Source organism: Enterococcus sp. JM9B (genome assembly GCF_009933265.1).
In the GTDB taxonomy this organism is placed as follows: domain Bacteria; phylum Bacillota; class Bacilli; order Lactobacillales; family Enterococcaceae; genus Enterococcus_C; species Enterococcus_C songbeiensis.
In genome coordinates this window covers 1-57,671 of sequence record NZ_MAEK01000032.1, presented here as the reverse complement: position 1 = coordinate 57,671, position 57,671 = coordinate 1, and the positions used below count along the sequence as shown (strand labels likewise).

The 57,671-nt window shown below is 38.5% G+C and carries 53 protein-coding genes (1 of these 53 running past the window's edge); 16 read left to right on the top strand and 37 right to left on the bottom strand.

All coding sequences use genetic code 11. The features are described from left to right. Both lexA and BAU16_RS10665 read left to right on the top strand, forming a co-directional pair. On the top strand, positions 1–131 hold the 3' end of the coding sequence (lexA, locus tag BAU16_RS10670) for a transcriptional repressor LexA (RefSeq protein ID WP_137605171.1). Its footprint begins 499 nt before the window's first position; 131 of the gene's 630 nt are visible here — the last part of the coding sequence; its start codon lies off the left edge, out of view; the stop codon is at positions 129–131. 121 nt (positions 132–252) lie between these two features. Next, on the top strand, positions 253–468 hold the full coding sequence (locus tag BAU16_RS10665; protein ID WP_048605196.1) for a hypothetical protein: 216 nt from the start codon (positions 253–255) through the stop codon (positions 466–468). A 74-nt stretch (positions 469–542) separates the two neighbouring features. Here BAU16_RS10665 and BAU16_RS10660 read toward each other — a convergent pair whose 3' ends face one another. From BAU16_RS10660 to BAU16_RS10620, 9 genes are all read right to left on the bottom strand, one after another. Continuing rightward, complete coding sequence (locus tag BAU16_RS10660) at positions 543–1,055, bottom strand: adenine phosphoribosyltransferase (RefSeq protein ID WP_048605195.1); 513 nt, start codon at positions 1,053–1,055, stop codon at positions 543–545. A 12-nt stretch (positions 1,056–1,067) separates the two neighbouring features. After that, entirely contained in the window at positions 1,068–3,368 is a 2,301-nt protein-coding gene (recJ, locus tag BAU16_RS10655) for a single-stranded-DNA-specific exonuclease RecJ (RefSeq protein WP_161527044.1), read from the bottom strand. Positions 3,369–3,592: 224 nt separating this feature from the next. Continuing rightward, complete coding sequence (locus BAU16_RS10650; RefSeq protein ID WP_161527043.1) at positions 3,593–3,958, bottom strand: LapA family protein; 366 nt, start codon at positions 3,956–3,958, stop codon at positions 3,593–3,595. 9 nt (positions 3,959–3,967) lie between these two features. Then, positions 3,968–4,753: an SDR family NAD(P)-dependent oxidoreductase gene (locus tag BAU16_RS10645; RefSeq protein WP_137605169.1), complete on the bottom strand. Its 786-nt coding sequence runs from the start codon at positions 4,751–4,753 to the stop codon at positions 3,968–3,970. 15 nt (positions 4,754–4,768) lie between these two features. Beyond that, positions 4,769–5,701 carry a ribonuclease Z gene (rnz, locus tag BAU16_RS10640; protein ID WP_161527042.1) on the bottom strand — a complete coding sequence of 311 codons (933 nt, stop codon included), beginning with the start codon at positions 5,699–5,701 and terminating at the stop codon, positions 4,769–4,771. Between the two features lie 74 nt (positions 5,702–5,775). After that, positions 5,776–6,375 carry a DUF1269 domain-containing protein gene (locus tag BAU16_RS10635; RefSeq protein WP_048605190.1) on the bottom strand — a complete coding sequence of 200 codons (600 nt, stop codon included), beginning with the start codon at positions 6,373–6,375 and terminating at the stop codon, positions 5,776–5,778. Positions 6,376–6,520: 145 nt separating this feature from the next. Further along, positions 6,521–7,834, bottom strand: a complete 1,314-nt coding sequence (obgE, locus tag BAU16_RS10630) for a GTPase ObgE (protein ID WP_161527041.1) — start codon at positions 7,832–7,834, stop codon at positions 6,521–6,523. 165 nt (positions 7,835–7,999) lie between these two features. Further along, entirely contained in the window at positions 8,000–9,340 is a 1,341-nt protein-coding gene (locus tag BAU16_RS10625; RefSeq protein WP_161527040.1) for a DUF4179 domain-containing protein, read from the bottom strand. Next, entirely contained in the window at positions 9,333–9,863 is a 531-nt protein-coding gene (locus BAU16_RS10620; RefSeq protein WP_237579239.1) for a sigma-70 family RNA polymerase sigma factor, read from the bottom strand. The genes BAU16_RS10625 and BAU16_RS10620 overlap by 8 nt, the downstream gene beginning before the upstream one ends. 206 nt (positions 9,864–10,069) lie before the next feature. On the opposite strand from BAU16_RS10620, the gene gap reads away from it, so the two are divergent. After that, the gene (gene gap / locus BAU16_RS10615) at positions 10,070–11,080 is read left to right on the top strand and encodes a type I glyceraldehyde-3-phosphate dehydrogenase (RefSeq protein ID WP_048605187.1); all 1,011 of its coding nucleotides are present in this window, start codon (positions 10,070–10,072) and stop codon (positions 11,078–11,080) included. A gap of 64 nt (positions 11,081–11,144) precedes the next feature. On the opposite strand, the gene BAU16_RS10610 is transcribed toward gap, so the two are convergent. Beyond that, positions 11,145–12,236 carry a DUF871 domain-containing protein gene (locus BAU16_RS10610; protein WP_161527038.1) on the bottom strand — a complete coding sequence of 364 codons (1,092 nt, stop codon included), beginning with the start codon at positions 12,234–12,236 and terminating at the stop codon, positions 11,145–11,147. Between the two features lie 168 nt (positions 12,237–12,404). Here BAU16_RS10610 and BAU16_RS10605 point away from each other — a divergent pair, with 168 nt between their 5' ends. Beyond that, positions 12,405–13,145, top strand: a complete 741-nt coding sequence (locus BAU16_RS10605) for a peptidylprolyl isomerase (protein ID WP_161527037.1) — start codon at positions 12,405–12,407, stop codon at positions 13,143–13,145. A gap of 57 nt (positions 13,146–13,202) precedes the next feature. Here the strand turns inward: BAU16_RS10605 and fabZ are convergent, their stop codons facing one another. Next, entirely contained in the window at positions 13,203–13,643 is a 441-nt protein-coding gene (gene fabZ / locus BAU16_RS10600) for a 3-hydroxyacyl-ACP dehydratase FabZ (protein WP_048605184.1), read from the bottom strand. A gap of 417 nt (positions 13,644–14,060) precedes the next feature. Here fabZ and fabI point away from each other — a divergent pair, with 417 nt between their 5' ends. Continuing rightward, positions 14,061–14,816, top strand: a complete 756-nt coding sequence (gene fabI, locus BAU16_RS10595) for an enoyl-ACP reductase FabI (RefSeq protein ID WP_161527036.1) — start codon at positions 14,061–14,063, stop codon at positions 14,814–14,816. 105 nt (positions 14,817–14,921) lie between these two features. Next, positions 14,922–15,836, top strand: coding sequence for a mechanosensitive ion channel family protein (locus tag BAU16_RS10590; RefSeq protein ID WP_137605163.1), 915 nt, complete (start codon positions 14,922–14,924; stop codon positions 15,834–15,836). Between the two features lie 76 nt (positions 15,837–15,912). On the opposite strand, the gene BAU16_RS10585 is transcribed toward BAU16_RS10590, so the two are convergent. The 9 genes from BAU16_RS10585 to BAU16_RS10545 all read right to left on the bottom strand — a co-directional run bounded on the left by BAU16_RS10585 (position 15,913) and on the right by BAU16_RS10545 (position 22,809). Further along, the gene (locus tag BAU16_RS10585; RefSeq protein WP_137605162.1) at positions 15,913–16,410 is read right to left on the bottom strand and encodes an NUDIX hydrolase; all 498 of its coding nucleotides are present in this window, start codon (positions 16,408–16,410) and stop codon (positions 15,913–15,915) included. A gap of 70 nt (positions 16,411–16,480) precedes the next feature. Further along, a complete protein-coding gene (gene cbpB, locus BAU16_RS10580; RefSeq protein WP_137605161.1) occupies positions 16,481–16,978 on the bottom strand; it encodes a cyclic-di-AMP-binding protein CbpB in 498 nt (165 codons plus the stop codon). A 112-nt stretch (positions 16,979–17,090) separates the two neighbouring features. Continuing rightward, complete coding sequence (locus BAU16_RS10575; protein ID WP_137605160.1) at positions 17,091–17,603, bottom strand: metallophosphoesterase; 513 nt, start codon at positions 17,601–17,603, stop codon at positions 17,091–17,093. A gap of 1 nt (position 17,604) precedes the next feature. After that, entirely contained in the window at positions 17,605–18,945 is a 1,341-nt protein-coding gene (rph, locus tag BAU16_RS10570; RefSeq protein ID WP_137605159.1) for a ribonuclease PH, read from the bottom strand. Further along, on the bottom strand, positions 18,945–19,751 hold the full coding sequence (racE, locus tag BAU16_RS10565; RefSeq protein ID WP_137605158.1) for a glutamate racemase: 807 nt from the start codon (positions 19,749–19,751) through the stop codon (positions 18,945–18,947). Before racE ends, rph begins: the two co-directional genes overlap by 1 nt. A gap of 174 nt (positions 19,752–19,925) precedes the next feature. After that, complete coding sequence (locus BAU16_RS10560) at positions 19,926–20,582, bottom strand: amino acid ABC transporter permease (protein ID WP_048605175.1); 657 nt, start codon at positions 20,580–20,582, stop codon at positions 19,926–19,928. Positions 20,583–20,597: 15 nt separating this feature from the next. Further along, positions 20,598–21,245, bottom strand: coding sequence for an amino acid ABC transporter permease (locus tag BAU16_RS10555; protein WP_137605157.1), 648 nt, complete (start codon positions 21,243–21,245; stop codon positions 20,598–20,600). Positions 21,246–21,247: 2 nt separating this feature from the next. Beyond that, positions 21,248–22,060 (bottom strand): transporter substrate-binding domain-containing protein, encoded by an 813-nt coding sequence (locus tag BAU16_RS10550; protein WP_137605156.1) that lies wholly within the window; start codon positions 22,058–22,060, stop codon positions 21,248–21,250. Between the two features lie 11 nt (positions 22,061–22,071). Next, positions 22,072–22,809: an amino acid ABC transporter ATP-binding protein gene (locus BAU16_RS10545; protein ID WP_048605172.1), complete on the bottom strand. Its 738-nt coding sequence runs from the start codon at positions 22,807–22,809 to the stop codon at positions 22,072–22,074. A gap of 273 nt (positions 22,810–23,082) precedes the next feature. Between BAU16_RS10545 and trpS the strand changes: the two genes are divergently transcribed. After that, a complete protein-coding gene (gene trpS, locus BAU16_RS10540) occupies positions 23,083–24,093 on the top strand; it encodes a tryptophan--tRNA ligase (RefSeq protein WP_137605155.1) in 1,011 nt (336 codons plus the stop codon). A 62-nt stretch (positions 24,094–24,155) separates the two neighbouring features. Here trpS and pheT read toward each other — a convergent pair whose 3' ends face one another. From pheT to lepB, 6 genes are all read right to left on the bottom strand, one after another. Then, positions 24,156–26,576 (bottom strand): phenylalanine--tRNA ligase subunit beta, encoded by a 2,421-nt coding sequence (gene pheT / locus BAU16_RS10535; protein WP_137605154.1) that lies wholly within the window; start codon positions 26,574–26,576, stop codon positions 24,156–24,158. A gap of 6 nt (positions 26,577–26,582) precedes the next feature. After that, positions 26,583–27,626: a phenylalanine--tRNA ligase subunit alpha gene (gene pheS / locus BAU16_RS10530; RefSeq protein ID WP_048605169.1), complete on the bottom strand. Its 1,044-nt coding sequence runs from the start codon at positions 27,624–27,626 to the stop codon at positions 26,583–26,585. 333 nt (positions 27,627–27,959) lie between these two features. Beyond that, on the bottom strand, positions 27,960–28,283 hold the full coding sequence (locus BAU16_RS10525; RefSeq protein WP_048605168.1) for a winged helix-turn-helix transcriptional regulator: 324 nt from the start codon (positions 28,281–28,283) through the stop codon (positions 27,960–27,962). Positions 28,284–28,347: 64 nt separating this feature from the next. Continuing rightward, the gene (addA, locus tag BAU16_RS10520) at positions 28,348–32,025 is read right to left on the bottom strand and encodes a helicase-exonuclease AddAB subunit AddA (protein WP_161527035.1); all 3,678 of its coding nucleotides are present in this window, start codon (positions 32,023–32,025) and stop codon (positions 28,348–28,350) included. Beyond that, on the bottom strand, positions 32,018–35,557 hold the full coding sequence (locus BAU16_RS10515; RefSeq protein ID WP_137605152.1) for a PD-(D/E)XK nuclease family protein: 3,540 nt from the start codon (positions 35,555–35,557) through the stop codon (positions 32,018–32,020). The genes addA and BAU16_RS10515 overlap by 8 nt, the downstream gene beginning before the upstream one ends. A gap of 129 nt (positions 35,558–35,686) precedes the next feature. Beyond that, complete coding sequence (gene lepB / locus BAU16_RS10510; RefSeq protein ID WP_137605151.1) at positions 35,687–36,232, bottom strand: signal peptidase I; 546 nt, start codon at positions 36,230–36,232, stop codon at positions 35,687–35,689. A gap of 175 nt (positions 36,233–36,407) precedes the next feature. On the opposite strand from lepB, the gene BAU16_RS10505 reads away from it, so the two are divergent. Then, on the top strand, positions 36,408–37,868 hold the full coding sequence (locus BAU16_RS10505; protein WP_161527034.1) for an NAD-dependent succinate-semialdehyde dehydrogenase: 1,461 nt from the start codon (positions 36,408–36,410) through the stop codon (positions 37,866–37,868). 100 nt (positions 37,869–37,968) lie between these two features. Then, positions 37,969–38,565, top strand: a complete 597-nt coding sequence (locus BAU16_RS10500) for a nitroreductase family protein (protein ID WP_048605163.1) — start codon at positions 37,969–37,971, stop codon at positions 38,563–38,565. 51 nt (positions 38,566–38,616) lie between these two features. Here the strand turns inward: BAU16_RS10500 and BAU16_RS10495 are convergent, their stop codons facing one another. Continuing rightward, positions 38,617–39,099 (bottom strand): hypothetical protein, encoded by a 483-nt coding sequence (locus BAU16_RS10495; protein ID WP_048605162.1) that lies wholly within the window; start codon positions 39,097–39,099, stop codon positions 38,617–38,619. Positions 39,100–39,251: 152 nt separating this feature from the next. Here BAU16_RS10495 and BAU16_RS10490 point away from each other — a divergent pair, with 152 nt between their 5' ends. Continuing rightward, positions 39,252–39,782 carry an HdeD family acid-resistance protein gene (locus BAU16_RS10490; protein WP_137605149.1) on the top strand — a complete coding sequence of 177 codons (531 nt, stop codon included), beginning with the start codon at positions 39,252–39,254 and terminating at the stop codon, positions 39,780–39,782. 108 nt (positions 39,783–39,890) lie between these two features. After that, positions 39,891–40,337: a hypothetical protein gene (locus BAU16_RS10485; protein ID WP_137605148.1), complete on the top strand. Its 447-nt coding sequence runs from the start codon at positions 39,891–39,893 to the stop codon at positions 40,335–40,337. A 42-nt stretch (positions 40,338–40,379) separates the two neighbouring features. On the opposite strand, the gene BAU16_RS10480 is transcribed toward BAU16_RS10485, so the two are convergent. The 4 genes from BAU16_RS10480 to BAU16_RS10465 all read right to left on the bottom strand — a co-directional run bounded on the left by BAU16_RS10480 (position 40,380) and on the right by BAU16_RS10465 (position 45,103). Further along, positions 40,380–40,814, bottom strand: coding sequence for a DUF2188 domain-containing protein (locus tag BAU16_RS10480; RefSeq protein WP_137605147.1), 435 nt, complete (start codon positions 40,812–40,814; stop codon positions 40,380–40,382). 119 nt (positions 40,815–40,933) lie between these two features. Further along, positions 40,934–43,603, bottom strand: coding sequence for a cation-translocating P-type ATPase (locus BAU16_RS10475; protein WP_137605220.1), 2,670 nt, complete (start codon positions 43,601–43,603; stop codon positions 40,934–40,936). 311 nt (positions 43,604–43,914) lie between these two features. Further along, positions 43,915–44,598 carry a hypothetical protein gene (locus tag BAU16_RS10470; RefSeq protein ID WP_048605158.1) on the bottom strand — a complete coding sequence of 228 codons (684 nt, stop codon included), beginning with the start codon at positions 44,596–44,598 and terminating at the stop codon, positions 43,915–43,917. A 10-nt stretch (positions 44,599–44,608) separates the two neighbouring features. Further along, positions 44,609–45,103, bottom strand: a complete 495-nt coding sequence (locus tag BAU16_RS10465) for a helix-turn-helix transcriptional regulator (RefSeq protein ID WP_137605146.1) — start codon at positions 45,101–45,103, stop codon at positions 44,609–44,611. A gap of 280 nt (positions 45,104–45,383) precedes the next feature. Here BAU16_RS10465 and BAU16_RS10460 point away from each other — a divergent pair, with 280 nt between their 5' ends. From BAU16_RS10460 to BAU16_RS10440, 5 genes are all read left to right on the top strand, one after another. Next, positions 45,384–46,493: a hypothetical protein gene (locus BAU16_RS10460; RefSeq protein ID WP_137605145.1), complete on the top strand. Its 1,110-nt coding sequence runs from the start codon at positions 45,384–45,386 to the stop codon at positions 46,491–46,493. After that, positions 46,490–47,689 carry a hypothetical protein gene (locus tag BAU16_RS10455; RefSeq protein WP_161527033.1) on the top strand — a complete coding sequence of 400 codons (1,200 nt, stop codon included), beginning with the start codon at positions 46,490–46,492 and terminating at the stop codon, positions 47,687–47,689. Before BAU16_RS10460 ends, BAU16_RS10455 begins: the two co-directional genes overlap by 4 nt. Continuing rightward, positions 47,686–48,564: an ABC transporter ATP-binding protein gene (locus BAU16_RS10450; RefSeq protein ID WP_137605143.1), complete on the top strand. Its 879-nt coding sequence runs from the start codon at positions 47,686–47,688 to the stop codon at positions 48,562–48,564. The genes BAU16_RS10455 and BAU16_RS10450 overlap by 4 nt, the downstream gene beginning before the upstream one ends. A 66-nt stretch (positions 48,565–48,630) precedes the next feature. Further along, entirely contained in the window at positions 48,631–49,332 is a 702-nt protein-coding gene (locus BAU16_RS10445) for a hypothetical protein (RefSeq protein ID WP_137605142.1), read from the top strand. A gap of 107 nt (positions 49,333–49,439) precedes the next feature. Further along, the gene (locus BAU16_RS10440; protein WP_161527032.1) at positions 49,440–50,420 is read left to right on the top strand and encodes a DNA/RNA non-specific endonuclease; all 981 of its coding nucleotides are present in this window, start codon (positions 49,440–49,442) and stop codon (positions 50,418–50,420) included. A 73-nt stretch (positions 50,421–50,493) separates the two neighbouring features. Here BAU16_RS10440 and BAU16_RS10435 read toward each other — a convergent pair whose 3' ends face one another. The 6 genes from BAU16_RS10435 to BAU16_RS10405 form a co-directional block, all read right to left on the bottom strand. Next, complete coding sequence (locus BAU16_RS10435) at positions 50,494–51,228, bottom strand: ABC transporter permease (protein WP_137605140.1); 735 nt, start codon at positions 51,226–51,228, stop codon at positions 50,494–50,496. Between the two features lie 3 nt (positions 51,229–51,231). Then, positions 51,232–52,128 carry an ABC transporter ATP-binding protein gene (locus BAU16_RS10430; protein ID WP_161527031.1) on the bottom strand — a complete coding sequence of 299 codons (897 nt, stop codon included), beginning with the start codon at positions 52,126–52,128 and terminating at the stop codon, positions 51,232–51,234. 112 nt (positions 52,129–52,240) lie between these two features. Next, positions 52,241–52,837, bottom strand: coding sequence for a hypothetical protein (locus tag BAU16_RS10425; RefSeq protein ID WP_137605138.1), 597 nt, complete (start codon positions 52,835–52,837; stop codon positions 52,241–52,243). Next, positions 52,834–53,811 (bottom strand): DUF4947 domain-containing protein, encoded by a 978-nt coding sequence (locus BAU16_RS10420; protein ID WP_137605137.1) that lies wholly within the window; start codon positions 53,809–53,811, stop codon positions 52,834–52,836. The genes BAU16_RS10425 and BAU16_RS10420 overlap by 4 nt, the downstream gene beginning before the upstream one ends. A 273-nt stretch (positions 53,812–54,084) precedes the next feature. Beyond that, the gene (locus BAU16_RS10415) at positions 54,085–54,462 is read right to left on the bottom strand and encodes a hypothetical protein (RefSeq protein ID WP_137605136.1); all 378 of its coding nucleotides are present in this window, start codon (positions 54,460–54,462) and stop codon (positions 54,085–54,087) included. A 1,343-nt stretch (positions 54,463–55,805) separates the two neighbouring features. Next, positions 55,806–57,527 (bottom strand): hypothetical protein, encoded by a 1,722-nt coding sequence (locus BAU16_RS10405; protein WP_237579237.1) that lies wholly within the window; start codon positions 57,525–57,527, stop codon positions 55,806–55,808. Positions 57,528–57,671 lie beyond the last annotated feature (144 nt).

Genomic DNA, 57,671 nt, shown 5'->3' with positions numbered 1-57,671 from the left:
CCTGTAAACGATTCTTCAAAGAAAAAGACCACATTCGTCTTCAACCGGAAAATGATTTTATGGAACCAATCATTTTGCCAAATGTAACAATTTTAGGCTTAGTCGTCGGCTTGTACCGTTCTCTAATATAATCACTGAAGAAATCTTCAAGGTAATTATGAAGATTTCTATTTTTTTCTTTACAAACCGAACAAACATTCGTATAATAAAGACACAAACATTTGTTCGTATTATTAAACGAGGTGAGAGAAAATGAAAGGTATTCGAAATATTGCTTTGATTATCTTAGGTTTACTGATGGGATTTGTTGCTAACAATTTTGGGATTGAAATGACACTGTTAGTTTTTGCCCCTTTGTTCTTATTATGGTTCACCTTCTGGGATGATAAAAAATTCCGTCAATCTGAACGTCAACGCCACTACCACTATTCTACACACAATAATTCTGAATTTTATCATTATGAATAAATCTGTTTCAGCACACTCGATTAGGTGTGCTGATTTCAAAAAAAGGCGAGAATCCGCAAAGATTCTCGTCTTTTTTAATATTCCATTAAGGTCAACATATCGTACCCAGTGATTTTATCTCGTCCGTGAAGCTCCATCAATTCGATCAAAAAGGCACAGCCAACAACAACGCCGCCTAATTTTTCTACTAAATCAATTGTTGCTTTGATTGTTCCGCCGGTCGCCAACAAATCATCACAAATCAATACCCGTTGCCCTGGCAGAATGGCATCTTCATGAAGAGTCAGTGTATCCGTACCATATTCAAGATCATAAGACACTTCAATCGTCTTACGAGGCAGCTTGCCTTTTTTGCGGACTGGAGCAAATCCAACACCCAATTCGTATGCTACCGGACAGCCAACGATAAATCCGCGTGCTTCTGGACCTACCACCATGTCGATTCTTTTTTCTTTTGCATAGTCCACGATTTGTTTTGTCGCTTCCCGATATGCATCCCCATTTGCCATTAAGGGAGAAATATCCCGAAAGATAATTCCTTTTGATGGGTAATCAGGGATACTTGCAATATAATCTTTTAAATCCATTCGCGTTTCCTCCTACGCTGTCAGCCAAGCCTTCAATGTTGTTAAATCACTCAGCAGCAGAAATTCTTCTGTTTTTATTTTTTTCAATCGTTTCTGATACACCTTGCTTATCGCAAGATCTTTTTTCTCTGGGGTCATCGTTTTTTTCAAAACGCCGTCGTTTATTGTAACAAATTCTAAATCAAAAAACACCTGAATCATGAAAATTAATAATTTTTCGGGGATTTTTAAATAATCTGCTACTGCCGGCAACTTATAACGTACATCTACTTGTTCCTGTGTATTGATAAATTTAAAAAGTCGAGCATATTGTTCTCGCGTTCCAATACCGTCAAGATAGGCTTCATCTTGAGCGGAACAGATAAAGAGAACGCGTTTGATTTCACTAAGCTGTATGATTTCTTTGATAGTGTCCGCATCGGTCGGACAATCAATGATGACTAACTGTTGATATTCGATACCACGAATTTTGAGCTGAAAATCTGTTAGCTCTGTGAAATGATATTTTTCTCCACTGAGATAAGAATTTAATGGTTCGGGAATTTTTTTACCAAAATGGATACATAATGATTTTGTGGTATCACTTAGTTGATGCTGTGTTTTTTTCGCCCGGTAATCAAATAATTGCAACCCGTTACTGGCAAAATCTTCTAACATCAACTGAGGCTTGCGGTTGCCGTTCCATTGATTGATCGACAACTGCCCTACAGCATCGAATGTTTCTTGAAACTCTTGAATTTGTTTTCCAAAACCGAAACCGATAACATCTAAACCCGGCTGTTCATCAAAGGTCAACGTCATTTTCAGATGATCACCGGCTGTCCCAATTGCTTTTTTATTTTGAGCGTGTACATCTTGAAATAAAAATCGCGGAATGGGGTTATCTGTTCCAAAAGGTGCCAAGCGATTCAAGGTATCGATAAATTTGAGAGAGACATCAGCTAATGTCAGTCGATCATCAATTATCAGAGAACTTCCCTTCGAAAGATCAATTTCTTTTTGCCGAATGTATTGATTGATTTTTTCTTGCAAAGGAGCAAGGTTCTCCGATGCCAAAGTCAAACCGACAGCGGCGTGGTGACCGCCAAAATTAACAAACATTTCCCGCATGCCATCCAGCATCTGAAATAAATTCAAGGCATCACTGCTGCGACCTGATCCTTTGGCTTGTCCATTCTCTTTGATGGTTAGAATAATTGTTGGTCGTCCGGTTTTTTTAAGTATTTTCCCTGCGACAATTCCTAATACCCCTTCATGCCAACCAGAATGGGCAATTACATGGACCTCGTTTTGAGAATCAACCAACTGTAACGCTTCTTGCGTAATAGTTTCTACAAGTCCTTTTCGTTGTTCGTTAATGTCGTCAAGATTTTTTGCGAGCTGCTTAGCTTCATCCTCATCAAAGGTCGAAAGCAGTTGTACTGCCGGATTGGCATCTCCTAAACGACCAATCGCATTTAATCGGGGACCAATTGAAAAACCAACCGTGGTTTCAGTTATTTCTGAAGATTTTACTCCACTGACTGTCAACAATTCTCGTAAACCAAGCCGCTCGGACTCTTTCATTGCTTGTAAACCTAAAGAAACCAACGCACGATTTTCATCTGTCAAGGATACCATGTCAGCAATCGTTCCAATTGCTGCTAAATCCAAAAATTCCAGTGGTACTTCATCCAGTAATGCCGTTGCAACTTTAAAGGCCACTCCAACACCGGCTAAATCTTTGAAAGGATACGCACCATTAGGATGACGTGGATGAATGATTGCAAAAGCGTTTGGCAGTTCTTGTGGCAATTCGTGATGGTCTGTGACAATTACATCTACATTTTGCGAATTGGCATAAGCAATCGCCTCATGTCCAGAAACCCCGTTATCAACTGTAACAATCAGCTGCACACCGGCGTCAATCTGTTGCTGATACACTGCTAAATTTGGACCATAGCCATCTGTAAAGCGATTCGGCAAATAGTAGGCTACATCAGCGCCTAAGAGCTCCAATGTTTCCTTCATAATCGTTGTACTAGTGATGCCATCCGCATCATAGTCCCCATAAACTAAAATTCGTTCCCCGTTGACAATTGCATCTTGAATCCGTTCTACAGCCTTCTCCATTTCATAAAGTAAAAAAGGATCATAAAGGTCCTGAATAGATGGCTGTAAAAATCCTGCTAATTTTTCGGGGGTCTGAATTCCTCGATTCCACAATATATCACCAATCAAGGGACTTAAATCATACTTATCTAATTCTTCTTTAAACGCTGTCGAAACCTCTTGCTCAACAGGCAAATTCCATTGATAGTTTGAGTTTCTCACGTAATCACTCCCAACCAAATAATTATAGCAAAGCTTTTCTTAAATGAAAAGAAGACAGATATTTTTTCCTTCTTTATAATAAATTGAATACTCAAAAAAGAGGCTGAAAACAAAAAAACGAACAATAGCGAATTCTTCGCTCCAATCCGTACTCGTCCTAAAAGTCCGACGTTTTGGAACTTCTTCTATCTATTGTTCGAATTATTTTCTTATAATCTGTTTGTTTATTCCTCAGGCTCATCAATCGCTTTTTCAGGAACTGCTTCTGTAGCATCCATTTGCTGATTTTGCCAGATTCGCTTTTCTTTTGCTACTTCTGCCTGTACTTTTTCTTGAAAATTTTCTTGGTAATCCGTTAATTGTTTGCTTAATTCTTTGATGGTTTTTCGTTGTTGCCATAGCGTACTGGTGGAAGTAAGAAAAAGAATTATCGCACCTAAAATCGTCGAACCAAGAATCACCAAAATTAACGGTGCCTCGATTTTTCCAAAGCCAAAATTAATTGCCACCGGCATTGTATTAAATACGGCAAACAAAACAACGATCAAAACCAAAACAAAGCCTAAAATTGCCCGCCATTGATTTTTCATCTATTTCCCTCACTTTTGGTTAAAAATCCCGCCTGCTAAATAATCACCAATGGTCGGGAACAACGTATAAAATCGAGCTGCCACTTCCATGATGCGAGGCCGATTGATTTCTCGTACTGGTCTTTCCATGCTACGGACAATTGTTGCCGCTAATTTTTGAGGATCTAAAACAAAGGCATCGACCGTCGCAAGATAATCCCCTGAAGGATCTGCTTTGTCAAAAAATTCAGTTCGAATTGGTCCAGGATTAACAGTTGTTACATGAATATTAGAAGGTTTCAACTCCAGACGCAAAGCGTTAGAGAATCCCAACACTGCATATTTCGTTGCTGAATAAACCGCGGATTTGGGCGTTGCCATTTTTCCAGCCATCGAGGCGATATTGATAATATGCCCCTTCTTTTCTTTCAACATTTCTAAAAGGATCTTTTGTGTCAAAAACATCATCCCTAACACATTGACTTCGAACATATTTCTCGCCTGTTCTAGATCAAAATCGGCAAAGTTATCAAAAAAACCAAAGCCAGCGTTATTAACCAAGACATCTACTGTTCCGATTTCAGCAACTTTTTCTAAAAAGCTCTCGATACTTTCAGGATTGCTGACATCAAGCTGAAAAGCATAGGCGGGTTTCCCGCTTAATTCGCTACAGTTGTCTTTGACTTTACCAATCAAATTGATTCGACGGGCGCAAGTGATTACAATAGCGCCTTTTCTTGCTGCTTCATAACAAATTTGTTCTCCTAGTCCGGCAGAGCTGCCGGTAACTAAAACGATTTTATCTTCTAAATCCATTGTATCGCTCCTTCCTTATTTCTCACAAAAAGGAATTTCAATCACATCAAAATCCTTCACAATTTTTGTATTCGGAAAAATTTCCTGTGCTTCAGCTTCTAAGCCCAACACATCTTTGCCTAAATAACGCGCACTGATATGGGTCAACAACAACAGCTTGACTTGTGCATTCTTTGCTACTTCCGCTGCTTGATGCGTTGTAGAATGAAAATAAGCCTTTGCCATCTGTGCTTCATTTTTATTAAAGGTGCTTTCGTGAACCAGCACATCTGCATTTTGTGCAAGTGCCACTGCATTTTGCGTTTTTCGGGTATCTCCTAAAATCGTTACGATTCGCCCTTTTTTCGCAGTTCCAACGAAATCCTTGCCACTGATTTTTCGTCCATCAGGTAAAGTCACTGTCATGCCTTTTTTTAATTGTCCATAAATTGGTCCTGGTGCAATTCCTAGCTCTTGCAACGCAGCAACCTGCAATTCACCATCATGGTCAGCTTCAACGATTCGAAAACCATAGCTGGTAATTCCATGCTCTAATTTGTGGCAATAGACCTGAAATTGCTGGTCTTTGAAAAGTAGACCTTCATTTTCAATCTCAATATATTTTATTGGGTAGCTCAAACGAGTTTGGGAAGTTTTCAACGCAGTTTGGATAAAATTTTTAACACCTTTAGGGCCATAAATTTCAAGGGCTTCATTGCCCCCTTGAAATGAACGGCTACTGATCAGTCCTGGCAATCCAAAGATATGATCCCCATGAAGATGGGTGATAAAAATTTTTTCGATTTTTCTTGGGCGAATATTCGTCCGCAAAATTTGCATTTGCGTTCCTTCACCACAGTCAAAAAGCCAAACGGCATTCCGTTCGTCTAAAAGTTTAAAAGCAATACTGCTGACATTTCGATGCTTTGCCGGAACACCGGCGCCAGTTCCTAAAAATTCTAGTTCCATTTTTTTCCATCTTTCTACTAATTCACTTGATGTTTAGGTGAATATTCTCACCACTAGGGACTAGTATATCATTTTCAGTTCTCTTTTTCTTGCTTTTTATTTGAGTTGATTTCGGCTGTAGCTGAATTTTCTTCATGCTTTGACTGCCAATCTTTCTTGGCATTTTCCTGCGTATTTTTTTCAACTTCCCGGGCTTTTCTGACCTCTTCTTCCACATCTTCTAATTCCAAGCGCGTGATGCCACCGCCTAATTCGTTAATGATCACCTGATTGATGGGACGATTGTCTTCTTCGTCTGCAATCAAAATCAACCCTGTTTGTCCTTCGCTGATTTGATTGATAACAAATTCAAAAACATTTTGGGCATCTTTGATTTCTTTAGCATCTTGAGTGGCCCCAATCATACTCCCTCCAAACCAGCCAAGAAGAACGCCCAACGGTCCGCCAAGAATCCCCACCAACATGCCGATCAGGCCGCCTTTGGAAGTTTTATTGCTACCTGTAAAATCTAGAAAATCATCGATAGAAAATTTATGATCCCCTACCGAATGAGTGACAACAGCCATTTGTTCCCCTTTGACAGCTCCTTGAGCCGCCAATTTCTTAATTTCAGAAAATGCTTGATAAGCTTGGGATGTTACTTCAAAGTTCATAACAATTACTCTTTTTGTCATATTCTCAGTCCTCCGTTATTTTATTCTCTTAAATTTTACCAGTAATTTGCAAGAATGGGAAAAGAAAGCACTTAAAAAACCAGTTCATGATTGCTCATAAACTGGTTTTCGCTATTTTAACTCGTCCACTCTTTTTGCAAATTTCTTATTCAACAAATTCAAATTCAAAATTACCAATCCGAACAATATCGCCATCTTTTGCTCCACGGGCACGTAAGGCTTCATCCACACCTAATCCTCGCAATTGGCGGGCAAAGCGCATCACCGTCTCATCATGGTCGAAATTCGTCATCTGGAATAGTTTTTCGATTTTCTCACCAGAAAGCGTCCATGAAGCATCAGGTTCACGATCGATTTCAAATTCAGGACCTTCTGCAGTAAAATCATAATGTACTGCATCTTCTTCCAGTTCTTCTTCATAAAGAGGAAACTCTGGCGTTACTTCTAATAAATCAGCCGTAGCATTTAGTAAAGCATCGATTCCTTTGCGGGTCACACTGGAGATTGGAAAAATGGGCAGATCGTCTGCATATTCATCGGTTTTTTCTTTTGCAATCTGTTCCTTAAACTTCTTCAGGTTTTCTTCAGATTCCGGCATATCCATTTTATTTGCCACGATAATTTGCGGACGTTCCATCAAACGCAAATTATGTGAAGCTAATTCTTTGTTGATTGCCAGATAGTCTTCGTAGGGATCTCGACCTTCCATGCCACTCATATCGATTACATGCAAAATAACACGTGTCCGTTCGATGTGCCGCAAAAATTGAGTCCCTAATCCTACGCCTTGAGACGCTCCTTCAATCAATCCTGGTAAATCAGCTACGGCATAACTCCGTCCATCAGAAGAAGTTACCATACCAAGGTTTGGCACCAAGGTAGTAAAATGATAGGCACCGATTTTAGGACGGGCAGATGAAATAACTGATAATAAGGTAGATTTTCCAACAGAAGGGAATCCAACCAAACCAACATCCGCCAAAACTTTTAACTCTAATTCAAGTTTTCGTTCTTGTCCGGGTTCACCATTTTCTGCTAATTCAGGTGCAGGATTTTTGGGTGAAGCAAACCGGGTATTTCCTCGGCCGCCTCGACCACCTTTTGCGATGACTAATGTCTGACCCTCATCAACCAAATCACCCAGTAATGCACCAGTTTCAGCATCACGAACTGTTGTACCAGGTGGCACCTTAACAAAGGTATCTTCTGCTCCTCTACCGTGCATTCCTTTACTCATACCGTTTTCGCCAGATAATGCTTTAAAATGACGATTGTAACGAAAATCCATCAACGTCCGTAAGCCTTCGTCAACGACTAAAATAATATCGCCGCCGTGCCCGCCATCCCCACCGGCCGGTCCGCCGTCTGGAACATATTTCTCTCTTCTAAATGCCACCATGCCGTCACCGCCTTTTCCGGCTTTTACGTCAATGGTCACTTGATCTAAAAACATGGACATTTTCTTGTCCTCCTCACTTCAATTCCTATTTATTATAGCGGAAAACAACCGCTATCGTCTACTTATTGTTTTTCAGAAACAATTTCGCATGCGCCGATTCAATGTACCATAGAATCAACGAATTGACTAGGAAAGTTGGAAGAACTTTAGGAAGTTTTTCTCTTTTTATTGATAAAAAATGACAGATGCTTTTACTGTCTGAGTTTCTGTGATTCCTTCATCAAACTTCACGCTAAAATATAATTCATTCAAGGCGGCAGTGGTTAGTTGCTCTTTCTCAGTTAAATCAAACGTATTTTGATAGATTCCTTTTTCCCCATCAATCACTTTCACCTGACTACTTGTTTGACTAGCATTATCAGATGCATCAGTATTATTATCCGAAATAGCATGATAGTCTTTCGTTGAGATACGTAGACAATACCCAAGGTTATGGACAAACGCTGATTTTTTTGGTGCATGTTTTACTTGATAGGTAATGACTGCCTTGCCATTTTCTACTTTGCTGTTGAGCAACTGGAAGCTCAAAGGATCAAAGGAAGACGTTAAGAGTGTTTGTTTATCTTCCAGGGAGATTAATTTTGAGTACTCATTTTGTTCATATACAGCTTCAAATGTATACTTGGTATTCTTTTTCGGAAGTTCCTTTAACTGTAAACGTTGATTTCCATTATCAAGGAGTTGGCTGTTTTTAGAAAATAAAAGATCATTTCCCTCCTCATCGAGGATTTTCATTCCTTCAATCGTCGCATCAGTTTTTGACTGATTGATTTGAACATCCAATGTGCTGATTTTTTCAGACGGGTTAAGTGAAACAAGTTGATACTTGAGTCCATCAACCCCAAAATCGAGCGTTTTATCTACGTCAATTTTTTCCCCTTTTGATTGTTTCAGAGGAATAGAGAAAGTCCACGGCCCTTTAACACCATTAATGGTTGTAATCTCTAATAAAAATGTGGAAGCATCGGGAATTTGCTCTGAGGACAATCTTTGATGGATTTGAAACTTATACCCATTCTTTATTTCTTCAAACGCTGTTCCTTCACTTACTGCTATTTTTTGTTCGGCGATTTCCAAAGAAAGTTCATTTTCCTTATTTAAATTGGGAATATCTCCCGTAACGGTTCCAGTAAATGAGAGAATATCCCCCTCATAATACGCATCATTCACTGTGACGTTTATGCCATTTTTTGTTTCAGTCAGATTTAAGGCCTGTGTTTTCCCCTCCTCTAGCATCATCTCACCAAGAGAATCTCCATTTCGCGCATAAAAATGACCAATCCACGGAAGTTGAGCGAACGCGCGTCCAATAGTGGGGTTGATGAAACCACTGGCAAAAAAGAGTGCGAATGCTGCAATTAAGCCAATTGATAAGCGGATTTGACCGCGTTTCCTCTTACTATAAAATGGACTTCGTTTTGTTCCACTATGAATCGCATCGATTATTTTTTGACGTGGTACTGGAATTTGTTCGACCATTTCTTTTATTATCTTTTTTTCATTCATAATAATTTCCTCCTAAAAACTGTTGAAGTTGTTGACGACCACGAGCCAGATAGGTTTTCACGGTTCCTTCTGGTATTTTTAATAAGCGGCTGATCTCTTTAATAGAAAAATCCTGATAATAAAATAATTGCAACACTTCTCGATAATTTTGATTGATTTTTTTCATTGCTTTCGTAAGATCCATGCTTGTTTCGGAAGAACCACTGAAATCTTCAATGGGTACCACAACCTCTTCAAGCGGTATTTGCTGAGTATTTCCACGTTTGGTCAAAATTTTCCCGGAAGTGCGAATCAGAATTCTGGTAAACCATGTATAAAAATATTCGGGTTGTACCAACTTGCGTATAGTTCGCATTCCCTGGAAAGTCGCTTCCTGAACGGCATCCAGAGCATCTTCTTGTGAGTGTAGATAAAGAAATGCTGTTCGATAAATATAGTCATATTCTTGAATCAACAATTCCTCGTAAGCAGTTTTGTTTCCTTTAACCGCTAACTTTGCTAATTCTAATTGTTTTTCTGTCATTTTCGGCACTGCATTATCCCTCCTTTACACCCCATTAGTGTCCAATAGCCGTTGAAAAGTTTCAATTATTTTTTGCTTTCTTTTTTCTCACAAAAGACGAATTCTTTGACAAAAAAGCTGGTTGCAGTCATGATATTAATAGAATAAAGCCTTTTCAAAATGGAAGGTTTTATAAAAAATAAATCATGCACCAGGGAGGAAATTTTATGACAGTAAAAGTTGGTATTAACGGTTTCGGACGAATTGGACGTCTTGCCTTTCGTCGAATCAAAGAAGTTTCAGATGATATTGAAGTTGTTGCAATCAATGATTTAACAAGTCCAGTGATGTTAGCTCAGCTCCTACAGTTTGATTCAACTCACGGAACCTATCCAGGAACTGTTACGGCAACAGATAATTCGATTGTGGTCGATGGTGAAGAAACCCGTGTCTATGCCGAACCTGATGCAAGTAAGATCCCTTGGGCAAAAGATAATGGCGTCGATATCGTATTGGAATGTACTGGTTTCTATACATCGAAAGAAAAAGCACAGGCCCATTTAGATGCCGGCGTAAAACGCGTGGTTATTTCAGCTCCTGCCGGACAAATGAAGACGATCGTTTACAATGTCAACGATGATACCTTGACCTCAGATGATACCATTATCTCAGCAGGTTCTTGTACCACAAACTGTCTAGCACCAATGGCTTATTTCTTAAATAATGAATTTGGTATTGAAGTTGGAACAATGACAACGGTTCATGCTTATACATCAACCCAAATGTTGTTGGATGGTCCTGTTCGTGGAGGAAATTTACGGGCGGCACGTTCAGCTGCGGATAATACCATTCCTCATTCTACTGGTGCAGCTAAAGCAATTGGTTTAGTTATTCCAGAATTGAACGGAAAACTGCAAGGACATGCACAACGGGTTCCTGTTGTTGATGGTTCCTTGACGGAGCTCGTTTCAATTTTGAAAACTAAGGTGACTGCAGAGGAAGTAAACGAAGCAATCAAGAAACATACGGTGGACAATCCTTCCTTTGGTTACGATGATCGTCAAATCGTTTCTACTGATGTTATTGGAACGACAGAAGGTTCAATCTTTGATCCAACTCAAACAGAAGTAACTTCAGCCGGAGATTTCCAATTGGTCAAAACGGTTGCTTGGTACGACAATGAATATGGCTTCACTTGCCAAATGATTCGTTTGTTGGAAAAATTTGCTAATCTTTAATTTTTAATCCAAGTATCGACAAAAAACTCGCTTGCAGTCGGATCTGACTTGCAAGCGAGTTTTTTTATTTGTTTTCAATCAGTTTAAAGTTAGACCAAGGTTTAATGAAATTCAGCAAGAATAATTCGTCATCAGCAATTCGTCCGACAACGTTTACGCGACCGTCATTTTTCATGTCCTTCAACGCAATTTGTGTTTCCCCTTTGTATTGACCAAATTCTACATTATCAATCAACACATCGCCACGAGTCATATCTTTTGTGTTATGAGGCGGAAATTCTTTGTCTTTGTAATATACCCGAGTCATTGTTGAACGTAGGATATATTCGGAACGATCCCCACGGTAGCTGTGTAGGTTGTCGAACAAACAAATCCGTTCATTTTCTAAAATATCTTCTGCCACATCGACTTTCAATGTTGGGTATGGTGAAGTGAAGGCTTCTGCCATCGCTTGTAATTCTCGTTCTGACGCGTAGGCATTTCCAATCGTGATATCATCGATCAAGCCGGTCAGCATTAAATGTTTTACTTGAGTTGCGATTTCTAGTTCGCGATGGTCTTCCAAGGAACAAAGGCCGTCTTGTGTTGGCCATGGTCCAAAGGTTGCGTCATGAGAGTTGACAAACGCCATGGTGTTCAAATTATATTTACGGAATTTTTCTGAGCAATAAACAAAATGATCATAGCTCAAGCCAGAATAACGATGAGGATAAAAATTATGTGAACCCAGTAAATGATCCGTATTTGGTGAGTAGCTCATAATGTTATCTACATAATTTGTTCCGCTACTCATATTGATCTCGATTTTGATGCCATAAGGATTTCGAGTCATCCGAGCTTCTTCTGCTCCAGTAAACCCAACGTCCAATCGTACCCCGTCAGCACCGAGATCTTTAAAGAAGGATAAATCGTCATAGGAAATATCTAATTGTTCAAACAAAGCTGGATTAATATCCACCATGACTTCCATATCCAAGCTGTTTGCGTAATCAACTACACGTTTGAATTCAGCTAATACTTTTTCTTTGTCGTCTTTGATTTGCAAAAGACTGGTAAATACCCGTTTAAATCCATATTTATGCGCTAGCTCTAAATATGCTTTGTCCTTTTCAAACGTTGAACGTTCTGGATAAATCGAAATACCTAATTTTCCCATTGTGTTTCCTCCTAGTATTTACTGCTTTTTTTGAATGCACTTTCATTATATCATTCTGCTTTAATTTGGTCTACACCTTTCCTTTTACTGATTTTTTTTAGAAAGACTAGTCAGTCTTTTAGATATTTGTTATCCTTATCTAGAATACAAATGAGAAAGGAAAAACAAATGAAAACAAAAAAATGGCTTATTTTTGGTTCGATCGTAGCAACTTTTTTCTTAGGCGCCTGCGGCAATCAACAAACAACAAGCAGTAGTTCAGAACAAACAACGGAATCCTCCGTTGACTTAAGTAAAGTAGAACTTCCACAACTAAGTACAGAAGTGGCAGAAAATGAAGATTTGATTGAAATGGTCACGACTGACGGTTCAATCAAAATCAAACTTTTTCCAGAACAAGCACCAAAAGCCGTTGAAAATTTTGTAACTCATGCCAAAGATGGTTACTATGATGGATTGACTTTCCACCGAGTGGTTGAAGATTTTATGATTCAAGGCGGTGATCCAAAAGGCGACGGTTCTGGTGGCGAAAGTATTTGGGGCGAAGGATTCGGGCCTGAGATTTCCAACCAGTTATACAATATTCGTGGCGCTCTATCCATGGCACAGTCAAGCCAACCTAACAGCATCGGAAGTCAATTTTTTATTGTCCAAAACCATGACGATATGTCCGGTAATTTAGCAAAACAATTTACGCCGGAGAAAATTATCGAAACATATAAAGAAGGCGGTGCACCAAGTCTAGACGGTCAATACACCGTGTTTGGTCAAGTCATCGAAGGAATGGACGTCGTTGATAAAATTGCCAAAGCTGAAACTACCGGCGAAGCAAATAGTCAGGGAGAAGATTCCACTCCAAAAAAACCGGTTAAAATCGAATCCATCAAAATTCTGCAAGAAGCAAAATAAATTTTCAACAGATGCAAAAAAGAACTTTTCGCCGGTAAAAAAGCGAAAAGTTCTTTTTTATTTCTGATCACCGACAATAAATGTAAACTCACATTCAGCAGCCTTTTCTCCTTCTACTGTTGCTATTGCCTGTGCTGTGCCAACGCTTCCTTTGATTTTCGTAATTTCAAACATTAATTTCAGAACATCCCCCGGTGTCACTTTTCGTCGGAATTTTGCTTTGTTGATTCCACCGATGTAAGCCGTTCTGCCTAGAAATTCTTCCGTTTTTAAAATAAGAATGGACCCTGCCTGCGCCAATGTTTCTAAAATCAAGGCACCTGGCATCACAGGATTTCCAGGAAAATGACCTTGGAAAAAATCTTCATTCATCGTAACATTTTTCGTTGCAATGATTTTTTTTCCAGGCTCCAGTTCGTCCACATAGTCAATATAAAAAATCGGATAGCGATTCGGAATCAATTCCATTACTTCAACTTCTGTTAAGGCTTTTTTCATTGGTCGTCTCCTTACAATTTTAAAGTTAATTACTTTGATAATCAAAGTAACATATTCAAATAAATATGGCAAATTAGTATTTAATTAGAAAAAATTAGTTTGACAATCAAAACATATTAGCTAATAATAAAGCAAGGTTAAAAACCAGAGAGTCATTTTAAACAATACTATCCGTCGTGAAGTTTACTAAAGATAGGAATAAGGATGCCAGTTCCACTTTCTCCAAGACGTCTAGTGGAATGGTATGCGGCATGAATATCTGACTAAACTTTCTGTTCAGAAAATTTAATACAAACATGAATAAGGATGCCAGTTCCACTTTCTCCAAGACGTTTAGTGGAATGGTATGCGGTATGAAAATCTGACTAAATTTTCTATTCAGAAAATTTAATACAAACATGAATAAGGAGTGGAAACATGAGTTTTTTAAGTGGAAAAAAAATTGTCGTAATGGGTGTGGCAAATAAACGCAGCATCGCCTGGGGTTGTGCCCAAGCACTTCGCCAACAAGGAGCTGAAGTAATCTATACGTATCAAAATGAACGGATGAAAAAACCGTTACAAAAACTGATTGATGCCAACGATTTTGTTGTGGAATGTGATGTTGCCAGTGATGAAAGTATCCAACAGGCATTTGAAACAATCAAAGAGTATGCGGGAGAAATTCATGGTGTGGTCCATGCAGTAGCTTATGCCAACAAAGATGATTTGTCTGGAGAAGTGACAGCAATTTCTCGCGAAGGCTATCAGTTGGCACAAGATATCAGTGCCTATTCTCTGATTGCGGTCACCCGCTATGCCCAACCGATTTTGGCAGAAAACAGCGGTATTGTCACCCTTTCCTATCTTGGTGCACAGCGAGCTGTGCCAAATTACAACATGATGGGAATTGCTAAAGCAGCGTTAGAAGCCTCTGTTCGCTATTTAGCCGCAGAATTATCTCCTAAAGGAATTCGCGTCAACGGAGTTTCCGCCGGTGCTATCAAGACTTTGGCCGTGACTGGTGTGAAAGATTATCAAAAACTAATCCAATTATCAGAGGATCGTACACCAGATCATGTGGGTGTTACCATTGAAGAAGTTGGCAATGCTTGTGCCTTTTTAATCAGCCCACTGTCCAGTGGAATTATCGGTGAAGTGATTTTTGTCGATAAAGGGGTCCACCTTTCTTAATTTTTAATTGCTAGAAATTCCTAAAGTCTGCCTTTTCAAGGTAGGCTTTTTTTGCGAAAATTGTTACAATAGACCTAACTTTGTATGCTAGGGAGAGATTTTTTTATGTTTTTAGCTGTTGCTGAAACAACGGATTCAACAGGTTCAAAATTAACCGAACCTGCTGCAGAACAACTTAATGCACTGCAACGCTGGTGGAACAATATTGATTGGGAAGCAATCGTTGGTATTTTGATCCAAAAAGGATTGACACTACTTCTATTATTGATTCTTTTTGGGCTGCTGTTTCGGCTAGGTGATTTTTTAGTCGACCGCAGTTACCATTCCTATAAAAAACGAAACAATATGAACGAAAGTCGGGTCCACACGTTACATACTTTGATCCAAAACGTCGTACACTACACACTGGGCTTCTTTTTTATCTACTCTTTGCTATCGACGATCGGTATCCCAGTCGGCTCCTTGTTAGCCGGTGCCGGGATTGCTGGTTTGGCAATTGGTCTTGGTGCACAGGGATTTATGAATGATATCATCACCGGTTTTTTCATTATCATGGAACAACAAATTGATGTTGGTGATTACATTCGATTGGCAAATCTTTCCATTGAAGGAACCGTGACTTCGGTAGGAATTCGAACATTACAGATGAAATCGTTAGACGGAACTGTTCACTTTGTTCCCAACCGTAATATTACCACCATTAGTAATACTTCCCGCGCCAATATGCAGGTAGTTGTTGATGTCCGTATTTTGCCTAGTGAAGGCATTGCTCAGATTCGTGGTATTATTGAGACAACCAACCAAAAAATACGAGAAGCACATGAAGGTGACATTCAAACTCCACCAACAATTTTCGGACTGGTTGATTTGGGTAACAGTAATTATGCGATACGTACAACGATGTACGTATTAAACGGTAAGCAAGCTTCTATCAAGGAAGACTTTTTGGCGGCTTCAGTAGACGCTTTGACTGAGGCTGGTTTTACGATTCCCAATGATCCAATAGCTGGTTTGGCGTAAAAAAACTTCTGTATAAAATGGAAAATCTGAAGAATAACCTTTTTGATAGGTATCCTTCAGATTTTTTATTTATAATTTAAAATTGTGGTTTTTCTTGTACTTGCCATTTATCTAGATAAATTTCTGAAAAAGGATTTTTCTTTTTTAAACAATACTCTTTTGCTAACCACACAATTGGTGAAGCATTTTCGTTGGTAATCAAGGACAAAGGAACCCACGCAGCTCCCAAGGAATCCTGTCCCATAAAATCAGTAACTTCCTGTTGAACATCACCAATATATTCTGAAACTTGATAAAACACACAGATATGCCGGTTCATGGTTGCATTTTGATAGTGCCAAGGCAAAATAATACTGCTTGTTCCTAATTGCTGCCACTTCGTCGCTATTATTCCAGTTTCTTCTTTTATTTCTCGTTGCAGCGTTGCTGATAAACTTTCCCCTGTTTCTAAACTTCCTCCCGGTAAATCATACCGATTCGTATAGGGTCCGCCTTTCTTCTTAATTAAAAGAAGTCTGTTTTTTTCAAAAATTACGCCATATACTCCGAATGCATCATGAAAAATCTTCTCCATATTCCCCCCGTTTACCTAGTTTTTTCCATATAAAAACGCTCAACTATTTAAACAGTTGAACGTTTTTCTCTCAAATAACCTTTAAGCCTTCTGATTCTTTGGCTACTTTCGGTACTAATTCATATCTGCGCTCGATTTCATGCGCCAAATGATTAACCGATTTTAAAATTTCTTTTCGCGTAATGATTCCCACAAAACGATTTTCATCATCCACCATCGGTAGAAAAGAATTATCTACCAACAAGTGCAAAATGTCTTCTAGTGGACTATCTTCCCTTATACAAGTCACATTTACTTCCATAACATCTGCTACTGTCATACCCGAGAGATTATCGGTATCGATTTTGGTCAAATCAATCATCTTACCCACGATATCATTCAAACCGATCAAGCCAACAAAGTGATCTTCTTTATCCAAAACGGGAATTTTTGAATAACCGACTTTTGACAAAACCAATAACGCATGGTCTAAAGGATTTGCATACATTAAGTTTGCGACATTATCTGCAGGGACTACAAACGTATCTTGTTTTTCCAGCAACAACTCTTTTACCGTTTGCCCTATCATCAAGTTGCCTCCATTTCTGCTTCTAGCTACCTCTTCATTGTACCTAAAAAAACAAAAGAAAGCAGATGAATCGCTTTCTTTTTATAAAAAATTAGACAATTTTTATTTACTTTCAACGAGCAAATTCAAACGCCAGCTCCTTGACTGGTTGATGACTTCGATCATAGTATTGAATTTGATACCCCTTTTCCTCACTGGTAATAATAGCATAGCTGTGAACCTGAATGGATCCTCGAGGTTGAGAAATGCTGCCGGGATTAAGATACAAGCGATGCTGTACCAACTCGCAGCCGATTTGATGTGTGTGCCCGAACAAAACGATGTTCGCATCTGCTTGCTGTGCTTCCAATGAAATCTGCGTCAAACCAAAACGAACATTAGATAAATGTCCATGGGTCATGTAAATGCGATCCAAGGGCGTTTGTACCAATTGGCGATCCAAAAATCCAGCATCAAAATCGCAATTCCCCCCAACTACAGTGTAGGTTTCAAACAGAGGGTCTGCACTGCTCAGCTCAGAATCCCCACAGTGAAAAAAATAATCGACAGAATCTTGATTTTTTTCTAAAATATCAACTAAAATCTCCCGATCACTATGACTATCACTCACGACTAAATACTTCACACTATCCGTCTCCTTCCAACCAATCCAGCCAGACAGCTTGCAATTTTTGCAATGCCTGTCCTCGGTGACTAAGCTTGTTCTTTTCTGCCGCAGGTAATTCTGCCGCATGCTTTTCCAGTCCATCAACGATAAAAAGCGGATCATAGCCAAAGCCATTTTCTCCTCGAGGGATTCGAGCAATTCGTCCCGGCCATTCGGCTTCAACCACTAAGCTTTCTTTGTTGGGCGCAGCAAAAACCAAGGTGCAGTGAAATTGTGCGGTACGTTTCTCATCCGGCACACCGGTTAATTCATGTAATAATTTTGCGTTGTTTGCCGCATCGCTTTTTCGTTCACCGGCAAACCGAGCAGAATAAATTCCCGGCATCCCATGTAACGCATCCACCTTCAAACCTGAATCATCAGCTAAAACTGGCCGTTTTAAAATCTGGGCAATCGTTTCTGCCTTTAGACGGGCATTTTCTTCAAAGGTTTTTCCAGTTTCAGCAACATCAGGTAATTCAGGAAAATCAAGCAAAGTTTTCACTTGATACCCTGATGCGCCAAAAAGGGCATGAAATTCTTTGGCTTTTCCGGGATTTCTCGTGGCAATAACAATTGTTTGATCATCTGTTGACGCTACCTCTTCTAGTAATGCTTCTTTTTGAAAAGCAATTAATGACTCGATGGCTGTTTTGCCAAAAAAGAGCATACTATTTAATTGTTCTCCGTCGAAGGTCGCTTCTTCTCCAGTTCCCTGAATCTCAACAAAACGTCCGGACTCGGTCATTACCAGATTCATATCAACGAGTGCTGAAAAATCTTCTTCATAATCCAGATCCGTTACAATTTCCCCGTCTGGTAAAATCCCCACGCTGATTGCTGCCAAATGTTCCTTAATGGGATCTTCCGTCAAAATATTTTTTTGCAATAGTTGGTTGACCGCCAAACGCAAAGCAACAAACGCACCAGTGATACTGGCAGTTCGCGTGCCGCCATCTGCCTGCAGGACATCACAATCAACAACGATACTGCGCTCGCCTAATTTTTTCAAATCAACAACAGCCCGCAAGGAACGACCAATCAGTCGTTGAATTTCCATTGTTCTACCGGAAATTTTTCCCTTGCTGCTTTCTCGACGATTTCGACTAGCCGTAGCACGAGGTAGCATGCTATATTCTGCTGTAACCCATCCGGTGTGGCTATCTCGTAAAAAAGGCGGAACGGACTGTTCAACCGTTGCGGAACAAATCACCTTTGTATCACCAAAAGAAATAACAACCGACCCTTCTGGATATTTGTAGACATTTGTTTCAATGGTGATTTTACGGATATCTTGAATGCTACGACCATCATGACGCATTAATGTGCTCCTCCTAATTCGATATGTTGTGCTTCGACATTGATTTCTAGCCAGTCATTGGCAATTTCATCAAACATTTTTGTCGAGCCTGTGGTGTAAAAGGTGCGTTGCGGCGGCTTATTAGACGCTGCTGCAATGCCAAAATAATCCAACAGCATGCTGACTTCCCCAACAGTTTCTGCCCCCGAATCAATCAAATGCACATTGCCCACCACATTTTGAATAAGTGGACGCAACAACGGATAATGGGTACACCCCAGCACCAAAGTATCAATTTTTTTATTTTTTAGCGGTAGTAAGGTTTCTGCAACAATTTTTTTTGCAACAGAAGACTGATACTCATTGCTTTCAACGATAGGAACAAATTTTGGACACGCCAGACTAAAGACTTTGCTGCTTGGTGTTTTAGCACGGATCGCCCGTTCATAGGAACCGCTTCTGATCGTTCCTTGGGTACCAATCACTCCGATTCGTTGATTTTTGGTGAATTTAACTGCCGCTCGTGAACCGGGTAAGATAACCCCGACTACTGGAATCGGCAACTGATCTTTAATTTCTTCTAAAGCAACTGCTGTAGCTGTATTGCAGGCAATCACTAACAATTTGATTTTCTTTTCCAGCAGAAAATTAGTCATCTGCCATGTAAATTCAACAACTTGCTCTGCAGGACGTGGCCCATATGGACAACGAGCGGTATCGCCAAGATAAACGATCGATTCATTCGGCAATTGTTTCAGTGCTTCTTTAACAACCGTTAAACCTCCAACACCGGAATCGATAAAGCCGATAGGTTGTTCATTTGACATATATTTTTCTTCCTTTACTCAGGGATCTTTTTTATCAGTCCAATGTCCCTATTTTCTCCTTTTTTTTGTTTTTTTTCAAGTCTAGCTTTTAATTCTGTGTCAGAGCATTAAGATCCCTTAATAATTGTAAGAAAAGAAGAAACCGCGGAAAACGATTCGTTCTCCGCAGTTCTTTTAATAGTTGTATTGCTTTGTTTCCAAATAACGGGAAACCAAAGATAGTAGATAACAAACAGCAAAGTAGGCAATCGTCATTGCCAAAAACATCGGCAAAACATATTGTTCATTTTGACCGTAAATAATTTTAGCATTATGAGTTAACTCCGGCAATGAAATAATTACTGCCAGTGAAGTATCTTTAATCAAAGAAATCAACTGACTGAGAATCGCTGGAATCATTGATTTAAAAGCCTGTGGTAAAACAATTGTCCTCATCGATTCAAGATAACTTAATCCAGTCGATAAACCTGCCTCCATCTGTCCTTTTGGTACGGCATTTAAGCCAGCACGAAAAATTTCTGACAACATGGCTGATTCAAAAATTGTCAGCGCTACGACTGCTGACCAAAAAATGTCAAAGCTAATCCCAATTTGCGGTAAAGCAAAGTAGGTAAAGAAAATAATCAGCAGCAACGGTAAATTACGAATCACATCAATAATTATGCCGATGATCCGTGACAGAAATGGAACTTTGGAAAAACGAATCACACCAGCAAGTCCACCGATTAAAAAACTAAAAACGATAGAAAGCAGTGAGACTTCCACCGTTACCCGCAGTCCCTCAAAAAGAAAGCGCAGATTTACCCATGAAAATGCATCAAAAAAATTCATTATCTTCTCCCCTTTCTAAGAGCGAACTGCCCAGCGTTTTTCTAGATAAACCATCAAATACGACAATGGCAATGTAAGTGTCAAATAGAAAATCCCTACGATAATATACGTATCAAACGTATTAAAAGTCTCTCCGGCAATCAAATCTCCTTGATACATCAAATCTAATCCAGCGACCATCGCCAAAACCGAAGAATTTTTTACTAAATTGATGAATTGATTGCCTAATGGTGGAACCACGATTTTGAACGCTTGAGGCAAAATAATATATCGCATTGTTTGTGCGTAGGTAAAGCCTGAAGAGAGCCCCGCCTCCATTTGTCCTTTGGGAACGGTCTGGATTCCTGAACGAACGGTTTCTGCAATAAATGCTGAAGTATAAATGACTAGTCCAATCGTCCCAGCTTGGAACCCATCAATATTTGCGCCGTACATCGGTAAGACAACAAAGAAAAACATGGCAATAATCAACAAGGGAATATTTCTGAAAAATTCAACGTATGCTCTTGCTAAACCACGGATGATTTTACTTTTAGCTAATTGAAGAATCGCCATCATTGTCCCAATCAACAAACTAAAAAATAGTGCAATCAGACTGGAGTAAATGGTGAACTTAAACCCTTCCAGAAACATACCAGAATATTCATTAAAAAGTGTAAGCATAATTATTCCGCCACCTTTCCAGTTTCCGCATCAGGGAACCATTTTTGGAAAATCTCATCGTAACTACCGTCTTCATGCATTTCTTTCAATGCTTGATTGACCTCGTTTAAAAAATTCTCCTGTCCTTTATTAATCGCAATGCCATACGGCTCTTCTGTAAAGGTTCCTCCGACAAGCTCGTACTCATTATTTGCTGAAGCCATTCCCAATAAAATTGCGTTATCTGTGGTCATGACATCCCCTTGACCGGATTGCAAAGCGGTGAACGCCTCAGAATAATTTTCCAATTCTAAAATTTTCGCATCAGGTGCATGCTCGCGAATGTTCGCTGCAGAGGTGGAACCTTTTACTGCCAATACAGTATTTTCAGCACTTAGGTCATCGACACTTTTAATTGAGCCACCTTTTTTCACTAAAAGGGATTGTCCAGCATCAAAATAGACGTCTGAAAAATCAACTTGTTTTTTTCGTTCTTCTGAAATCGTCATAGTTGCGACGATGGCATCGATATTGCCATTTTTTAATAAAGGAATCCGCGTTTTCGATGTCACTTCTACAAAAATTGCATTCCCGTCACGACCTAAAAGTTTTTCCGTGATTTTTCGCGCAATATCGATATCAAAACCACGAACCTCGCCTGTTGCGATATCCATTAACCCAAAAAGTCGAGTGTCATATTTTACGCCCCATACGATTTGATTTTTTTCAATACTCGTTTTTGCAATATCTTGCTCTGCAACGCTCTTCCCACGGCAGGCACTTAAGCTGACCAAAACCAAAAGGAGAGCCAAAATCGTTCTTATTCTTTTTTTCATAAAGCGTCCTCCTAATGATCAATGACTTTACTGATGAATTGCTGTGCCCGATCAGTTTTTGGATGGTCAAAAAATTCTGCGACATTTCGACTTTCTTCAACGACTTCTCCGTCAGCCATAAAAACTACCCGATCCGCTACTTCTTTGGCAAAGCCCATTTCGTGGGTCACTACTACCATGGTCATTCCATCATGGGCTATTTTTTTCATAACATTTAGTACATCACCAATCATTTCCGGATCAAGGGCAGAGGTGGGCTCATCAAATAAAAGTACTTCTGGGTTCATCGCCAATCCTCGCGCGATTGCAACCCGCTGCTGTTGTCCCCCTGAAAGCATCGATGGATAGGAATCTTTTTTATCCAACATCCCAACTCGATTTAATAATTTTTCCGCTAAATCAATAGCTTCTGCTTCTTTTTTCTTTAACACTTTGATAGGCGCCAACGTGATATTTTCTAACACTGTTTTATTTGGGTATAAGTTAAAGTGCTGGAAGACCATTCCAATATTTTTACGGATCTCCGTCAGCTTCACATCCTTGCTGTGGAGATTTTTTTTATTGATTAACAATTCTCCGGAAGTGATGGTTTCAAGGCCGTTGATACAGCGCAGCATCGTACTTTTCCCTGATCCGGATGGTCCGATAACAACAACTACCTCTCCTTTTTCAAAAGTTAAATTGATATTTTTTAGTGCATGAAACTTCCCATAATACTTTTCGACTTGTTTAAATTCGATCATGGATATTTCGCCACCTTTCTCTATACTTAGAATTACATTAAATATTTTTTAAGATTAAGTAACATTATAGTCTACTATTTTTTAATTTGTAAAGTTTTTGTTGAAATTTTTTCAAATAAATCAATTATTTTTGTTTTTCATGACATTGCTATGTAATAAAATACGCTTTTGACTTCTGCTAAATGAGAAATCTTCCATTTATGGGAGTTGTTTCATCTTGAGAAAAAAGGTAAGATGAGAGTTGTAGATTTATAGATTTTTAGAAAAGGTGGAACTCACTTGAAAAATATTATTCTGACTGGAGATCGTCCAACGGGAAAACTCCATTTAGGTCATTATGTCGGCTCTCTAAAAAAACGAGTAGAAATGCAAAATGATCCTGAAAACCAACTATTTGTTATGATTGCAGACATGCAAGCTTTAACAGACAATGCGAAAAATCCTGAAAAAGTTTCTTCAAATGTCTTGGAAGTAGCTCTTGATTATCTTTCCGTCGGGTTAGATCCTGCCCGTACCACATTGTTTATCCAATCGCAAATTCCTCAATTAGCAGAATTGACGATGTATTATTTAAATCTCGTCAGTGTTGGTCGTGTGCGACGTAATCCGACCGTCAAAGCAGAAATCGAGCAAAAACAATTTGGTGAAGGCGTTCCAACTGGTTTCTTCATCTATCCTGTGTCACAGGCAGCTGACATCACCGCCTTTAAGGCTACATTGGTTCCTGTTGGTGAAGATCAAAAACCTATGTTGGAACAAACTCAAGAAATCGTCCACAGTTTCAACTCCACCTATAGAGAAGTTTTAGTTGAACCAAAAGCTGTTTTGCCCCCCAAAGGAATGGGTCGCTTACCAGGAATCGACGGCAACGGCAAAATGAGTAAATCTTTGGGTAATGGGATTTATTTAGCTGACCCTGCAGAAGTTGTACAGAAAAAAGTGATGAGTATGTATACGGACCCAAATCACATCCATGTGGAAGATCCTGGTCAGGTGGAAGGCAATATGGTCTTTACCTATCTTGATGTTTTCGGCAAAGACAAGGCCTATATTGAAGAGTTGAAGAATCATTACCGCCAAGGTGGACTTGGGGATGTTAAAATCAAACGCTATCTGATTGATGTTTTAGAAGAAGAATTAGCACCGATCCGCGCCCGCCGTGCAGAATTTGCAAAAGATCCTGCTGGTGTCATGGCGATCCTTCGTGAAGGTAGCCAGGCTGCTGAAAAAGTTGCATCTCAAACCCTATCAGAAGTCAAACGAGCAATGGGCATCGAATACTTTAATTAAAAAATCAAAAATTCCGCCGGCTAAAATAGTCAGCGGAATTTTTTTTAACTATTATTTATTTTTTATCGAATTTCAGCTGCAACTTCACTTGTTAAGGCGCCCACTACTTTTTCCATCGCCCGATTGATTTCTTCGTCCGTCAATGTTGCGTCTGGATTACCAAATGTCAGACTGTAAGCCATTGAGCGGTAGCCTGCTTCAATATTTTTTCCTTGATAAACATCGAACAATTGAATCGAATTCAAATATTTTCCGGCAGCTGTGCGAATAACTTCAACGATTGTTTGACTCGCAACGTCTTGTTTGACCAACAAAGCGATATCCCGACTTACTGATGGGAATTTGGAAACGGCTTGATAGATAACTTTTGCCACATCAGCCGCTAACAAGGCTTCCAAGTTCAACTCTGCCACATAGGTTTCAGAAATAGCATATTGCTTCGCCACACTCGGATGGACTTGTCCAACAAAACCGATTTTATCTTCTCCTAAGAAAATCTCAGCTGTTCTTCCCGGATGCATTTCCGGCATTTCAGCAGTCTTTTGATAAGTGATTCGCTCATTGATGGAAAGTGTCTGGAACAAGTTTTCCAAAATTCCTTTAATCGTAAAGAAATCCACTTTTTCTGCTGGCATTTGCCAATCTTTGCTTTGCCAATCCCCAGATAATGCCAACGCTACGTGAGTTTCTTCCAACGGTAGATTTTTCTTAGGATCTGCTTCTTGATAAAAGACCCGACCGATTTCGTACAACGCAATTTGCGTATTCTTACGGGCAACATTGTAAGCAACATCATCCAACAACCCACTAATTAAATTCAGGCGTAATACAGATCGTTCTTCACTCATCGGCCAATCCAAACGAGTCATTTGGCTTTCACGCATCATGAAAGAAGCAGATTTGTCTTCTGTTGTTAACGCATAGCTGATTGCTTCTGAAACGCCGGAACCTTCCAAGACTGTCCGAATCTTCCGTGTTTTTGCTTGCTCAGCTGTCAAACTACCAGCAACCGTTTCGCCACTTGGTAAAGTCGAAGGCAAACGATCATATCCATAGATTCTGGCAACTTCTTCAATGATATCCGCCTCAATCGTAATATCCCATCGCCGAGGTGGGATCGTCACTGTGTAAGTTTCTTCTTTTTCTTCAAAAGGGAAACCTAACGCATCGAAAATATGATTGACTTCAGCAACTGTCAGTTTTGTTCCTAATGAACGATTGATTTTTTCTAAGCGAATCGTGACAACTTGATCTTCTACTTTGATTTCAGATCCGCTAACACGTCCTTTTAGTACATTCCCTCCGGCTAATTCAGCGATCATGGCTGCTGCTGCATCACTTGCTGCACCAATCGTTGCTTTGTTGATGCCCTTTTCAAAACGTGCGGAAGATTCACTGCGTAAATTAAATTGCTTCGATGTTCGACGAATCGAAACACCATCAAATAAGGCAGATTCTAACGCTACGGTTGTTGTCGTTTCTGAAATTTCAGAGTCCAATCCTCCCATTACACCAGCCAATGCAACCGGAACTTTTCCATTAGTGATTACAATGTTTTCTGGTGTCAATTCTCTGGTTTCTCCATCCAGAGTAACAAATTTTTCCTGTGGAGTAGCACGACGAACAAGAATTTCTTTACTACCTAGTTTGTCATAATCAAACGCATGCAACGGTTGACCAAACAACAATAAAATATAGTTGGTCACATCCACCACATTATTAATTGGACGAATTCCTTCATTCATCAACCGATTTTGCAACCATTGAGGACTTGGTGCGATTTTAACATTTTCAATGATGCGAATTTGATAGACGGGCGCATCTGTCGTATCCTCAACTGTCACTTGGATTTTCTCCGCTGCAGCTTCTTCTGATTCCACTAACGTTTCTTCTTTGAATTGCGGTTTTTGATTATAGATTGCTCCGACCTCGTAAGCAACACCTCGCATACTTAATGCATCTGCACGATTCGGTGTAATCGAAAGTTCAATGATACTGTCATCCATATCAAGATAAGAAAAAACTGGTTCGCCATTGACAGCAGTTTCTGGCATATATTGGATGCCTTCCGAATATTCTTTTGGAATCACGCTGTCACTATAACCGATTTCCTGCAAAGAGCAGATCATTCCATTTGAAACTTCTCCCCGCATTTTTCCCTTTTTAATTTTCACATTGCCGGCAATCCGTGAGCCCGGTAAAGCAACAATTACTTTGATGCCCGCCTTCACATTTGGTGCACCGCAAACGATTTGAGACAATTCTTCTTCACCAATATCTACTTGACAAATAGATAGGTGGTCAGAATCAGGATGTGGTTTACATTCCTTAACCTCACCGATAACGATTTTTTTCAAACCGGTTTGCGGTTGAGTAACACCTTCAACTTCAATACCGGTAACAGACATTTTATCTGCCAATTCTTGTGGCGAAACGGCAGAAAGGTCAAGATATTCATTTAACCATTTATAGGATACTAACATTTTTCTTTATTCCCCCTTGAATTGACTTAAAAAGCGTAGATCATTTTGATAAAAATTCCGGATATCATTGACGCCATATCGTAGCATTGCTACTCGATCTGGTCCTAATCCAAAAGCAAACCCGCTGTATTCTTCCGGATCGATGCCTGACATTTTTAATACATTTGGATGAACCATGCCGGCGCCTAAAATTTCAATCCAGCCAGTGTACTTGCAGACGTTACATCCAGCACCGCCGCACTTGAAGCAGCTAACATCCACTTCAACAGAAGGTTCCGTAAACGGAAAATAACTTGGACGTAGACGAATTTCACGTTCTTCACCAAACATTTTCTTCATCATGACTTCCAATGTACCTTTTAAATCTGCCATTGTTACGTTTTTATCTACGACCAATCCTTCAATTTGGTGGAATTGATGGCTGTGAGTCGCGTCATCTGTATCTCTACGGAAAACTTTCCCCGGTGAGATCATTCGTAACGGACCTTTTGAAAAATCATGGGATTCCATTACTCGTGCTTGAACCGGAGACGTATGGGTCCGAATCAAAATATCTTCTGAAATATAAAAAGTATCTTGCATATCCCGTGCCGGATGATCTTTTGGCAAATTCATTCGTTCAAAGTTGTAATGATCTGATTCAACTTCATACCCTTCAATGATTTGATAACCCATACCGACGAAAATATCTTCAATTTCTTCCATAATTTGGGTCAATACATGACGATCGCCTTGTTTAACAGGTTTTCCCGGTAGCGTCACGTCAATACTTTCCTTGACTAACGCTTGGTTCATGGCTGCTTGTTCCAGTTCTGCTTTTTTTTCTTCGATTTTTTGCGTCAATAAGTCACGAATCTCATTCGCAAAGCTGCCGACTTTTGGTCGTTCTTCCGCAGACAGGTCCTTCATTCCTCGTAAGACTTCTGTGATTGGTCCTTTTTTTCCTAATGTTTCCACACGAATTTGATTTAATAAATTCAAATCGATTGCTTCATTGATTTTATTAAGCGTTTCATGCTTCAATGCTTCCAGTTGTTCCTGTAAAGACATTTCTTTTCCTCCTATTTTGTTAAGAAATTTTCTTAAGGAAAATCTCCTTATTTTGTCGCACAAAAAGAGACCCCATTCCATAAAGGAACGAGGTCTCGCGTTACCATCCTATTTTCGTGACAACATCACGCACTTGATTTGATTAACGGTTGTGATGACCGGTCTGAGGGTAAGCTCAGACTAGCTCAGGAAGTGAACTTCATTTTTCGAACAATGCCCCTGCTTTCAGTCTGCGACAGGGTTCCCTTTTCAAGTTCAGCCAAATTACTCTTTTCCGTCAAAGCTATTTTAACTATTTGAATGTATTCAGTGTACAAAACTTTTCACATAAAATCAACTGCATTCTTCAGGAGTAATCCATTTCTCGCTCCAATTTTTCACTGAAATAAGACTTTTTTCAAAATCAGTTCCTTTTTCTGTCAACGTATAAAGATTTTCTTCTTTTGCGATAATTCCTTCTCGTTCCAATTCCCGCAAACGTTCCACTAAGACACGATCACTCACCTCAGGAATTTTTTTTGCCAATTCAACAAAACGTTGGGAGCCGTCTTCAATCAAAACATCGATAATCAGACCATTCCATTTTTTTCCTAAAATCGAGAATGCCTTTTCGAACTTGGGACAGAGTGAAAATTCTGCTGCTTTTACTTGTTCCATCTTTCGTCACCTCGCTATGAGTATACCACATCTCTTACAATTTGTAAGTGAACAAGTTTCTCGATTAATTAAGTGTCAGCAATTGTTTTCCCGAAAGTAAAACAAGATAGGTTTCGGTTACCGGTTTATTATACGCTTCTTCCAATGCTTCACGATACAGTTTTAATTGCCCTCGATATTTTGCTGCTAATGAATCGGTATCACCATTGATAATGTGGTCGGTTTTAAAATCATATAAAATTAGATGATCTTCAAATTCAATGAACCCATCAATAATTCCGTGAATCAGTAATTCATCTTTTACTTCGTCATAGTCAACAAAAATTTGTTCAGCATTCTTCAACATCGCAAAAGGTTGTTCTCGTTTCACTTTTCCCGAATTGGCAAGCAGTTGCTCCCCTAATGGGGTACCAAAAAACCACAGTAAACTTTCTCGATCAATTTTTTTCGCCACTGTAATATCCAGTGTTCCACAAGAAACTAACTGTTGGATAAAGTCTTCGATACTTTCAGCAGTTGGTTTTTGGGTTAACGGCAACATCTGCATCGTTGTGTGGGTTGCAGTTCCGACACTAGCGGCATCCGTTGCTGTCTGTTCAATGAACTGCGGGCGGGAGAGTCGTTCTTCAGTATAACGATACTGTTGAAAAACAGCTTTTTCCTGAGTACTTTGCCAAGTTAAGCGGGCATCATCCAAGTTATCGGGATCATCAAAAATTCGTTTGATTTCCGATACAGATTGATAGCTTGTCGTCATCGGAGCCTTTTCGAAAGGATACTGGTATTCTAAGCGCTGTTGCAGTTTTGGAAGCACGCCTTCCTCACTGCTTGCGCTTGCTAAAATCAATGTCGGTTTTTCTTCAATCGTTTGAAGGGCTGTAGAAATTTGCTCTTGATTCCACCATTGAATTTTAAAATGAGCGTCTGAGGATACTGTAAATTGGCGTTCACTAGCCTCGGAAAAAATTGTTTCCATCTCCGGATGGCGCATTAAACTCATTCCCACCCAGTTTAGCAAAATATTCGTTTTTTTCATCCGCAAAACAGGATTCAGAACCAATTCTTTTTGGGACAATGCTTCACGCCATTTTTTCAAGGCATCGGTTCGATCTTTATAGGAACCCACTAAGAATAATTTTTGCTCTGCTCGAGTTAACGCAACATAAAGTTTTCGCATTTCCTCCGAAAACGCTTTTTTCAATCGTAATTGCTGAATCGCCTGATAAGGCATGGTCTCATAGCGAACCCGCCGATCAGGATCAATGTATTGAATCCCCGCACCTAATCTTTCTTCAAAAATATAGTCACGGGTGAAATCTTGATTATTGAAATTTTTTGACATATCCAGTAAGAAAACAATCGGAAATTCCAGCCCTTTGCTGGCATGAATCGTCATGACTCGAACAGCATTTTCAACCGGCATTGCAAGAGGCTCAGCCAAATCTTTGTCCTTTTCCTGCATTTTCTCGATGAAACGAATAAATTGGTACAAGCCACGAAAGCTACTACGTTCATAGCTTTGTGCACGATCTACCAGAGCAATCAGATTTGCGTACCGCTGTTGTCCAGCCGGAAGTCCTAATACATAGTCCGGATAAGCCGATTCTTCATAAATTTCCCAGAGTAATTCTGGAATTGCCAGTTTCTTCGAATGATCTCGCCAGCGAGCAAATGTTTCAAGAAAAGCGACAACTTTCTCCTGCAACGGCGTTTCAATTACTTCCGTAAATTCCAGCAGTGCTTGATAAAAATCTGCCGTCGTATTCGCCAAACGAATCAATGCTAATTCATCTTCTTGCAGTCCAACGATTGGCGAACGTAATACTGCCGCCAACGGAATATCATTGTAAGGATTGTCAATAATCTGCAACAAACTGATCATGGTTTTAATCTCGGTTGCTTGAAAATAATTTTGAGCGTCATTTACTTCCAAGGGAATCGCAAATTTCTTGAACACATCTAAAATATCTAAATTATTTTTCTTCGTCGGTGTCAATAAAACAATGTCGCGATAATCAACCGGTCGATTGCTGCCGATTTTTTTATCAAAAATCTCAAATTTCTGATCGATCAGCTCACGAATTTTCAGCGCTGTCACATAAAGTTCACCTTCTGTTTTGCTTTCAACAACTTCCGAGTCTTCTTCTACCGCCTTTTCGTAAATCAACAGCTCTGTATGGAATTGATCACTCTCAGGAAACGCAGGAAAACCTGGAATCAGCGCTGCGGCTTCATCGTAAGGAATCTGCCCTACCCGTTCATCCATCAATTGTTGAAAAACCAGATTGGTAAAGGCGAGAACCTCTTGGCGAGAACGAAAATTTTCTGCAAGGACAATCCGACGTCCTCCTTTTTCTTGACCAAAAGACAAATATTTTTCGATAAATAATGTCGGATCAGCCAAGCGAAAGGCATAGATTGATTGCTTGACATCCCCTACCATAAACATATTTCCAGGTGACTCCTCTTGGCGAACCCAGAATAAAAGTGCTTCCTGCAATCGGTTGACATCCTGATACTCATCTACTAAAACTTCTTCAAACTTTGTGCGGTAATAAGTCGCCGCTTCACTTCCAGCTCCATTATTTCCTTGTAGAATCTGCAAAGCAAAATGTTCCAGATCATTGAAATCCAAAACACCTTTATCTTGTTTTCGTTGTTGATATCGGTCAATAAACTCTGCTGTCAGCTCCGCCATTTTTTCGACAAGGGGCAGCGATTTTTCCATCAATTCGGTCATTCGTTGGGGAGAATATGGTAACGCCTCATTGATGCCCGTCTCTAAATAACTGCGGGCAGTCTTTCGCAGTTCGCCGATTTCATCGGAGAGGGCTTTGTATTCTGCTTTTCGCAAGCCGGGATAGCGTTGCTTTAAATCAAACCCTTCAACTTGGCTGTAAGCTGTCGCTAAATTATCGGCTACTACCGCATCATAAAGTCGTTGGGCTTGATTTTGTTCGTGAGCAATAAATCCATGAATTTTTTCAAACGCAGGATCAAATTCCGATAAACGAAATGCCTGCTGGTAATGTTCCAACGACATCTGAAGCGCATTAATCAATAAGGGTTTGATTTGGGATTGGTACAGAGGATTTTTCTCTAAACCATCTGTTGCTTCATAATTTTTTTTCAGACTCGCTAACCAAGCCTTTGGATCAGGATTTGCCCGAGCGAAAGTGTAAAGAGACATAATCAAATCCGTCAAGCCTTCATCCGAACGGTCACCGGAAAAATTTTCCGTCAATTGGAAGAAAACTTCTTCTTTCGCTTCATATTTTTCCTCCCGCAGTTCACCCCAGACTTCTTCTTTTAACAATAAAATCTCGGTTTCATCGGTCAACATTCGAAATACCGGATCAAGATCAATCAAAAAATAAAAGCGGCGAATGATTGTTAAACAAAAAGAATGCAGAGTGGAAATGTTCGCTGTTGGCAGTAAAACCAGCTGCTTCGTAAAATGTTGTCGTCTTTTTTCGTTAGATTCCTGATTGACCGCCAATTGCAGTGCTTCTTGGATTCGTTCTTTCATTTCCCGTGCAGCTGCTTCGGTAAAAGTAACAATCAATAATTCGTCGATGTTGCTGCCACTTTTCAGTTTTTCAATGACCCGGCGAACCAATACCGTCGTTTTTCCTGATCCGGCAGAAGCTGAAACCAGCAAATTGTCCCCTTTATCAAAAATCGCCTGCCATTGACGATCGGTAAACTTTTCATTTTGGGGTTTTAAAGGGATATCAGTCATTTTCTTCCTCCATCATTCGCTTCAACACGTCTTCTTTTGATAATTTTTCCAATCGATGGTAATTATTTTCCGGCAGCATGACATCAAACTCACACACGCTTCGAAATGGGCAAAATTGACAGGCAATCCGTTCTTTGCCCTTATAGGCTGGGTTTAACCCGATATCGCCAGAAACAATTTTTTCACCCGCTTGCTGCATTTGAGTGCGATTATGCTGCATCAGAATTCGTAACTCGTCTTCCGTATAGAACTTCGGTGAATTTTTCGTTGGTTTCTGAAGCTGTCCTTCTTTATCCATCTTCAAAGGAAAGACCGCCGAATTTTCTTTTGGCGCTAACGATTGGTCAAGTCTTTCGAATAAGCGAGGATCATCCACAAATAAACCGTCAAACTGGTACTTTTTCAACTGAGCATTTTCATCGCTTTCCTCTGGTTTCAACACAGGATTGTACACATGCATATAATACGCTCCGCCGGGTTTGACAACATCAGTACCCACTAGCTGGACGGCATCGGTCAATGCCACATCCAAATAAGTAACCAACTGCATTGCTAAGCCGTAATAAGCATCCACAACATCAAATTGTCGATGACTTGACTTGTAATCAACGACTGATAACCAAGTATCCGTACCGTTCGTTGCAGTATCAACCCGATCAATTTTTCCACGAACATGAAGCTTTCCACCAGTAGTCAGCGGCAACTCCAAACCAGAGATTCCCTTCTGACTAGCAATTTGACCAAATAAAACCTCTGTTTGAATCGGGGAAAGATCTGATCTTTGGCTTTGTCTTTGCAATGCCCAAGTCACTTTTTTGATTGTTTTTCCTAGTTGATAACGAATATAGTTTAAACGTGCAGAGCTGTTCAATACTTGGAACCGCGGCTCACCAAAAATTCGTACCAATATTTCTTCAATGAATTGCTCCCGTTGCTGGTCATCCATTTCTTGCAGTGGTGTTCCTTTTTCAATCAGAGCCGTCAAAAATTGATCCAGCGAATCATGGAAAAATTCTCCGGTCATAATCGGATTTAAGCCATAGATGCGTCGTTCTTTCAATCGTAAGCCAAAGTTTGCAAAATATTTGTATTCACAGTTATAAAAACTTTCCATTCGTGAAATCGAAGTATAAATGTCCTGACCATATAATTTTTCTGCTAACTCAGGAGAAAGACTGACGGGAACATTTTGATGGGTGCGACTTTCAAACACTTTATGAGCAAACTCGGCAATCGGAGAAGCCATCAGCAGTTTTTCCAAACCAAGCCAAACTGGCGGCAGGGTCTTTTTTTCATCCGCAGCTTGTCGATAAAGATCGTTCAACTGACTGACAAGGTTTCGATAGGTGCTGACAAAATGCTCTGCTTTGCTTTGGGTAGTCAGAGGATTTTTCTCAATAACTGAAATACCCAAATAAGTAACCAAGCGTTTGACATACGGCGAAAGCTGCAAATTCTGTTGTGTATCGTAATTGGCAGCATAGCTCAAATACAAGCGTTCTGTCCCGGATAGAAAAACGTGGTAGGCTTCCAATGGTGCGTTTGAAAGAGAATCTGCTACTGCGTCCCGTAAAAACTGTTGTTCACCAAATTGTTCATTCAGACGTTGACGGTCTTCACTTGTCAGCAGGCTATGATCTTCCATCGTCCGAGGAAAAGTTTGCTCGTTCAATCCCACCGCAAAAGTGATTTTGGCTTGATTTGGTCGAGCCAACTGCAAACGGTTGATTCGAACTTGATCGATTGCTGTCGGAATTTTTCCGTAAGTGGCATTTTCTAAACCAGTAGAAAAGATTGTTTGGAAAACAGTAAAATCAAAGGTATCTTCCCCATAAATCTGCAAATAATCATCCATCAGATCCATCAGTGCCTGCCACGTTTGTTCATGATTTCGAGCTAAATCAAGGTGTCCTTCGGCAATATCTTGATCCCGCCAATGAAGCAGTTGTTGTTCAACTCCTGCTGTCACTAAAAACTGATACAGCTTTTTGACCGCTTCTGCACCGGTTTCACTGACTTTTAATTCCTGTAAAAAGACAGCAATCTGTTGACTAAATTGCCGGCGGACAAAGTTGGTCATCCGCGTTAGTTCCTTCGTTTCTTCCAATTCATTTTGATCGTAGTCGTAATGAATTACCTGCCAGTCTTCAGAACGTGTCCAATAGGTTCCTTGAAAATTATTTTCCAACGCCACATTTTCAGTTTGATCAATGTAATCACGAAATAGGGTTTGTGCCTGTTGCCACTCTGGCTGGTTTTCTTCAAGATCGTGAGGCAAAAAAAGCCCCGTCTTCAACAAGCGTAAAATATCCTGTAATCGGTAATTGTATCGCTGGATCGCAAATAATGACTGCAAAAATTCTACTAGCGGATGCTGTGCCATATACCAATCACGGTCAAGATAAAAAGGTAAATCGAGTTCCTTAAAAATTGAAGGAATCAACTGTCCATAAAGATCCGGCTCTGCGGTTAATAACTGGATATCTTTGTATCGAATCTGCGGATTTTCCGCAACCAATTTTCGAATCTCCACGCCAATTTGACGAATTTCTTCTTCTGGGTTGACCGCCTTCCAAATCTGCAGACAATCATCTGCGGGCAAATTGGCTTCAAACTTTTCCTGATTTTGGGTTTGCCGCCACAATCGTTCAACCTCTGTCAAACACGTAGCCGACTTGTCCGGCGCCTTTTCGTCAAATGCCACTGCCACATTGTTGGCTGAGGCAAACGATTTTAGTTGAAAATAGGTGGTTCCGGCTTCCCGAAAAAGATTTAAAGGAGAGGGCGCCTCAACCGGATACCCTCGATCTAAAAGCAAAGAAACAAAAAGAGAGCCTTTTTGCATCAGCGTATCTAATAAAAGCAGCTCCTGTCCGCTAAAACCTGAAAAACCAGTCACGATGAATAACGTTTTAGACAAATTCGGCATCACGGAAAAACAGTCTTGGTCTTCTGTAAGAAAGCGAGTCAATGTTGCAATAGGGTTTTCCACCTGCAGCTCACGTTCCTGCAATTCATTTTGATATGCACGATAAATCAACATTAAATCTTTAAATTTCAATTGCTGATCTGCTTCATTTGTTTTTTCTGACTGTAATTGAATCTGCAAATCTTCTGGGGAAATATTTCCCATTTGTAATTCTAAAAACAAGTCAAGTAATTGTTGGATAAATCCCTCTTTAGAAACTTCTCCCCGATAAACCGTTAATTGTTCTGCTAAGTCTTGCAAAACTCGACGCATAATCATCGCGCTGCCGACTTCGGAAATAACATTTTTTGATAACAATCCGGTTTGTTGCAAGAAGTACCAGGCTAACCGATGAAAGCTGAATACCTGTGTGCGGATTGTACTGAAATTTTCTCCATGTTTAAGTCCAGATAAAATTTCATGTTCTTGTTCAAATTTATTGTAATTAGGAACCAGGAAAAAAACTTGATTCTCTGAATCTTCTATCAACCATTGCTGTGCTTTTTCTAAATAGGCTTGCGCATGATTTTTGCCGCCATCGCCAAGTAAAAATTGTAAAGACATCTTCGCGCCTCCTTTTTCTGGAACATATGTTCAGTATAACAAAAAAAAGCCGAAAATTTCGGCTTTGACCCTAAAAAAGCAACAGGTTTTTAGAAATTTTCGTAAAAAAAAGAACCCCGCTAAGAGTTCTTAATGTTTCACTGTACCGATTTCATTCAAAGGCCAGAAAATAAATTTTACATCGCCTAAAATCGCATCCTCATCAATCAAACCAATCATCCGACTGTCTTTTGAAATCCGTCGATTATCCCCCAACACAAGTATTTTACCATCTGGAATGGTTTCAGAAGAAAAATAATCCAACATAGTAAAATCATTCGTCAATGGAGCCCCATCTGTCAATTTGTCTTTGTACTCTTGCAGATAGTCTTCTTCATATTTTTTTCCGTTGATATACAATTGGTCATCCTTATAGGAAACACTGTCACCAGGCAATCCAATCACCCGTTTGATATAATTTTTTCCTGCTTCATCTGGTGCGGGGAAGGTAACGATATCAAAGCGTTTAATTTCGGTATTCTTTAAGGCAATGACATGTTCGCCGTCCTGTAAAGTCGGATCCATTGAATCCCCTTTAACCATCACTGGTGTAAACACAAAGCTTCTTAATAAAATTAAAATCAATGCTACCCCTAAAAAGAAGAGAATCGATCGTAACCATTCATTTTTCTTCAACTGACATTCCTCCAAAATTGATATGCTCAGTGTACCACATTTATTTCAAAACCAAAAAGCGAAACCTACTTTTAAAGAAAAATTCAAAAAAAATCCTCCCTCATCATATAAATTGTGAAAAATAAAAATACGTGTTACCGTTTTCTTATAACGAACAGCGAAAGGATGATACAAAATGAGCCCAAAACTGACCCATGTCCCAACGCAACTTTACATCGATGGTAATTGGATCGATGGCAGCCAACCCACTGCTCCTATCAAAAATCCCGCCACTGGTGAAGTTATCACCGAAGTAAGTCAAGGAGCTGAAGAAGAAACTTTGACAGCTATCGCCGCTGCAAAGGCTGCTTTTCCCCTTTGGTCAAAACATGATCCTCTTGAACGTGCTAACATAATGAATCAAATTGCGGATTTGATTGAAGAAGAAGCCGAACGTTTAGCCTTGATTATGACGCTTGAACAAGGAAAACCATTAAAGGAAGCCCGCAGCGAAATCCAAACCGATATTGAAAATTTCCGCTGGAATGCGGCAGAAGGTCAACGTATTTACGGAGAAATCATTCCCTCACCAATGGATCATCATTGGCTGATTCGCAAGCAGCCAATCGGGGTAGTTGCAGCAATCACTCCTTGGAATTTTCCGTCAAATATGATTGCGAGAAAAATTGCTCCTGCTCTCGCTGTTGGTTGCACACTTGTAATGAAACCTTCCAAGGAAACACCCCTTTCTGCCTTGGCACTGGTTGATATTTTTGATCGTGCCGGCTTACCAAAAGGAGTGGTCAATATTGTTTTAGGGAGTTCAAAAACAATTGGAAAAGTTTTGACGGAAAGCAATGATGTTAAAAAATTGACTTTTACCGGTTCGACGAAAGTTGGTCAATTGCTTTATGAACAATCCGCGCCGACTTTAAAACATGTTTCTTTGGAATTAGGAGGACACGCGCCTTTTATTGTTTTTCAAGATGCAGATCTCTCTTTAGCTGTTGAAAGTTTGCTGGCAGCGAAATTTCGAAATAACGGGCAAGTTTGCACTGCTCCTAATCGAATTTTTTTACATGAAAAAATTAAAGATGATTTTGTAGAACAGCTACTTAAAAAAATTTCTGATGTGAAAGTGGGCAATGGTTTAGACGATCCCGATATTGGTCCATTAATCAACGAATCTGCTATTGAGAAAATCCAAAACCAATTGTCCGACGCCACTCAAAAAGGGGCAACGATTCTTTATGGTGGAAATCGTTTAACAGATGGTGAATATAGAGACGGCCTCTTTTTTGAACCGACGATTATCGACGGTATTACTAACGAGATGAACATTTATTATGAAGAGACTTTTGGCCCAGTCATCCCTCTCATTGGCTTTACGGAAACTGAAGCCGTGATCGCCGCTGCCAATGATACGGAATTTGGCTTAGCCTCTTACTTCTTTTCCAATAATCTACAAACGATTTCCCAAACTGCTTCTTCTCTGGATTATGGCATCGTGGGTGTCAATGAAATGGCCATATCTAACGCAGCCGTACCATTTGGCGGCGTAAAACATTCCGGTTTTGGTCGAGAGAACGGAAAATACGGCGTAGAAGAATACGTAGAAGTCAAATTTATCAACATCAACACCCACCTAAAAAAATAATTTCTCTTTTTCCGAGCAAAATAGTTTACTAACTAATTGTAAGTATGTATACTAGCACTCGTAAGATAAATTTAAAAGAAAAAAAGGTGGAATAATTCTTATGACAAACTTCTTAGACGCATTAAAAAATCGCCGTTCAATCTACGCATTAGGACGCAACGTTTCTCTAACAGAAACTGAAATCGAAGACTTGGTAAAAGACGTCGTTAAACAAAGCCCAACAGCTTTTAACGCACAATCACCACGTGTAGTTATCCTTTTTGGTGAAGCACACGAAAAATTATGGGAATTAACAGAAGCTGCATTAAAACCATTGACACCAGCAGAAGCCTTCCCAAACACACAACAAAAATTAGCTGGCTTTAAAGCTGGTTTAGGTACTGTTTTATTCTTCAAAAACACAGATACTGTAAAAAATCTACAAGAACAATTCGCATTGTATGCAGACAACTTCCCAGATTGGGCAGAACAATCAAACGGAATTGCTACAGCAAATACATGGGTGGCTTTGGAAGAAGCCGGCTTAGGCGCAAACCTACAACATTACAACCCAGTTATTGATGAAGCCGTTGCAAAAGAATGGAACATTCCAGGCAACTGGCAATTACGTTCACAATTAGTATTTGGTTCAAAAGAAGCAGATGCTGGTGAAAAAGATTACTTGGATGACGAAGAACGTTTCCGCGTATTCCGTTAATTCCTTTTTACAAAGAAAGAGCAGCACCTTCAGGCGCTGCTCTTTCTTTGTTTATTTTTCTTCCTCATGATCGATCAAAATATCGATCGGTGTTCCTTCTTTCAGATGATCGGATAAAAATAAAACGATTTCTTGTATGGGTGCCGAAAATTTTAGTAAAGGTCCTCGCATCCCACGGCGAAAGAAATTCATTTTAACAATATTTTCCTGCTGATACAAAACAATCCGATCAATTTCCGCAAAAGGAATGCCCCGTTTGTCCATTGGATTGACTAAAATACGTTCTTCGGTCAAACCACGACCATCCAATAGAAAACTCAAAACAATCAACCCGGATAAAATACCACGGATACTTTCATCCAACGTGGCAGGTTGCCCAAACGTTCCCCATAAAACAAAAATCGTTGCCAGAGGAATGATGATCCAACTGCCTTTTCTTTTTTTGGCGCGAAAAACCAATTCTTTTTGTATAATCAATAAAAAGAAAAACAAAACAAAAACAAAGATGATTAATAGTAGTGTAAATAAATCCATAGCCTGCTCCATTCTTTCATTTGCAGTTCCATCTTAACACAAAAACAAAGGGACCAAAATAATTTCTCTTCTTTTCCTATCTTCCATTCATTTAATTTTCCATTTTCAGAAAATTTCGTTACAATAAGGAAAAATGAGATGGAGGTTTTTTCATGGATTCGTTTATAAAAAAATTACAAAAATACCAACTGCTTCGTGCGGTCTTTTATGCTCTCGTTGGTATACTGATTTTGCTGCAGCCTAGACCTTTTTTCAATGTCATCGTCTACATTGTAGCTGCTTATTTTGTTTTTCTCAGCATTGTGAATTTGATTTCTGCCTGGCGGGAGAAAAAAGCAACCGGGTATTATGGCTCTGAAATGACGATTGGGATTCTATTTTTAGTCGTCGCTGCCATCGTCTTGATTTTTGCCAAACTCATCATTTCGATTATCCCATTCTTCTTGGGACTTTTGGTCTTACTAAGTGGGATTCGCCAATTGGTGCAAGAATTGAATCTGCGAAAACAAGGAATCTCTTCGTTAGGTTGGTTTTTATTTAGTCTTGCGATGATCATTGTCGGTGGGGTATTGGTCTTCAATCCTTTTGGCAGTGTTCTCGTCTTGTTCCAGATTTTCGGAGCTGTTTTAATCGTTTTGGCAATTTCAGAGATTATTGCCTACTTTCAGCTTAAAAAGAACTAAAGATTTTTTCATTTTTTCTTGAATTCTTGCGGAAGTGATGGTTTTTTCAGATGAAATCACGTATACTCTACATAACAACAGTGATGGATAGATGTGGAGGTGGCTTCGATGAAAAATTTAAAGACAGAACCTGAAAATTTAAATGATATTCCGGTTATTTTTGTCTATAATCAGTATGGTCAAATTGCTGAAAAGATTTCTATTAATGAATGGCGCAGACGAAAAGAACAGGAAAAAGAAATTGAAAATTTTGAAATTCGTCTTTATCGGGAAGCCTTGAATTATTATGGTCAGAAAGAGTTTGAAAAAGCAGAAGATTTACTGACCTTTCTAGTTGCTCGAACCAACTATACCCATTACGAGTATGTGGAACGCTTGGCAAATATCTATCGACAAGAAAAACGAACAAGCAAAGAACGTACGGTTCTCCTACTTGCTCGTCGTAGTTTATTAGCAACCGAAGACTTTGACGGTGTTATCCGCCGAATCGACAAACGGCTCCATTTGCTGGGTCATCCTCTCGATAAATCGCTTGGCGTTGCTTTTCAAAATTAATAGTTCATTGCAAATTAAAAGGAGACGAAAATGTCTCCTTTTTTATTTTTGCAATGTACCATCTTTTTTGTAGATTTTGACCGCAGTTCCTTTGTTTTCGGCAATTTTCTTTGCTCGCTTCACTGCTTCATCCTTTGTATCAAAGCGATCACTTGCCCGCTCCGCACCTTCTGAAATCACCTGCCACTGATCTTCAGAAAATTGGACTAAAACATCTGCCGACAACAATTCCTCCGCATTTCGATCTTTCTCATGAAAATCCCCTTTTTGCGGATTTTCTGCTTCTTTAAATTGACGTTTTTCACTTTCGTCCGCATCTTCTACCCATTTTTTTGCTTGACTAATGGCAATCGGGATCGCTCGGTCTTCAGGATAGCCATCGGTCAAAAGCGCATTTCCGATGTCAATCGCTTTTTTTCGGACCAAATGATTCAAATTTTTCATAGATACTGGATAATCTTTCATGTTCCATGGCATACAAATATCCTCCTTTTACCTCAGTGATTCTTGCAAAGGCCCTCAAAATGAGCGTCTACTCTTTTATTGTAGCTTGAGAATCGACTGAGGAAAAGAATTTCACCTTATCTCTCTATTGCTTATTTTGCAGATGAATCAGAAAAACTTGGGGCTTTTTTTGAAAATAAAAATTTTCCGTTTGTTTGAATCACTGATAGAAGCACTTTCGTCAATTCCATTAAAATGACTGCTGCAAGCGCCAGGCAAAGAGAAATGAAAAATTGTGTCTGACCAAAATCTGCTGGTATTGAGAATAACCCTCGTAGCGCCGGTAAAAGCGTTCCAGCATACAATAGTCCACAAAAACCGACAGCCGCTAGAACGATCTTATTATGAAAGAAGCCTGCGCCAATCACGGTTTGTGTATTGGATCGTGCTGGGAAAATCTGTAGGGTACGACTCAAAATCAACGTGGAAAAGGACATGGCTACACCTAACTCAGCAGATTGCTGCATTCCAATCCATTGGGCAACGATCACGGCAATACTAATCAAAATTCCCCGATACGCAACCGAGATGAAGGTACTTCCAGAAAAAATGCCCGTTCGTGGATTTCTTGGCTGACGTTGCATAATGTTTGGTTCCGGTTTTTCCATTCCTAAAGCAATTGCTGGCACAGAATCATTCACCAAATTGATAAATAGTAATTGTAAAGCAGTAAATGGATTTGCCCAATTCATCACTAAAGCGAAAATAATTGTGATGATAGCTCCTAAGTTACCGGCAAAAAGATAAGCAACGGCTTTTTTAATATTATCAAAAACATTTCGACCAACACCGATTGCATTGACGATTGAAGCAAAGTTATCATCTGTTAAAACCATTGCTGATGCATCTTTTGCTACATCTGTCCCAGTACCCATGGCGATTCCAATATCTGCTTGCTTCAAGGCAGGAGCATCATTGACTCCATCCCCAGTCATTGCAGAAATGTGTCCTTTTTCCTGCCAAGCCTTTACGATTCGAATTTTATTTTCCGGAGAAACTCGAGCATAAACAGTGACTTTTTCCAACGTTTCCATTAGTTCATCATGAGTTAATTGATCCAACTCAGCACCTGTCAAAGCCAAATCGCCTTTTGAAAATAACCCGATTTCCTGTGCGATTGCCCGAGCTGTTGTTTTGTGATCACCCGTAATCATAATTGGCTTGATTCCGGCATTTTTTGCATCGGTGATTGCTTGATAAACTTCTTCTCTTGGCGGATCGATCATTGCCAACAAACCAAGCAAAATCAATTGATTTTCATCTTCATGAGTCACGTCTGTCGTTTGCACTGGACGATAAGCAAAAGCCAATACCCGCAATGCACGGTTTGAAAATTCTTCGTTTTGTTTTTGGAATTTTTCTAATTGTTTCGCATCAAAAGGTAAAATTTTATTTCCAATCTTAACATGTGTACTGCGTTGGAAAATAACATCCGGTGCACCTTTTGTCAGCAACTGTAATTTCCCATCTATCGTATGAACCGTTGACATTAACTTACGATCTGAATCAAATGGTAATTCATTTTCACGAGGATATTTTTTCCGCAAACTTTCTGCTGAAATTTGTTTCTCGCTACCAAAATCAACTAACGCAATTTCGGTTGGATCACCGATTTTATTTCCTTCTTCATTGATTGCTGCATCATTTGCCAGTAAAGCTGTTTGCAGTAATTGTTGTTGGGTTTCTTCATGGTTTTCAAGAAAAAATGAATCAACAACTGTCATCTTATTTTGAGTCAAGGTTCCTGTTTTATCCGTACAAATAATACTGGTAGCACCTAGAGTTTCCACAGCAGAAAGTTTACGAATGATCGCATGCTGCTTCGCCATTTTTTTCGTTCCCAAGGATAACACAATCGTCACGATAGATTGCAGTGCTTCTGGAATGGCAGCGACAGCTACGGCCACTGCAAACATGAAGGCATTCATCACACTCGGCCAAATATCGGGATTGCCGCTAATAAAGATACGTGCCAACTGAATACCGAAAATCAACAGCGAGAGTGCTAAAATCGCTAACCCTAATTTTTGGCTGAATCGATCCAAATTTCGCTGTAAAGGAGTTGCCGCAGTTGTAGCATTTTCTAACAAATCAGCTACCTGACCGATTTCGGTTTCTTTACCTGTTCGAGAAACAAGAAATTTTCCTCGGCCATAAACTACTAAGGTTCCACTATGCACCATATTGTTGCGGTCACCAACGGGTAGAATCCCTTTGATTTCTGCCGTATTTTTTTCTGCGGGAACTGATTCTCCCGTCAACATTCCTTCATCAATTCGTAAACTTCCAGCTTCGATTAACCGTCCATCTGCCGGAACAAAATCACCTGCATCCAGTAAAACGACATCTCCAGGAACAATCTCTCTGGCGGGTACTGTTTCAGGAGCGCCATTTCGAAGGACCTTTGCACTTGGCGAAGATAATTTTTTCAGAGCATCTAATGAGTTTTCTGCTTTTTTTGTTTGGATCACACTAACAACAGAATTTAGAAGCAAAACGGCAAAAATGACTACCGATTCCAATGGATGGCCCATCACGATCTGTACGACCGCTACAATCAACAGAACAATCACCATCGCATCTTTAAAAGTCTCTAAAAACACTTTCCAAAGAGGTGTTTTTGCTTTACTTTGCAGTTCGTTGAAACCATGAGCTGCCAAACGCTGTTCTACCGCATCACTTGACAAGCCGTTTTCATTGCTGTCTAGTTCGTGGTAGAGATCGGTCATTTTTTTCTGATAATCGGTTGTTTCCTGCTTCATGTCTTTTTCTAATTTCTGTTCCACTCGAGAACCTCCAATAATTTGATTTGAAAGAAAAGAAAAAGACCCAAGACAACTATCTGGATAGTCATCTTAGGTCTTACTGTTTAATATAATACCAGATGATCGAAAACGACCAACTTACTGTTGATATTATCGCGAATACTCGCCAGTTACTCCCCTAAGGAGATATTCTTTTCTTTCGTTATATTAAGAGTAACAAAGTTGAAGAACATGTGCAAGTAAAAACTTTATTTTCCAAAAATATTTTCATTTCAGTTATTTTATAACAACGGTTCCTTTCACTTTCATCATTGAAAAATTCCCATTAAAGCCAATAAAATCATTGTAACAATAGCGACAGCCAGCATAACTTTTTCATATTCTTTCGGAGTCGCCATCAAATTTTTTGGGGTAATTCGTAAAATTTTAATCTCTGGAAATTCTTCCTGCAATTGTGTTTCATATCCCCATGCTTTTGGTGCCAAAGCTACGGTGACGTGTTTGGTATTGTGGTGCAATAGTTCCCTTGTCTCTTCTAACGTCTTCACAAGCCAATAAACTGAGGGATACTCTCTCATTAATTGACGAAGATTCTCTTCTTTAAATTGCGGGCTCAACTCTTTAGGCAGTTTATTTTGATTGATGTCTGAGCCGGCAACAATCAGATAACCAGTCGTTTGACCTATAACCGCAGCCTTTGGTGCCAAAAACCGCATAAACTGATCTGTGGAAATCAAGATCACTTCTACTGTTGGGTACCATTGAAGAATTTCTTTTTTATATTTCAGCGTAATCGGTGTAAAAGCCACTGCCTGATACGCAAGAATTGTGTCTTTGTTCATATCCGAAAGGCTTACCAACTGCCATTCATAATCGCTGTTTTCAGCTTTAAGAACATTCAACGCTCTTGGTTCGTAGACCTGATCTTGTTGCGCCCAAAACAACCCATATTTTTCTTGTGAACTTATCGTAAGTAATGCTCCCTGCTTCATTTTTTTCCTCCTAATTCACAATCAATGATTGTAGTATGACTGTCAAAAAAATGCCCACAAAAAAAGTAATCCAAATCCATCGACCAATATCATACATATTTTCTGTTTGGGAATAAAGGGCTGCTGCTCGTTTGGTTTGCCACATATAAACACCGGTGCCAATCAAACCACCTACTGTATAAAAAAGTAAAATATTCAGTCCGCGTGGTCGCAAAATAATTTGCAGAATCAATAGAATGACAGAAAAAACAATTAATCCATACATGTACCGTTTTGCAAGAGGATAGGTCTTGGTTAACGTCGGCTCCGACTTATTCTCCAGCATTTCATCGATGGAAACCTGATAAAGATTGCTTAAAATCAGTAAATTTTGCAAATCTGGTTGTGCTTTGCCATTCTCCCAATTGGAAACCGTTTGTCGACTGACCAAAATTTTTTTTGCTAATTCTTCTTGCGTTAACTGATGCTCGATTCGCAGCTTCTTCAGCTGTTGATTGAGTTCCATTTTATTCCCCCCCAATACTCCCTGCTTGATATCCCAATCTTAGCAAATTTTTGTAAAAAAACCACAAATACCTCCATTTCTTACCGACAAAATCATTAGACATAGCGCTGGAATAGGGTTTCGAGCCTTTTTTTGGGAAAATTGTGTTCCACAACTCAATCAGCGAAAAGAGAATCAAATTCATTTTCAGAATATTTCGCCTTTTATTTCGTTCAATGTTATACTATTTCTAAAATCTTATTAAAGAGTAATTGAATTTTATTTTGGTAGGTGTACTATTTTGGCTTATTTTAAAACGCTATTTTTAATCAATCGCCATAACATCAAATATCAATTCTTATTAGCTCTCACAATTCTTTTTACATTTATTCAAATTGGAAATACGGTTAGTCAGAACCGCCCCTTTTTATTGGAAGAGAATTCAGCAGCTCGGCAAGCTGTTCAGAGTATTTTATCTCAATTCAAAAAAATTGATCCATCAGAGCAAGAAACTCAAAAAGATCCCCTTTATTTTAATCTGATCCAACAATCAGAATTACTTGCTCGTAAAGAACAAGCTCTTCTGTTTGAAAACTGGAAGCTACTTAATGAAGCCTCATTAGAATTAGTTGAAGTACGAGAATCATTTCTGACACTTCCTGGCTCAAAAAAATATCAATCTTATCTACCAACATTGGCTGAGAATCAATTAGAGAAAACTTTTTTTCAAAAGATTCAAAAAGACCATATTCCTCTAATCACAGAAAACAGTACACTTGTTATGGCGATGATTTCTTTGATTGTTAGCTTAGGATTTCTTTGGTTTCCACTTAATGCATTAATATCTAGTGATTTACTACTAGAAGAAATGAATCACTTGTCTGTTACTAATGGTTATCCGATTTCTTTTCGAAAACGAATACTCCTAAAAATCAGCTTCCTTTTTGGAATTTTTCTGTTGGTTCTCTTTTTGATTTTATTACTGGCAGGTATCATGGGTATTTTTTCCCCGATTGGTTCTCTTTGTTATCCTGTACCTATCTATATCCAAAACTATCAGACGGTTCCTTTTTGGCTGTATCTCTTTTTAATTATAGGTTATCTATTAATGTTGACTCTTTTCACAACATTACTTTCATTGAGCTTGAATTATCTTTTAAATAATTTGTACATCACGATTTTCACCAGTTTTGGTCTTTATTTACTCCCCTACTTTTTTCCAAATTTTATGAAGAGTCTCTGGTTTCTACCTTCTATTTTCCTTAACCCCGTTCAATTGCTGCAAGGAGAATTTTTAAAAGAAACCTTTCTTAGCGGTATTGGTGTTTTAGCAACCTGGTGTTTGTTTTTTATTACTTTTTTAAGCCGCGTATTAAATGCACAGAAGCTTAAAGAAAGAAGGCATCGATGAAAAACTATATCTTGATTGAAAGCAAAGAATTGATTACGAATAGAAAAAATCAAGTAATCTTTATTTTTCTTCTCATTTTCGGTCTGTATTTTAGTTTTATTGACGTCAATAGATTCGATCCTATTGAAAAAGTAAATAAAGCTGAAATTGCGGCGCGTTATGAAGATCGCGAACATTTTTTAAAAAATGTAAAAATTAATGAAACGACTCATTACCTGGTTCGCTTTGCTGCGGAGGTCTTCCCTCAATGGAATAAATTGGATTATGAACGCTTGCGTGGACTTCAAACGAACGATTTAAAAAAATATGCCCAAGCAACGGCTGAGTGGTATGCCTTTTCTGATGATATTTATTTTAAAAAACTATCGGAAGACTTGCGCTACAACACAAGGTACTATCAACTTGGAAATTATTTTGCTCATTTTGATGGCCACTATGCCTACAAACGCGAGAAAGTAAAGTATCAAGCCTTTGCAAAAGCTGACTATTCTTTAGCTCTCAGTGCCTTTGATGAACGAACTGCTTTACAGACTTTTTATCGATTAAGCCAAAACATATTGCCCATAATCGTTCTTATTGCGCTGCTCCTTTTGACAAGCGACATTCTTACTAAGGATACAAAACATCCTTCTCTTGTATCTGGTTATCCTTTGACTCCCTTTTCAAGAATTCTTGGGAAAAGTTTTCTCTTATTCATAGGACTTGTTTTGATTTTCATTGCTTTTTTACCGGCATTCGTGTTTATAGGCATTCAGTATGGCTTTGGAGATTTTCGGTATCCTATTCCGATTTATTTAAATGATCAGTTGAATAACGGGGAATTTCACTCTATTTCTTTGGGAAACTATACTCTTATTTTCTTTGGCTTGTTGCTCCTTTGGGGATTTTTATTAAACTTTTTAATCATGTCATTGAGTCTGTTATTTCGAAATGAATTAGTAAATATTGGTTTAGGATTGCTAGTTATCCTACTGGAATTTCTCTATTACCGTCAAGGAATTGGTGAATTTCGCGCCTATGAATGGTTACCGAGCTCTTTTATAAAAATTGGCGAGATTATTACCGGTTATCATAATTATCTTTACGTCACTACAAAATTTACGATTCGTCAGTTCTTGCTCATATTCTCACCATTTATAATTAGTGGAATAGGATTTTCTTATCTTCTATCCAAAAGAAAGGGGCGTTTCTATTGATTTCCGTAAAAAATATCACTGTTTCTTTTGAGCAAGTTACGGTATTGAAGAATCTGACTTTCCAAATATATCCAAGAGAAATCATCGGACTAGTAGCCCCTAATGGTACAGGAAAGTCGACACTTTTAAATGTATTGATGAATTATCTAAGTCCGACTAGTGGAAAAGTTTTCTTTGATGATCTCACCTATCAAAATAAACAAACGGAAAGAAAGATTCACGAACAAATTACCATGATGCCTGATCAAAGTGACTTATACGATTCACTTTCAGGTAGTGATCATTTGAAAATCTATCAGAAAATGTGGTCAAAAACTGCCATCGACTATTTAAAAGTCATTGATGACTTGCATATGGAAAACTATGTAAAACGAAAAGTCGGTGAATATTCCTTAGGTATGCGCCAACGTTTATGTTTTGCAATGCAAATTGTCGCAAACACTCCTTATATGCTAATGGATGAAGTGATGAATGGATTAGATCCGACGAATGTCACACTGCTTTCTCAACTACTGATCCAAAAACGGGAAGAAGGAAAAACTATCATCATTTCTTCTCACCTGTTGGAGAACCTAGAGCAGTATTCCGATCGAATCTTTTTCTTGAAGGATGGCAATTTTATCAAAGAGATCAAAAAAAATGAGGATAATGAACCTGTGGTAAAATTTAAATTCACGTTGAAAAAAACTACTACCATCAATGGAAAACAGGTAACCACTCTTCCAAATGGAACTAGCTATATTCCTTTTGTTAAAAACACAGATGATATAGCCTCCATTTTTCAGCAATTACAGGTTCTAGGCGTTGAAGAAATGGCGATTACAGCAATTGATTTAAAAGATTTGTATTCCTTTTATTTTGAAACAAACGCGTAATGGGAGAATGAGATAGTATTTTTTGAGCATTATGGTATGATAACCGTAACAATTGTTTTTTAGGAGATGATTCTTATCTTTGCCTTTATTGAGTTAAAAGAATGGATTGCCGGTGAACGTTTTTCAGTAATTATTTCCCCTATTTTGATTGTCATGGGAGCTTTGCTGTTACTTGTTTTTATGTTTGCCGTAATCTATCATCATTACCGATTCAGCAAGCATGTAGCCATTTTTTCTTTCGTTGCTTTGTTAACTATTGGTGGTGTTTTTTATCTCCAACACAATCGACTTCAGGAATTCTACACGGTCAGTCGCGACGTTTTACCAAATATTCGTGACCGTGAGCTGACTTTTACTGGGTATGAACCTTATGACGAAGAAACAATCAATTCATTCAAAAGATTTCAGAATCGGGCGGGTATTGAGGCACTTGGTATGTACACTTCTCATCCGGTTAGCGAATCTGTTGATTATCTTGGGACTGCCTATGACTCTTATTATTTTCTTTTCCGTAATCAAGTCGTCTATTTACGGGATAGATCAGAATTTACCGCAGACAAAGAAGCAAAATTAACAGGTATCCAGTATACTTTGGAAAAAAATGAATTTGCTAAGATTGGTTTTTTGAAGGAAACAAACCATTTTCTGGACGTCTTAAAAATCCCTGAAACGCAAAAAGAACTGCTTTACGAGCCTATTGATGGCAAAAAAGCACGTCCCTTTGAAATTGCACAATCTGTTTGGGCAACCTATGATGAACCACAGTAGAATCTGGGATAATCCAGATTCTTTTTTATTTCAAACGTCCCCAAAAATAAAAAATTGTTATATACTCATAAAGAGCTTTTTAGATTTTTTAGTAAAAGGAGAATAATATGCACTTTATCTATGTAATAGTGGGAATTTTTATTATTTTGACCCCCCTAGTCTTTCCCCATCTTTCAAAAAAGAAAAAATATGAACTGCTATCCCTGATTAGCTTAACGGCAATTTTTCTGGCAGGCTGTTCCTCACTCAATCTTCCGGGAAAAGAATCAAGTTCTGATTCAGTTTCACAGGAAAACATTCAAGCAACCAATAGCGAACTTGCAGAGTTGAGTTATAAAGGAACGCAGACCATTGATATAAATCAAGGGAAGCCCACCTTCACCCAAAAAGATTTGACCACCAAAAATGGTCCTTGGGAAAAATATGGCGATTTAGATTCTTTGAATCGACCAACCTATGCCGAAGCATTACTCAAAAAAAGTCTGATGCCGACTGAAAAGCGTGAACCCTTGACCGTGGACCCTACCGGCTGGCGGAATAAAAAAATCAAAGACGGCTATCTGTACAATCGGTCCCATTTGATTGGCTTCCAGTTGACTGGGCAAAATAATAATTTGAAAAATTTGATTACTGGTACTAGACAATTGAATAGTCCGGAAATGCTGCGTTTTGAGTCCGACATCGCCTATTTCCTTAAAGAAAACCCAACAAAGTATGTTCGTTATTCTGTCGTTCCGGTTTTTAATGGAGAAGAATTAGTTGCTCGTGGCGTACACATGCAGGCACAATCCATTGACAGTGACGATATCCAATTTAACGTGTATATTTTTAACATTCAGGATGGTGTAACAATCAATTATTCAGATGGCACCAGTCGAATCGGCTCTTCAACAACCAGTACAACAGAATCCGTGAGCGAAGAAAAAAAATTTGTCGATAAAAATGGCAATGGCTTGATCAAAGGCTCCAATAGCGGAATTTATCATATTCCCGGTTCGAAATATTATGACAAAACGACAAATCCGAAGGCTTGGTTCAAGACTATTGCAGAAGCAAAAGCTGCCGGCTATCGCCCACCGGCGGAGTAATTATTCTATTTGTAACCTCAAAAAGAAGTATCCAACATATGCGGATACTTCTTTTTTACAGCTTCTACTTTTATCAAGCCACATCCTCCCGTTTTCTTGAAATAAGAAACGAGATACCTAAAAAGACAACCCCATAAGCTATCATAATCAAAACAGAAGTTAGCGGTACGGAACCATTCTCGATATAGACCACAGCCAATTCTCGAAAATGATAAGTCGGTGTCATTTGGGAAATAGTTTGTAACCAGTCAGGAAATTGATCAGTCGGAAACCACAATCCACCCAACATGGCTAATCCTAAAAACAAGATATTCGCAAAAACAGACACTGTTTTTTCATCCTTAAAATTGCTGAGAATCGTTCCCAGACTTAGAAAAATCGTTGCCCCAAACAACAGCAACAAAGCAGAAATAATCCATTGTTGCACGGTCAAATCAACTTTTCGTACAAAAAATCCGGTCATGAAGACAAGAAAAATCGCCAAAATGAAGAGGAGTAACATTTTTATTATCTTGATTAAATAAATATCAAATTTTTTGATTGGTAGTCGATTCAAAAGGACGCGCCATCCATTTTTCTTGTCTTCGATAATTTCAAATGGGAAAGTGAAAATAGAAAAGCTGGTTAAGCTAAAGGTTGTCATTGAAATAAGATATTCCTTCATGAAGATCTTTTGATATTCTGGATTGGGAAGTTTAAGCACCGCCGTAAAGATTAGGTAAAATGCAACCGGCATAGCGATGCTCATAAGCAAATATTTTTTGTTGCGGGTAATCCGCAATAATTCGACTTTCATCAAGTTTCTCATTGCTTATTCCGCCTTTCTCTCTTTTCCTTTTTCATTAAAAATCGTATCCAATAAGGAGGTATTGGTTAACTCGATTTTTTCTAAAGGAAAGTCGATGGCTAACAGTTCTTCAAAAATTCTGCTTGTCTGCTCAGCTTGAAAGTGCCATTTTGTCAATTCATTCGTTTCAACAATGCGGATTTGATTAACGGAAATTATTTTTTGGATTTTTTCTTTATATGGTGTATAGTTATCGGATTCGATCCAAAGTATCTTCTCGTGATCCAGCATTCGAAGATGGTAAGGCGTGTCATCAGCAATCAGTTCTCCATCGTTTAACAAAATTACTCGATCTGAACTGTAATTCACTTCTTCAATATAATGTGTCGTAAAAACAATTGTTGTTTCATTATCCATCAATTGCTGGATAATCTCCCAAAAATGCTTTCGAGTGCTGGTATCCATACCATTCGTTGGTTCATCCATAATCAGCAATTTAGGTTTATTAATGATAGACAAACAAAAATCAAGGAGCCGTTGTTGTCCACCAGATAATTTTGCGGCAAATTGATTTAATTGTTCAGAAGAAAATTTTAAGATATTGTTCCTCTCTTCTTCAGACAGATGATTTTCCCCATAGCTGCCGACAAAATGAAGAAGCTCCTTTACTTTTACATCATCGGGAAAATTCGTTTTTTGTGGTAAAAAACCGATTTCATTTTTTTCAAAACTCATTGTAATACTTCCACTCGTTTGAAAATAATTTCCCAATATAATATTTAGAAGTATACTTTTCCCTGCCCCATTTTTTCCTAATAAGGCAACACATTCATTCTCGTTGATTGTCAGATCAATCTCACTTAATGCGACATTGTTAGAAAATTCTTTTTTTATTTTCTCAGCAACGATGACCGGCTTCATAAGATTCCCTCCTGTACCCAAACCTTTTGCAGAAAAATCCTTTTCTTAAGTATACAGGAGGTCTGAACTTTTTAATAGCTAGACGGGTTCTTGCACCTTTCTACGAACTACATTAATACACATCTTTATCAATAATCATCAACGTTTTTTTATTATAGGTAACAGTGACGGTCATCCCGGCATACTCTCCGCTTTCATTATTTTGCCATTCCGCTATTACCTTTGCAGGGTGTCCATACTCCTCCTGTTCCCAAGTAACTCTACTTGTTGGTTTGCCGACTATTTTTTCCAAATCAGCATAATTTCCGCCATTGGTATAAGAATACTTTTCTGTTTTTTCGTTATATTCTTCTGTTGCTACTTGGATGGCGTCAAAAACCGATTGGCTCCATCCAGAAACGCTACTGATATCTTTTTCCTCAGAATCAGACGTCCATAAAGTATAAGTCGCCTCATCGGGTTTTGATGGTTCAGCAGTTTCAGAAGAAATGGAACGAATAAAAATTTTACCTATGAAGATCGTTAGTGACACTAGGAAAACTGCTAAAATCAGTTTCCCCCATTTTACTTTCGATAAAGTTAGCACAGTATCTATTTCAGGTTTTGCTTTTTCTGCTACATACACTGTTTTACAATAATCGCATTTCCAACCATTGGTAGTTTCGTGGAATTCCGTACTTCCACAATTTTCACATATCTGTGGCTTCATTGACAGGTTCCTTTCTCCGTATAATTTTCTGGAAAATCTTCAGGATATGAACCTAAGCCATTGTAAGGATGACTTTCAGGAATTCTTGTAAAGTAAACATATCGTGGAATTGGTGAGATATAAATAATTTTTTCTCCCTCAAAATATACGTTGGGTTTTCCTTGCTCCTCATAGACGAATTCTTTTGTGAAACTTACGGCTGAAAAATCATTGAGTGCCAATAAAAAGGCACGAACTTCTCGCCAGGTTAACTGACCATCTCGTAACTCTTTTTGCAAAATTTGCATTTCCGAATTCTCAAGATTCTCATCATCATAATTAAGCACTATATTTTCTCTAATTTTATTAGGATCGGTTAAAATTTCATCTGGTTTTCCAAAAGCTTTTGTAACATCTTTTTCTGAATACTGGGTATATTCGGGAATATAAGCTAATAAAAACCCATTCTCCTTGTAATAACTAGTCGCCGCTAAATCTGAATCAGGATTTTCAATTAGCATATCTTTTTTAGGAGCGCGCGTGAGTCGATTTTTTTCCAATTTATCGTGCTCTTTTTGCGCTAAATCCAACCGTTGCCCATATTCTTTCGTTTTGTCCCCACCATATTTAGCTATGGATACCTTTGCTTTTGATATTTCTTCTTGATTTAGCGTCAACTCCGCAATCATTACATTTCTTTGGGGATTCTTTAACTCGTCTTCACTCCACTTTGTCGCTTTCGTCGTGACCGCCGCTCCTTGCCCCAAACCATCGATCCCTTTTTCTAATGGACCATGAAGTGCAAAACCAATTCCAACAAAAAAAATGATTCCTGCAGCGAGCCAGATGCCGAAGTGAGATTTTCGATGAGAAATATCGACAGGTACGTCGATTTCATTTGAGGGATAAACAGCATGACAATATTCACATTCATACCCATTTCTTACTTTTTTAAAACGATTCCCTCCGCAAAACTCACAAACTAAAGCTTTCATATATTCTCCTTAAACCAAAAAAACATCCGCTGGAATTTTTTTGTTCAATGCTTAAAACTCGAAAAGCTGCTGTTTTTCTGATAAATACTATAATGAAAATAGCCCACCTATCGTGTTTTGTCAATAATCTAATCGTAGGTTATTTAGTATTTTCCATTTTTCTACTTTCTTGGTTTTAAAAGGAGATGTCTTCATTTTTAGTAGAAAAAAACCAAGAACAGTTTGCTCTTGGTTGACTAAAAATTATATTCAAGAAATTATAGACCACGGTCACTATTTCTTTTTCTCTGCTTTTTCATCTAAAGTACTTAGAAAAATGGGCATCAAAATTAGTAGGATTGATAGTACGACATCACTTACAGAAATATTTCGCAGTTTTAAGATTGGCATAACAAGAATAACAAGAGCATATAAAAAGCGACGTTCATTTTTTTGTAAATTTTGTTGAAAAACAGTACTTGAAAAAGAAATACCAATTAGCTTGTTCTTAAACAAATATCTCCAGAAAACGATTATTAAAATAATGGCAATCACTAGCAATATTCTGGCTAAAAAATAATATTTAATTTGATGGAAGAGACAAGCTGTTATCAACAAAAGAGCATACAGTCCCATTAATCCCCAATTTCGTTTTCGTTCGCGATTATCCACTTTGCGCCTCCCTAATTATGCTGTTTGCGGTAAACACCTGTATTTTGATACACCTTTAACACAGTATTTAAATTAAACATATTCTGCATTTAATCCAATTACTATTGATTTTTAAAGCTTGTTCCTAATCTCTACCTTACTCGTTCACAATTGTTTTTGCAACCCCTTTCAAGAACGTATGGTTTTTAAAATATTGGATTCCTATTTTATTCTTTAGATTTAACAATCCTGCGTGTTAAGATTGAACTTGAGTGTCTGAATTGGAGTAGTATCGGTTCAATCTTCTGGTGCATCAAAGTTTCGCATTTTTTACTGTCAAAAAAATTGTCTACGGATATTCTTACCATAGACAATTTCTAAAAATCCACAAACTATTCACTTCTATTTCCAAATAAACCCTTATTTTTTAGGTTTTTCATCGTCATCCAGGAAAGGACTCTGACTGTTTTACGCTAGAATTTTTGGAAAAATAATTGTTTGCGGTATTATGAACGGTCTTTTGAATATAACTAATAATTTTAGTGTCATATTCAGTGATCAAAAAAATTGGATTCATTATTATCACTTCTTCCCTTGAAAAATCGAAAGAAAAAAGATATACGGATAAATTAGTTAGTGAGTCTATATTGCCAATATCCTCTCGTAGCACGTCCAACATGAACGGTGTTATCCTCATGAATTTTTGGAAGAATATTATTTACAAAATTTCGATAATCCAGAAAAACTTCACTTATATTTATCAATTTTTTTGGTATAACTGTTTATTAGATAAATATTTTCCAGCCTATTTTAAAAATTGATGCAATAATAACTCCATAGCTAACTTCACATAATTGACCGCAGCTACATTTACACTTCCATTTTGTTTTCCAATCTAATTTCTTATTTAGTGGTTCAATGACAGTCAAGTTACCGAATATCTGCTTTTCTAGATGAAACTGCTTTTCCTTAAGACATCCACAATTCTTGATTTCTCCTCTTTGCAATCGTTCTGCCGAGGCTAGTATTTCATTACCGCATGAACATAGACATTTCCATACAACAGTTCCTTCGCTGGGGCAAGAGCAACTAGTTCACCAAATTCTTTATTTGGTAAATCCTTGCATCTATGCCGATTCTTAACATTTCCGCACCCACAGCTTTTTGTTCGACCCGAGACTAAATTGGAATGATAAACAACTGTTTCTTACCCACAATCACAAAGGCAGTGATACTTTTTATATCCATTTTGAATTAATTCATCTAAAATAATCAGATGACCATATCTTTTCGCATCATCAATCGCCTCTTTACTCTTGAAATCTATGTACTAGATAACTAGGGAACCACCCTAGTTATCTCTACTAAGCCGCTTCAAATTTGAAGGTCATTTGTATGTTACATTTTGTATTTTGATATTTTCCGTAATATGCTCCTTTAATTTGAAATCCACCAACTGATTGAGAATTTAAAATTCCTAATTCCTGATCTGCTACTGATGGATGTAATTCAATCATCGGAAACTGAAACTCTTCCAATGAGCTCAGATTTAATTTCACTTTTTCATCTTTTCCACTAGGTTCAGCAGCATTAGCCCGAATGACATCAATCGTTGAACTAGAATCCACTTGCATTTTGTCTAAAGATACTTTGAGCTTAGCAGTTGAATTATTTTTCACTTCGTAACTTGGTGATGATACCTTACCGTTTTGAATATCTGTTGATCCAAAAATTACTTTTTGTGGGATAGTAACATCAATCAAGTCTTTAGCATCTAAAATGTTAATCGTGATATCTTTCGTAAGATTCCCAATTTGTATTGTAGCAGTATAAGAACCAAATTGAGGCTTTACATCATGCCTAATTACTTTTATTTGCTTAGACACTTCATTTCCACTTGAAAGTTCCCATGCTTTAGATTGACTTTCTTGCAAAATCCATTCTTCAATTTTTGAGGCAGGAACTTGATTAGAATAGGCAGTAAAATTTTGAGAACTCAATACATATTGATTATCGAAATTACTGTGATTATCATGAACAAAAACAGGTACAGTCACTTTTGATTTATTACCATTTTGATCGGATAATTCAACTTCTGCCTCTGTCAAACCAATTTTAGATGTATCAGGTATTTTTATATATTTTGCTGTTATTTTTGAAATAGCATCGTTATCTTGCAAGTTTGTTACTACATCAAGTGAGTTGGCTGATATACTGCCGTTGACTGGGATCATTTGTAAAATACCATTCCCAGTAGGTGCAACAGTTTCAGGATTAACAGTTAACTTTGCTTGTACTTTGGTAATATTTCCAGATGGATCACTTACTTCCAGATAAACATCTTGAATACCAACTTTCTTATTGTCCGGAGTTGGTTTTGACTTATCAAATGAAAACGAAAATGGTCCATTAATATCATTATCTGATACATGATCGATAAAATCAGCTTCCGTTACAGTACCTCCGTAGTCTATCGTTGCATCCTTACTTATGACTTTTGAAGGAGTTGTATCCTTCACAATCACTGTAGTACTCAAGCTTGCGGTATTTCCCAAGTTATCGATTAATTTAACACCAAAATTGTGACTACCTAATCCTAGACTATTTGGGTCCGAGTCTGGACGAATGGTAACGGGTTGTTTTCCATTATCCTTTGGCGGACTTACAAAGAAGTTATTAACATCTGCTGTCTGACCTAATTCCAATTCTATTGGATTAATCAATGTCCCTGTTGGAGGTGTTGTGTCAACAACAGTAAAAGGAATATCTACTAGGATAGTATCTCTACTATCGGAAAATGCAAAAGTACCAATTGTCTTGCCCAGCTTGGTATCATCTGGCTTAGTTTTCATATACCAATTCACCTGACCATACTGATACAATACATTTACATAGCTCATAACACTACTGTCTGTTGGATTAAATAAATTCAATTCAATCGTATTATTCTTCTTTGGAACAATATTTAACTTTTTTGAAGATACATTCACTAAAAATGAATCCACTTGTGGAACATTACCTATTCTGTCATTTACACGATACCAGACACCTGCAACTTTTTCTTCGACCCTAAAAGACCATTCCAAGTCGTACTCTACATCGATACGTACCTTGGATGTATGCTAATAAAGTAGACAATTTTTCTGCTATACTGCTATTTGACTAGACACTATTTTTGAAAGGAATGTTTTGATGGTAGATAAACGTAAGTCCCCTCGTAAGTTTGATGA

Coding starts and splice junctions, on each gene's coding strand:
- BAU16_RS10665 (WP_048605196.1), top strand. CDS start 253: ATGAAAGGTATTCGAAATATTGCTTTGATTATCTTAGGTTTACTGATG.
- BAU16_RS10660 (WP_048605195.1), bottom strand. CDS start 1,055: ATGGATTTAAAAGATTATATTGCAAGTATCCCTGATTACCCATCAAAA.
- BAU16_RS10650 (WP_161527043.1), bottom strand. CDS start 3,958: ATGAAAAATCAATGGCGGGCAATTTTAGGCTTTGTTTTGGTTTTGATC.
- BAU16_RS10645 (WP_137605169.1), bottom strand. CDS start 4,753: ATGGATTTAGAAGATAAAATCGTTTTAGTTACCGGCAGCTCTGCCGGA.
- rnz (WP_161527042.1), bottom strand. CDS start 5,701: ATGGAACTAGAATTTTTAGGAACTGGCGCCGGTGTTCCGGCAAAGCAT.
- BAU16_RS10635 (WP_048605190.1), bottom strand. CDS start 6,375: ATGACAAAAAGAGTAATTGTTATGAACTTTGAAGTAACATCCCAAGCT.
- obgE (WP_161527041.1), bottom strand. CDS start 7,834: ATGTCCATGTTTTTAGATCAAGTGACCATTGACGTAAAAGCCGGAAAA.
- BAU16_RS10625 (WP_161527040.1), bottom strand. CDS start 9,340: ATGAATGAAAAAAAGATAATAAAAGAAATGGTCGAACAAATTCCAGTA.
- BAU16_RS10620 (WP_237579239.1), bottom strand. CDS start 9,863: ATGACAGAAAAACAATTAGAATTAGCAAAGTTAGCGGTTAAAGGAAAC.
- gap (WP_048605187.1), top strand. CDS start 10,070: ATGACAGTAAAAGTTGGTATTAACGGTTTCGGACGAATTGGACGTCTT.
- BAU16_RS10610 (WP_161527038.1), bottom strand. CDS start 12,236: ATGGGAAAATTAGGTATTTCGATTTATCCAGAACGTTCAACGTTTGAA.
- BAU16_RS10605 (WP_161527037.1), top strand. CDS start 12,405: ATGAAAACAAAAAAATGGCTTATTTTTGGTTCGATCGTAGCAACTTTT.
- fabZ (WP_048605184.1), bottom strand. CDS start 13,643: ATGAAAAAAGCCTTAACAGAAGTTGAAGTAATGGAATTGATTCCGAAT.
- fabI (WP_161527036.1), top strand. CDS start 14,061: ATGAGTTTTTTAAGTGGAAAAAAAATTGTCGTAATGGGTGTGGCAAAT.
- BAU16_RS10590 (WP_137605163.1), top strand. CDS start 14,922: ATGTTTTTAGCTGTTGCTGAAACAACGGATTCAACAGGTTCAAAATTA.
- BAU16_RS10585 (WP_137605162.1), bottom strand. CDS start 16,410: ATGGAGAAGATTTTTCATGATGCATTCGGAGTATATGGCGTAATTTTT.
- cbpB (WP_137605161.1), bottom strand. CDS start 16,978: ATGATAGGGCAAACGGTAAAAGAGTTGTTGCTGGAAAAACAAGATACG.
- rph (WP_137605159.1), bottom strand. CDS start 18,945: ATGCGTCATGATGGTCGTAGCATTCAAGATATCCGTAAAATCACCATT.
- racE (WP_137605158.1), bottom strand. CDS start 19,751: ATGTCAAATGAACAACCTATCGGCTTTATCGATTCCGGTGTTGGAGGT.
- BAU16_RS10560 (WP_048605175.1), bottom strand. CDS start 20,582: ATGAATTTTTTTGATGCATTTTCATGGGTAAATCTGCGCTTTCTTTTT.
- BAU16_RS10555 (WP_137605157.1), bottom strand. CDS start 21,245: ATGCTTACACTTTTTAATGAATATTCTGGTATGTTTCTGGAAGGGTTT.
- BAU16_RS10550 (WP_137605156.1), bottom strand. CDS start 22,060: ATGAAAAAAAGAATAAGAACGATTTTGGCTCTCCTTTTGGTTTTGGTC.
- pheT (WP_137605154.1), bottom strand. CDS start 26,576: ATGTTAGTATCCTATAAATGGTTAAATGAATATCTTGACCTTTCTGCC.
- pheS (WP_048605169.1), bottom strand. CDS start 27,626: ATGTCTTTACAGGAACAACTGGAAGCATTGAAGCATGAAACGCTTAAT.
- BAU16_RS10525 (WP_048605168.1), bottom strand. CDS start 28,283: ATGGAACAAGTAAAAGCAGCAGAATTTTCACTCTGTCCCAAGTTCGAA.
- addA (WP_161527035.1), bottom strand. CDS start 32,025: ATGACTGATATCCCTTTAAAACCCCAAAATGAAAAGTTTACCGATCGT.
- BAU16_RS10515 (WP_137605152.1), bottom strand. CDS start 35,557: ATGTCTTTACAATTTTTACTTGGCGATGGCGGCAAAAATCATGCGCAA.
- BAU16_RS10505 (WP_161527034.1), top strand. CDS start 36,408: ATGAGCCCAAAACTGACCCATGTCCCAACGCAACTTTACATCGATGGT.
- BAU16_RS10500 (WP_048605163.1), top strand. CDS start 37,969: ATGACAAACTTCTTAGACGCATTAAAAAATCGCCGTTCAATCTACGCA.
- BAU16_RS10495 (WP_048605162.1), bottom strand. CDS start 39,099: ATGGATTTATTTACACTACTATTAATCATCTTTGTTTTTGTTTTGTTT.
- BAU16_RS10490 (WP_137605149.1), top strand. CDS start 39,252: ATGGATTCGTTTATAAAAAAATTACAAAAATACCAACTGCTTCGTGCG.
- BAU16_RS10485 (WP_137605148.1), top strand. CDS start 39,891: ATGAAAAATTTAAAGACAGAACCTGAAAATTTAAATGATATTCCGGTT.
- BAU16_RS10480 (WP_137605147.1), bottom strand. CDS start 40,814: ATGCCATGGAACATGAAAGATTATCCAGTATCTATGAAAAATTTGAAT.
- BAU16_RS10475 (WP_137605220.1), bottom strand. CDS start 43,603: ATGAAGCAGGAAACAACCGATTATCAGAAAAAAATGACCGATCTCTAC.
- BAU16_RS10470 (WP_048605158.1), bottom strand. CDS start 44,598: ATGAAGCAGGGAGCATTACTTACGATAAGTTCACAAGAAAAATATGGG.
- BAU16_RS10465 (WP_137605146.1), bottom strand. CDS start 45,103: ATGGAACTCAATCAACAGCTGAAGAAGCTGCGAATCGAGCATCAGTTA.
- BAU16_RS10455 (WP_161527033.1), top strand. CDS start 46,490: ATGAAAAACTATATCTTGATTGAAAGCAAAGAATTGATTACGAATAGA.
- BAU16_RS10445 (WP_137605142.1), top strand. CDS start 48,631: ATGATTCTTATCTTTGCCTTTATTGAGTTAAAAGAATGGATTGCCGGT.
- BAU16_RS10440 (WP_161527032.1), top strand. CDS start 49,440: ATGCACTTTATCTATGTAATAGTGGGAATTTTTATTATTTTGACCCCC.
- BAU16_RS10435 (WP_137605140.1), bottom strand. CDS start 51,228: ATGAGAAACTTGATGAAAGTCGAATTATTGCGGATTACCCGCAACAAA.
- BAU16_RS10430 (WP_161527031.1), bottom strand. CDS start 52,128: ATGAAGCCGGTCATCGTTGCTGAGAAAATAAAAAAAGAATTTTCTAAC.
- BAU16_RS10425 (WP_137605138.1), bottom strand. CDS start 52,837: ATGAAGCCACAGATATGTGAAAATTGTGGAAGTACGGAATTCCACGAA.
- BAU16_RS10420 (WP_137605137.1), bottom strand. CDS start 53,811: ATGAAAGCTTTAGTTTGTGAGTTTTGCGGAGGGAATCGTTTTAAAAAA.